The organism is Pseudomonas gingeri, assembly GCF_013385635.1.
GTDB classification, from domain to species: Bacteria; Pseudomonadota; Gammaproteobacteria; order Pseudomonadales; family Pseudomonadaceae; genus Aquipseudomonas; species Aquipseudomonas gingeri_A.
This window is the reverse complement of record NZ_JACAPR010000033.1, coordinates 1-43,549: the sequence shown is the minus strand read 5'-3', so window position 1 is coordinate 43,549 and position 43,549 is coordinate 1. Positions and strand designations below refer to the sequence as shown.

Here is a 43,549-nt window from a genome sequence, read left to right as displayed (position 1 = left end):
AGCAGTTGGGGTTTTGTTTTTGCGCGAAGAAAACACCCGTCGATGATCGTTCCCACGCTCCGCGTGGGCAATGCAGCCCGTGACGCTCCGCGTCACAGAAGCGGACGCAGAGCGTCCAGAGAGGCATTCCCACGCGGAGCGTGGGAACGATCATACGCGGAGCGTGGGAACGATCGTGCGCAGAGTGTGGGAGCGATCGGCTCGGCCGGCTCCCGCGGTATGCAAGGCTTCGGCTCATGGCTATCATGCGTGCCTCATTGTGAGGCGAGACCTGCATGCTGACGTTGTTAAAACTCCTGAAAGATGGTCGATTTCACTCCGGGGAGGCGCTTGGGGCCGCATTGGGCGTCAGTCGCAGCGCTGTCTGGAAGCAACTGCAGCAGTTGGAGGCGGAGCTGGGTCTGTCGATCCACAAGGTTCGTGGTCGTGGTTATCAGCTGGCTTCTCCCCTGGTGCTGCTTGATCAGCAAGCGATAGTCGCGGCCAAGCCCTCGCCGACCTGGCCGGTGCATGTCTATGAGTCGATCGACTCGACCAATGCTGAAGCGCTGCGTCTGGTCGAGCGTGCTGCGCGCGTGCCCTTTGTTGTCGTGGCCGAGCGGCAGACGGCGGGCCGTGGTCGCCGCGGACGCCAGTGGGTCAGTCCATTCGCCGAGAATATCTATTACAGCCTGCTACTCAGGGTTGATGGCGGAATGCGCCAGCTCGAGGGCTTGAGCCTGGTGGTCGGCCTTGCGGTATTGCATGCCTTGCGTGAGCTGGGTATCCCGGGAGCGGGCCTGAAGTGGCCGAACGATGTACTGGTGGGCAACAAGAAGATCGCCGGCATTCTGCTGGAGCTTGTCGGGGATCCGGCCGATGTCTGTCATGTGGTCCTTGGCATCGGTATCAACGTCAATATGCAGGTCGCCGATCAGGTCGATCAGCAGTGGACATCCGCCCGGCTCGAGACGGGGCGTCCGGTGGATCGCAACCAGTTGATCGCGTCCCTGAGCGAAAAGCTCCAGGACTATCTGCAGCGGCACCAGGCAGCGGGCTTTGCCGCGATACAAGCGGAGTGGGAGCAGAATCATCTCTGGCAGGGGCGTGAAGTCTCGCTGGTGGCCGGTACGAATATCATCGATGGCACCGTGCTCGGTATCGATCTGCAAGGTGCGTTGCGTCTGAGGGTCGAGGGTGTCGAGAAAGCCTTCAGTGGTGGTGAGCTCAGCCTGAGGTTGCGCAATGATCCTTGAGCTCGACTGCGGTAACAGCTTTATCAAGTGGCGGGTCATTCTGGCTGATGGCGGGGAGGTGGTCACCGGTGGTGTTGTTGATTCCGATCAGGCGTTGTTGCAGCGGTTGCGCGAACAGTCCGGGCTGAAGTTGGCACGGTGCCGGCTGGTCAGTGTGCGTACCGAAGAGGAAACGGAGCGTCTGGTCGTCGCCATTGTCGATGCCTTCGGCGTCGAGGTGCTCTGTGCGCAGCCCACGAAAGAAATGGCCGGTGTGTGCAATGGCTACAAGGATCATGAGCGATTGGGGCTTGATCGCTGGCTGGCCTTGCTCGGTGGCTTTCAGATGGCTGGCGGCCCGTGCCTGGTGCTGGATTTCGGCACCGCAGTGACCGCCGATTTCGTTGCCGAGGACGGCTTGCACCTGGGGGGCTTCATTTGTCCTGGAATGCAGTTGATGCGTAATCAGTTGCGTACCCATACTCGGCGGATCCGCTATGACGATGTTGCCGCCGAGCGCGCGCTGTCCAGTCTGGCGCCCGGGCGGGAAACTGTCGAGGCGGTGGAGCGGGGTTGCCTGTTGATGCTTCGGGGATTTGTCCTCACCCAGTTGGAGCAGGCCCACGAGTACTGGGGGGATGACTTCAGGGTATTCCTCACGGGAGGTGATGCCGCATTGGTCAGCGAGGTAGTTCCCGGAGCCAGTTGGGTGCCTGATCTGGTATTTGTCGGTCTGTCGATTGCCTGCCCGTTGAGCTGAGGTTTCTATGCGTTGGTTGTTTCTGTTGTTGTTGGTACTCAATGGTGTCTATTACGTCTGGCATCAGCAGGAGGCTCCATTGCGGGCGAAGGAGGTCGCTCCTTTGTCGCTTTATCGCAGTGCGCACCAGGATATCCAGTTGTTGAGCGAGTCGGATAATGCCGGGGCGCGCAAGACGGCCGCCAGGGACCAGGAAGAAGAGTCCGAGTGTCTTTATGTCGGTGGTGTGGCGCGTCAGGACGTCGCGCAGTCGATTCAGCAGCGGTTGCAGGGAATGGATATCAAGGCACGGATACAGCGGGTGACCATTCCTGATTCCGCGGGCTATTGGCTGCGTATCGCACCCGAAAGCCGGCATTTGCTGGATGACACCGCTCTGCAGAATCTTGCTAAAGAATTCAATGAGTTAAAACACAAAATAATGTTGTGCGAAGGCATTGCAACTGCCGAATAGTTTGCATAGAATGGCGCCCGCTTCGCAGTGAACGCCTCTTGGGGAACTGGCTGGGAAGCGAGGTCAACGCAGCTAACCTCATATTTTTAAATGAGAAATTGCTTGACAGGGGTTCAGCATGATGTAGAATGCGCCTCGATTGGAGGGGTTCCCGAGCGGCCAAAGGGATCAGACTGTAAATCTGACGTCTCAGACTTCGAAGGTTCGAATCCTTCTCCCTCCACCATAATTTCAGCGGAAGCAGCAAGCTCCGCGGGTATAGTTTAGTGGTAGAACCTCAGCCTTCCAAGCTGATGATGCGGGTTCGATTCCCGCTACCCGCTCCAAGTTTGCTGTTTGTGCAAAGTGTTTCGCTCTTGTAGCTCAGTTGGTAGAGCACACCCTTGGTAAGGGTGAGGTCAGCGGTTCAAATCCGCTCAAGAGCTCCATATAACAAGGCAGATATGCAAATATCTGCCTTTGTTTTAATGGTCGATGTAGCTTGCTCAATTCTTCTCCTAAGGGTGATTTCGATGGCTAAGGAAAAGTTCGAACGTAATAAGCCGCACGTCAACGTTGGCACCATTGGTCACGTCGACCATGGTAAGACCACCCTGACTGCTGCGCTGACCCGCGTCTGCTCCGAGGTTTTCGGTTCGGCCAAGGTTGAGTTCGACAAAATCGACAGCGCCCCGGAAGAGAAAGCTCGCGGCATTACCATTAATACCGCTCACGTTGAATACGACTCGGCTCTGCGTCACTACGCTCACGTTGACTGCCCGGGTCACGCTGACTACGTGAAGAACATGATCACTGGTGCTGCCCAGATGGATGGTGCGATCCTGGTTTGCTCGGCCGCTGATGGCCCGATGCCGCAAACCCGTGAGCACATCCTGCTGTCCCGCCAGGTAGGCGTTCCGTACATCGTGGTCTTCCTGAACAAGGCTGACCTGGTAGATGATGCTGAGCTGCTGGAATTGGTCGAGATGGAAGTTCGCGACCTGCTGAGCACCTACGACTTCCCGGGTGATGACACTCCAATCATCATCGGTTCGGCTCGTATGGCGCTGGAAGGCAAAGACGACAACGAGATGGGCACCACTGCCGTCAAGAAGTTGGTGGAAACTCTGGATAGCTACATTCCAGAGCCTGAGCGCGCTATCGACAAGCCGTTCCTGATGCCAATCGAAGACGTGTTCTCGATCTCCGGTCGTGGCACCGTGGTAACTGGTCGTATCGAGCGTGGTATCGTTCGTGTCCAGGATCCACTGGAAATCGTTGGTCTGCGTGACACCACCACCACCACCTGCACCGGTGTTGAAATGTTCCGCAAACTGCTCGACGAAGGTCGTGCTGGCGAGAACTGCGGCGTCCTGCTGCGTGGTACCAAGCGTGACGATGTCGAGCGTGGCCAGGTTCTGGTCAAGCCGGGTTCGGTCAAGCCGCACACCAAGTTCACTGCAGAAGTGTATGTGTTGAGCAAGGAAGAAGGCGGTCGCCACACTCCGTTCTTCAAAGGCTATCGTCCACAGTTCTACTTCCGGACCACTGACGTGACCGGTAACTGCGAGCTGCCGGAAGGCGTTGAAATGGTGATGCCGGGTGACAACATTCAGATGACTGTTACCCTGATCAAGACCATTGCAATGGAAGATGGTCTGCGTTTCGCTATCCGTGAAGGCGGTCGTACCGTCGGCGCTGGTGTCGTAGCAAAAGTAATCGAATAAGTAGTTGAAATACCTCTCTCAGGCCGACATAATGGTCGGCCTGATTCAAGTTTTAGGTCAGTAGCTCAATTGGCAGAGCGACGGTCTCCAAAACCGTAGGTTGGGGGTTCGATTCCCTCCTGACCTGCCAGATTCACTCGGTGTGTCTGGCTTTCTTTTCACAGGATCCTCTTAGATGACCTCCAACACTGAAGCCCAAGGCTCTCGCTTCGATCTTCTCAAGTGGCTCGTAGTAGTCGCTCTGGTGGTGATTGGTGTTGTTGGCAACCAGTATTACGCTGGTTCGCCGATCCTGTACCGTGTACTTGCGCTGCTTGTCATTGCTGCTGTAGCTGCCTTTGTAGGCCTGCAGACCGCCAAAGGCAAGTCGTTCTTTGTACTGGCCAAGGAAGCTCGCACCGAAATCCGTAAAGTCGTATGGCCGACTCGCCAAGAAACCACGCAGACCACATTGATTGTCGTGGCTGTGGTGCTGGTTATGGCGTTGCTGTTGTGGGGGCTTGATTCCCTGCTCGGCTGGCTTGTTTCCTTGATTGTTGGCTAAGGGTGTCCCGTGGCTAAGCGTTGGTACGTTGTGCATGCTTACTCGGGTTACGAGAAGCATGTCATGCGCTCGTTGATCGAGCGAGTAAAGCTGGCAGGCATGGAAGATGGCTTCGGCGAAATTCTGGTCCCTACTGAAGAAGTAGTGGAAATGCGTAATGGCCAGAAACGCAAAAGCGAACGCAAGTTCTTCCCTGGTTACGTGCTGGTACAGATGGATATGAACGAGGGTACTTGGCACTTGGTCAAGGATACTCCTCGGGTGATGGGCTTTATTGGCGGTACCGCCGACAAGCCTGCGCCAATCACCGACAAAGAGGCCGAGGCCATTCTGCGTCGCGTCGCTGATGGTAGCGACAAGCCGAAACCGAAGACGTTGTTCGAGCCGGGTGAAGTGGTACGTGTTACCGACGGTCCGTTCGCGGATTTCAACGGCACGGTCGAAGAAGTTAACTACGAGAAGAGCCGGATCCAGGTCGCGGTGCTCATTTTCGGTCGCTCTACTCCGGTAGAGTTGGAGTTCAGTCAGGTCGAGAAGGTCTAGCTGAGCAAGCATCCCAACCCCACAGCCCTAGGCTGTGGGGTTTTGTCGTCACTGGGATAAACGCGCAAGTAACCGGGGAGCCTTTCGAGGCGTTCGAACCCGTAATTGGAGTGCCTCATGGCCAAGAAGATTACCGCTTACATCAAGCTGCAAGTGAAGGCCGCCCAGGCCAACCCTAGCCCACCCGTCGGTCCAGCTCTGGGTCAGCACGGCGTGAACATCATGGAATTCTGCAAGGCCTTCAACGCCCGTACCCAGGGTCTTGAGCCAGGTCTGCCGACTCCAGTGATCATCACTGTCTACAGCGACCGTAGCTTCACCTTCGAAACCAAGTCGACCCCGGCTTCGGTTTTGTTGAAGAAAGCTGCTGGCCTGACCAGTGGTTCTGCTCGTCCTAACACCGTTAAGGTTGGCACCGTGACCCGTGCTCAGCTGGAAGAAATCGCGAAAACCAAAAACGCGGATCTGACTGCAGCTGATATGGATGCAGCCGTGCGTACCATCGCCGGTTCTGCTCGTAGCATGGGCCTTAACGTGGAGGGTGTGTAATGGCTAAGCTGACCAAGCGCCAAAAGGCTATCGCCGGCAAAATCGAAGCAGGCAAGGCCTACAACTTTGTAGACGCCGCCGCTCTGCTGACCGAGCTGTCGACTGTCAAGTTCAGCGAGTCCGTTGACGTTGCTGTAAACCTGGGCGTTGACCCACGTAAATCCGACCAGGTCGTACGTAGCGCTACCGTGCTGCCACACGGCACTGGCAAGACCGTTCGTGTTGCCGTGTTCACCCAGGGTCCAGCTGCTGAAGCTGCTCTGGCTGCCGGCGCCGATCGCGTTGGCATGGACGACCTGGCTGCCGAAATGAAAGGCGGCGACCTGAACTATGACGTGGTCATTGCTTCCCCGGACGCAATGCGTGTCGTAGGTCAACTGGGTCAGATCCTCGGTCCACGTGGCCTGATGCCTAACCCTAAAGTCGGCACCGTGACCCCAGACGTAGCTACCGCGGTCAAGAACGCCAAGGCTGGTCAGGTTCGTTATCGCACCGACAAAAACGGCATTATCCACACTTCCGTTGGCAAGGTCGGTTTCGACGCCGTCAAGCTGAAGGAAAACGTTGAAGCCCTGATCGCCGACCTGAAGCGTATCAAGCCAGCTTCTTCGAAAGGTATCTACGTCAAGCGCGTTACCCTGAGCACCACCATGGGCCCAGGTCTGGTCATCGACCAGAGCTCGCTGGACGCGTAAGACAAAGGTGGGTGCAAGCGATTGCATCCATTGAAAAATTGGGGTCCCTGCCTGGCGGGGGCTATCCAAGACCGTAGGCGACGCAAGTCTTAAACCACAAGCCTACGCAGATGGTGCTCCCGGTTCCTTACCGAATCAGACACCAAAACGACATCCGGCTTCGGCCAGATGAAACGGTAACAAGCAGGAGTTGAACCCGTGGCAATTAATCTCGAAGACAAGAAGGCCATCGTCGCTGAAGTCAACGAGGCTGCCAAAGTCGCTCTGTCCGCTGTCGTGGCTGATGCCCGTGGCGTAACAGTAGGCGCAATGACCGGACTCCGTAAAGAGGCTCGTGAAGCTGGCGTATACGTGCGTGTCGTACGTAACACCCTGCTCAAGCGCGCTGTTGCTGACACTGAATACAGTGTTCTCAACGACGTGTTCACCGGCCCTACCCTGATTGCGTTCTCCAAGGAACATCCGGGCGCTGCTGCCCGTATTTTCAAAGAGTTCGCCAAGGGTCAGAACAAGTTCGAGATCAAGGCAGCTGCGTTCGAGGGCAAGTTCCTCGCAGCGAACCAGATCGACGTGCTGGCAAGCCTGCCAACCCGTGACGAAGCCATTTCCCAGCTGATGAGCGTGATTCAAGGCGCTACCAGCAAACTGGCTCGTACTCTGGCGGCAATCCGCGACCAGAAAGAAGCTGCCGCAGCCTGAGGCTGAGCGTTTCCTTTCTCGCGTATTTTTGTTTATTTCGATGGCCGTACAGGCTATCCCCCAATTCAGGAATTGAGTCATGTCTCTGACTAACGAACAAATCATCGAAGCAATCGGCCAGAAAACCGTTCTGGAAGTTGTTGAGCTGATCAAAGCAATGGAAGAAACCTTCGGTGTGACCGCTGCCGCCGCTTCGGCTGGCCCAGCTGCTGCTGCCGCTGTTGTTGAAGAGCAAACCGAGTTCAACGTTATCCTGAAGGCCGCTGGCGAGAAGAAAGTCAACGTCATCAAGGCTGTACGTGAACTGACCGGCCTGGGCCTGAAAGAAGCCAAGGAGAAGGTTGACACCGCTCCTCAGGTTATCCTGGAAGCCGTTGCCAAAGACGCCGCTGACAAAGCTGCTGCTACGTTGAAAGAAGCAGGCGCTGAAGTCGAAGTTAAGTAACTTTCGACTGTGCGTCTCCAGCCCGAGCGTTAAGCGACAGGCTGATGGCTGGTGGCTCTTGCCACCGGCCTTTTTCCGTTATTGGCGGTCGACTCGGTCGGCGCCTCTAACGTGCTTCAACCACCCGATGCGGTGGCGCAGACCAAGGGGTTTGCACGATTTTCTGGCTGCTCCCGTCGGGAGAGGCCAAACAAGCAGGTGACCAAGCTGGGGAACGCTGATGGCTTACTCATATACTGAGAAAAAACGTATCCGCAAGGACTTTAGCAAGTTGCCGGACGTCATGGACGTACCGTACCTCTTGGCTATCCAGCTGGATTCGTATCGCGAATTCTTGCAGGCGGGCGCGACCAAGGACCAGTTCCGTGACGTCGGTCTGCATGCGGCCTTCAAATCCGTTTTCCCGATCATCAGCTACTCCGGCAACGCTGCTCTGGAGTACGTTGGCTATCGTCTGGGCGAACCGGCCTTTGATGTCAAGGAATGCGTATTGCGCGGCGTGACCTATGCGGTTCCGCTGCGGGTGAAAGTGCGCCTGATCATTTTCGACAAAGAATCGTCGAACAAAGCGATCAAGGACATCAAAGAGCAAGAAGTCTACATGGGTGAAATTCCCCTGATGACTGAAAACGGTACCTTCGTTATCAACGGTACCGAGCGCGTAATCGTTTCCCAACTGCACCGTTCCCCGGGCGTGTTCTTCGACCACGACCGCGGCAAGACGCACAGCTCCGGCAAACTGCTGTACTCCGCGCGGATCATTCCATACCGCGGTTCGTGGCTGGACTTCGAGTTCGACCCGAAAGACTGCGTCTTCGTGCGTATCGACCGTCGTCGCAAGCTGCCGGCTTCCGTGCTGCTGCGCGCTCTGGGCTACGGCACTGAAGAAGTCCTCGACGCGTTCTACACCACCAACGTATTCCACGTTAAGGGCGAAACCCTGAGCCTGGAGCTGGTACCTCAGCGCCTGCGCGGTGAGATCGCAGTCCTCGATATCCTGGATGACAAGGGCAAGGTTATTGTCGAGCAGGGTCGTCGTATTACTGCTCGCCACATCAACCAGCTGGAAAAAGCCGGGATCAAAGAGCTGGAAGTGCCGCTGGACTACGTCCTGGGTCGCACTACCGCCAAGGTCATCGTGCATCCGGCTACCGGCGAAATCCTGGCAGAGTGCAACACCGAGCTGAACACCGAGATCCTGGCGAAAATCGCCAAGGCCCAGGTTGTTCGCATCGAGACGCTGTACACCAACGACATCGACTGCGGCCCGTTCATCTCCGACACGCTGAAGATCGACTCCACCAGCAACCAACTGGAAGCGCTGGTCGAGATCTATCGCATGATGCGTCCTGGTGAGCCGCCGACCAAGGATGCCGCCGAGACCCTGTTCAACAACCTGTTCTTCAGCCCTGAGCGTTATGACCTGTCTGCGGTCGGCCGGATGAAGTTCAACCGTCGTATCGGTCGTACCGAGATCGAAGGTTCGGGCGTGTTGTGCAAGGAAGACATCGTTGCGGTGCTGAAGACCCTGGTCGACATCCGTAACGGCAAAGGCATCGTCGATGACATCGACCACCTGGGTAACCGTCGTGTTCGCTGCGTGGGCGAAATGGCCGAAAACCAGTTCCGTGTTGGCCTGGTGCGTGTTGAGCGCGCGGTCAAGGAACGTCTGTCGATGGCTGAAAGCGAAGGCCTGATGCCGCAGGACCTGATCAACGCCAAGCCAGTGGCTGCCGCGGTGAAGGAGTTCTTCGGTTCCAGCCAGCTGTCGCAGTTCATGGACCAGAACAACCCGCTGTCCGAGATCACTCACAAGCGTCGTGTCTCCGCACTCGGCCCTGGTGGTCTGACCCGTGAGCGCGCAGGCTTCGAAGTTCGTGACGTACACCCGACGCACTACGGTCGTGTTTGCCCGATCGAAACGCCGGAAGGTCCGAACATCGGTCTGATCAACTCCCTGGCCGCCTATGCGCGCACCAACCAGTATGGCTTCCTCGAGAGCCCGTACCGCGTGGTGAAAGACGCTCTGGTCACCGACGAGATCGTGTTCCTGTCCGCCATCGAAGAGGCCGATCACGTGATCGCCCAGGCTTCGGCCACGATGAACGACAAGAAAGTGCTGATCGACGAGCTGGTAGCTGTTCGTCACCTGAACGAATTCACCGTCAAGGCGCCGGAAGACGTCACCCTGATGGACGTTTCGCCGAAGCAGGTAGTTTCGGTTGCCGCGTCGCTGATTCCGTTCCTCGAGCACGACGACGCCAACCGTGCGTTGATGGGTTCGAACATGCAGCGTCAGGCTGTACCGACCCTGCGTGCCGACAAGCCGCTGGTAGGTACCGGCATGGAGCGCAACGTTGCCCGTGACTCCGGCGTCTGCGTCGTGGCTCGTCGTGGTGGCGTGATCGACTCCGTCGATGCCAGCCGTATCGTGGTTCGTGTTGCCGATGACGAAGTTGAGCCGGGCGAAGCCGGTGTCGACATCTACAACCTGACCAAATACACCCGCTCGAACCAGAACACCTGCATCAACCAGCGTCCGCTGGTAAGCAAGGGTGATCGCGTTCAGCGCAGCGACATCATGGCCGACGGCCCGTCCACCGACATGGGTGAACTGGCGCTGGGTCAGAACATGCGCATCGCCTTCATGGCATGGAACGGCTTCAACTTCGAAGACTCCATCTGCCTGTCGGAACGCGTTGTTCAGGAAGATCGCTTCACCACGATCCACATCCAGGAACTGACCTGTGTGGCCCGTGACACCAAGCTTGGCCCAGAGGAAATCACTGCGGACATCCCGAACGTGGGTGAGGCTGCACTGAACAAGCTGGACGAAGCCGGTATCGTCTACGTCGGCGCCGAAGTCGGCCCTGGCGACATCCTGGTCGGCAAAGTCACTCCGAAAGGCGAGACCCAGCTGACTCCGGAAGAAAAACTGTTGCGTGCGATCTTCGGTGAGAAGGCCAGCGACGTCAAAGACACCTCCCTGCGCGTGCCGACCGGCACCAAGGGTACCGTCATCGACGTACAGGTCTTCACCCGTGATGGTGTTGAGCGCGACAGCCGTGCCCTGTCCATCGAGAAGAGCCAGCTCGACGAGATCCGCAAGGACCTCAACGAGGAGTTCCGTATCGTTGAAGGCGCGACTTTCGAGCGTCTGCGTTCCGCCCTGGTCGGTCACACCGCCGAAGGCGGCGCCGGCCTGAAGAAAGGCCAGGAGATCACCAACGAGATCCTCGACGGTCTTGAGCACGGCCAGTGGTTCAAACTGCGCATGGCTGAAGATGCTTTGAACGAGCAACTCGAGAAGGCCCAGGCCTACATCGTCGATCGCCGCCGTCTGCTGGACGACAAGTTCGAAGACAAGAAGCGCAAGCTGCAGCAAGGTGATGACCTGGCTCCGGGCGTACTGAAGATCGTCAAGGTCTACCTGGCAATCCGTCGTCGCATCCAGCCGGGTGACAAGATGGCCGGTCGTCACGGTAACAAGGGTGTGGTCTCCGTGATCATGCCGGTTGAAGACATGCCGCACGATGCCAATGGCACCCCGGTCGATGTCGTCCTCAACCCGCTGGGCGTACCATCGCGTATGAACGTCGGCCAGATCCTCGAAACCCACCTGGGCCTCGCGGCCAAAGGTCTGGGCGAGAAGATCAACCGCATGATCGAGGAGCAGCGCAAGGTTGCTGACCTGCGCAAGTTCCTGCACGAGATCTACAACGAGATCGGCGGCCGCAACGAAGAGCTGGATACCTTCTCCGACCAGGAAATCCTGGATCTGGCGAAGAACCTGCGAGCTGGTGTGCCAATGGCCACTCCGGTATTCGACGGTGCCAAGGAAGTTGAAATCAAGGCCATGCTGAAACTGGCAGACCTGCCGGAAAGCGGCCAGATGCAACTGTTCGACGGCCGTACCGGCAACAAGTTCGAGCGTCCGGTTACCGTTGGCTACATGTACATGCTGAAGCTGAACCACTTGGTAGACGACAAGATGCACGCCCGTTCTACCGGTTCGTACAGCCTGGTTACCCAGCAGCCGCTGGGTGGTAAGGCGCAGTTCGGTGGTCAGCGTTTCGGGGAGATGGAGGTCTGGGCACTGGAAGCATACGGTGCTGCATACACTCTGCAAGAAATGCTCACAGTGAAGTCGGACGATGTGAACGGTCGGACCAAGATGTACAAGAACATCGTGGACGGCGATCACCGTATGGAGCCGGGCATGCCCGAGTCCTTCAACGTGTTGATCAAGGAAATTCGTTCCCTCGGCATCGATATCGATCTGGAAACCGAATAACACGTGACGCGAATCGAGAGCGGGGCAGGACTGCCCGCTCTCTGCTCCGCCAGGAGGAAAGGCCTTGAAAGACCTACTGAATTTGCTGAAAAACCAGGGTCAAGTCGAAGAGTTCGACGCCATCCGTATCGGATTGGCATCGCCTGAGATGATCCGTTCGTGGTCGTTCGGTGAAGTTAAAAAGCCGGAAACCATCAACTACCGTACGTTCAAACCAGAGCGTGACGGCCTGTTCTGCGCCAAGATCTTTGGCCCGGTAAAGGATTACGAGTGCCTGTGCGGTAAGTACAAGCGCTTGAAGCACCGTGGTGTGATCTGCGAGAAGTGCGGCGTTGAAGTCGCGCTGGCCAAGGTTCGTCGTGAGCGCATGGCGCACATCGAACTGGCTTCGCCGGTTGCCCACATCTGGTTCCTGAAGTCCCTGCCAAGCCGTATCGGCCTGCTGATGGACATGACCCTGCGTGATATCGAACGCGTTCTCTACTTCGAGAGCTATGTCGTTATCGATCCGGGCATGACCACCCTTGAAAAAGGCCAGCTGCTGAACGACGAGCAGTACTTCGAAGCCCTCGAAGAGTTCGGTGACGATTTCGACGCCCGCATGGGTGCCGAGGCTGTCCGTGAGCTGCTGCACGCGATCGACCTGGAGCACGAGATTGGCCGTCTGCGCGAAGAAATTCCGCAAACCAACTCGGAAACCAAGATCAAGAAGCTGTCCAAGCGCCTGAAGTTGATGGAAGCCTTCCAGGGTTCCGGCAACCTGCCTGAGTGGATGGTGTTGACCGTTCTGCCGGTTCTGCCGCCAGACCTGCGTCCACTGGTTCCGCTGGACGGCGGCCGCTTCGCGACTTCCGACCTCAACGATCTGTATCGTCGGGTGATCAACCGTAACAACCGTTTGAAGCGCCTGCTGGACCTGTCCGCTCCCGATATCATCGTGCGCAACGAAAAGCGCATGCTGCAGGAAGCCGTGGACGCCCTGCTGGACAACGGTCGTCGCGGTCGCGCCATCACCGGTTCGAACAAGCGTCCTCTGAAATCCCTGGCTGACATGATCAAGGGTAAGCAGGGTCGTTTCCGTCAGAACTTGCTCGGTAAGCGTGTTGACTACTCGGGTCGTTCGGTAATTACCGTAGGTCCGACCCTGCGTCTGCACCAGTGCGGTCTGCCGAAGAAGATGGCCCTCGAACTGTTCAAGCCGTTCATTTTCGGCAAGCTGGAAATGCGTGGTCTCGCGACCACCATCAAGGCTGCCAAGAAGATGGTCGAGCGCGAGCTGCCAGAGGTATGGGACGTTCTCGCCGAAGTGATTCGCGAGCACCCCGTGCTGCTCAACCGTGCACCGACCCTTCACCGTCTGGGTATCCAGGCGTTTGAACCGGTACTGATCGAAGGCAAGGCTATCCAGCTGCACCCTCTGGTCTGTGCTGCGTACAACGCCGACTTCGACGGCGACCAAATGGCCGTGCACGTACCGCTGACACTGGAAGCCCAGTTGGAAGCGCGTGCGTTGATGATGTCGACCAACAACATCCTGTCGCCAGCCAACGGTGAGCCGATCATCGTTCCGTCGCAGGACGTTGTATTGGGTCTGTACTACATGACCCGTGAGGCGATCAACGCCAAGGGCGAAGGTCGTATCTTCGCGGACCTGCAGGAAGTCGACCGCGTATTCCGCGCCGGCGAAGCCGCCCTGCACGCCAAGATCAAGGTTCGTATCACCGAAACCGTGAACGACCGTGATGGCGGCAGCGTCAAGAACACTCGCATCGTCGACACCACTGTCGGTCGCGCGCTGCTGTTCCAGGTGGTTCCGGCCGGCCTGTCGTACGATGTCGTCAACCTGCCGATGAAGAAGAAGGCGATCTCCAAGCTGATCAACCAGTGCTACCGCGTGGTTGGTCTGAAAGAGACCGTGATCTTCGCTGACCAGTTGATGTACACCGGTTTTGCCTATTCGACCATTTCCGGCGTTTCCATCGGTGTTAACGACTTCGTTATCCCGGATGAAAAGGCCCGCATCATCGGTGCTGCCACCGACGAAGTGAAAGAGATCGAAAGTCAGTACGCCTCCGGCCTGGTAACCCAGGGCGAGAAGTACAACAAAGTGATCGACTTGTGGTCCAAGGCGAACGACGAAGTTTCCAAGGCGATGATGGCCAACCTCTCGAAAGAGAAAGTCATCGACCGTCATGGTGTCGAAGTCGACCAGGAGTCCTTCAACTCGATGTACATGATGGCCGACTCGGGCGCACGGGGTTCTGCCGCGCAGATCCGTCAGCTCGCCGGTATGCGTGGCCTGATGGCCAAGCCGGACGGTTCCATCATCGAAACGCCGATTACCGCGAACTTCCGTGAAGGTCTGAGCGTACTCCAGTACTTCATCTCGACTCACGGTGCTCGTAAGGGTCTGGCGGATACCGCGTTGAAAACCGCGAACTCCGGTTACCTGACTCGTCGTCTGGTAGACGTCGCACAAGACCTGGTCGTGACCGAGATCGACTGCGGTACCGAGCACGGCTTGCTGATGACGCCGCACATCGAAGGCGGCGACGTCGTAGAGCCACTGGGTGAGCGCGTTCTGGGTCGAGTCATTGCTCGTGACGTATTCAAGCCAGGTACCGAGGACGTCATCGTTCCTGCTGGCACCCTGGTTGACGAGAAGTGGGTTGAATTCATCGAGCTGAACAGCATCGACGAAGTCATCGTGCGCTCGCCAATCAGCTGCGAAACCCGTTATGGCATCTGTGCCAAGTGCTACGGCCGTGACTTGGCTCGTGGTCACCAGGTGAACATCGGTGAAGCGGTCGGCGTTATCGCTGCCCAGTCCATCGGTGAGCCGGGTACCCAACTGACCATGCGTACGTTCCACATCGGTGGTGCGGCAAGCCGGACCTCGGCAGCCGACAGCGTTCAGGTGAAAAATGGCGGTACTGTCCGCCTGCATAACCTGAAGCACGTTGAGCGTGTTGACGGTCACCTGGTTGCGGTATCCCGTTCCGGTGAGCTGGCGATCGCTGACGACTACGGTCGTGAGCGTGAGCGTTACAAGCTGCCGTACGGTGCGGTGATTTCGGTCAAGGAAGGCGACAAGGTCGACGCTGGCGCAATCGTGGCCAAGTGGGATCCGCACACTCACCCGATCGTTACCGAAATGAAAGGTACCGTGACCTACGTGGGCATGGAAGAAGGCATCACGATCAAGCGTCAGACAGACGAATTGACCGGTATGACCAACATTGAAGTGCTCGACGCCAAAGACCGTCCTGCGGCCGGCAAGGATATTCGTCCTGCGGTGAAGATGGTTGATGACAACGGCAAGGATCTGTTGCTGCCAGGCACTGACGTAATCGCTCAGTACTTCCTGCCAGCCAACGCCCTGGTCGGTGTGGCGGATGGTGCGAAAATCGCGATCGGTGATGTTATCGCGCGTATTCCGCAAGAGACTTCGAAGACCCGTGACATCACCGGTGGTCTGCCGCGTGTTGCCGACTTGTTCGAAGCCCGTCGTCCGAAAGAGGCCTCGATTCTGGCTGAAGTCAGCGGCACCATCGCGTTCGGTAAGGAGACCAAGGGCAAGCGCCGTCTGGTCATTACCCCGAACGACGGTAGCGATCCGTACGAGGAGCTGATTCCGAAGTGGCGTCACCTGAACGTCTTCGAAGGCGAACAAGTGAACCGCGGCGAAGTCATCTCCGACGGTCCGAGCGATCCACACGACATCCTGCGTCTGCTGGGTGTGAGTGCGCTGGCCAAGTACATCGTCAACGAGATCCAGGACGTTTACCGTCTGCAAGGCGTGAAGATCAACGACAAGCACATCGAGACCATCCTGCGCCAGATGCTGCGTAAAGTTGAGATCGCTGAATCCGGCGATTCCACCTTCATCAAGGGCGACCAGATGGAGCTGACTCACGTGCTGGTGGAAAACGAGCGTCTGGCGACCGAAGACAAGTTCGTGTCCAAGTTCACTCGCGTGTTGCTGGGTATCACCAAGGCGTCGTTGTCGACCGAATCGTTCATCTCGGCGGCCTCTTTCCAAGAGACCACCCGTGTACTGACCGAGGCGGCCGTTACCGGCAAGCGCGACTACCTGCGCGGCCTGAAAGAAAACGTGGTCGTGGGTCGTCTGATCCCGGCTGGTACCGGTCTGGCCTACCACAGCGAGCGCAAGCGCCGCCGTGAACTGGACAAACCGTTGCGCGTAAGCGCCAGTGAAGTGGAAGCTGCACTGACCGAAGCGCTGAACTCGAGCGGTAACTGAGTTCTGTCGCAGTGAAAGCGGGGCCCTGGCAGCTTTTTCCCGACTATCGCGACATTTTTTGTTGCGATGGACGGGGAGGGGAGGCCGGGGCCTTGTCTTGACTGGGGACAAGATCCTCTTTAGACTCTTGTACCCCTAAATTTGGCGGGGATTCGTTCCCGCCATTTTGCTTTTCTTGCAAGACAATAGCGTCGCAAGACAACAGTGGAGCTAGTAGATGGCAACTATCAACCAGCTGGTACGTCAGCCGCGTAAGCGTATCGTCGAGAAATCCGACGTACCTGCGCTGCAGAACTGCCCGCAACGTCGTGGCGTGTGCACCCGTGTGTACACCACTACGCCGAAAAAACCTAACTCGGCACTGCGTAAAGTATGCCGTGTGCGCCTGACCAACGGTTTCGAGGTTTCCTCGTACATCGGTGGTGAAGGTCACAACCTGCAAGAGCACAGCGTGGTACTGATCCGCGGCGGTCGTGTAAAAGACTTGCCAGGTGTTCGTTACCACACCGTTCGCGGCTCTCTGGATACTTCGGGCGTTAAAGGCCGGAACCAGGGTCGTTCGAAGTACGGTACCAAGAAGCCTAAGTAGTAGTGGCTTTTGGTAGCAAAAAACTGATTTCTATTTTTCTGAGTCGATAAGAGTAAGGTCGGGCGTACATCCTCAGGGTGTAGTGGTCCCGAGCTAACCTGAAGACCGTTTGAGGGCTTATCCATGCCAAGAAGACGCGTAGCAGCCAAGCGCGAAGTGCTTGACGATCCAAAATACGGAAGCCAAATCCTGGCCAAGTTCATGAACCACGTGATGGAAAGCGGCAAGAAAGCCGTTGCCGAGCGTATCGTTTATGGCGCGCTGGAAAAGGTTAAAGAGCGTAAAGCCGGTACTGATCCCCTGGAACTCTTCGAGAAAGCACTCGACGCCATCGCTCCGCTGGTCGAAGTGAAGTCGCGCCGTGTAGGCGGTGCTACTTACCAGGTTCCGGTTGAAGTTCGTCCGTCCCGTCGTAATGCTCTGGCAATGCGCTGGTTGGTAGACTTCGCCCGCAAGCGCGGCGAGAAGTCTATGGCTCTGCGTTTGGCTGGCGAACTGTTGGACGCCGCCGAAGGTAAAGGTGCTGCAGTTAAGAAGCGTGAAGACGTGCACCGTATGGCTGAAGCCAACAAGGCTTTCTCGCACTACCGCTTCTAATTTTAGCGTCACTCATTTTGCGAGGGCTTTATGGCTCGTACAACCGATATTAAACGCTACCGTAACATTGGTATCGTTGCTCACGTGGACGCGGGTAAGACCACGACTACTGAGCGCGTCCTGTTTTACACGGGCGTAAACCACAAGATGGGCGAGGTGCATGACGGCGCCGCGACCATGGACTGGATGGTGCAGGAGCAGGAGCGGGGTATTACCATTACCTCCGCTGCGACTACCGCATTCTGGGAAGGCTCGAACAAGCAGTTCCCCAAGCACCGCTTCAACATCATCGATACCCCGGGTCACGTTGACTTCACCATCGAAGTAGAGCGCTCCCTGCGCGTACTCGACGGCGCTGTCGTTGTGTTCTGCGGTACTTCGGGTGTTGAGCCGCAGTCGGAAACCGTATGGCGTCAAGCCAACAAATACGGCGTTCCGCGTCTTGTTTACGTCAACAAGATGGACCGTGCCGGCGCAAACTTCCTGCGCGTGATCGGTCAGATCAAGCAGCGTCTGGGTCACACTCCGGTGCCTATCCAGCTGGCTATCGGTTCCGAAGACAACTTCGAAGGTCAGATCGATCTGATCAACATGGAAGCTGTCCGTTGGAGCGATAGTGACAAGGGTACAGCGGCCATCCGCGGTCCTATTCCTGCTGAACTGCAGGAACTGGCTGAAGAGTGGCGCAGCAACATGGTCGAGGCTGCGGCCGAAGCCAACGAAGAGCTGATGAACAAGTACCTCGAGGGCGAAGAGCTCACCATCGAGGAAATCAAGGGCGCTCTGCGTCAGCGTACTATCGCTGGTGAAATCGTTCTGGCTGTTTGCGGTTCTTCCTTCAAGAACAAGGGTGTCCCCCTGGTTCTCGACGCCGTTATCGAATACCTGCCTGCGCCGGTGGACATTCCTGCCATCAAGGGTTCCGACCCGGATGACGAGACTGTTGCCATGGAGCGTCATGCAGACGACAGCGAGCCGTTCTCGGCCCTGGCGTTCAAGATCGCGACTGACCCATTCGTGGGTACTCTGACCTTTGCTCGTGTTTACTCGGGCGTGTTGAGCTCCGGCGACGGCGTGATCAACTCGGTCAAGGGCAAGAAAGAGCGCGTGGGCCGTATGGTGCAGATGCATGCCAACACCCGCGAAGAGATCAAGGAAGTACGCGCTGGCGACATCGCGGCCCTGATCGGCATGAAGGACGTCACCACCGGTGACACCCTGTGCTCCGCTGACAAGCCAATCATCCTGGTTCGCATGGACTTCCCGGAGCCGGTTATTTCGGTTGCCGTTGAGCCAAAAACCAAGGATGACCAGGAAAAAATGGGTATCGCTCTCGGCAAGCTCGCTCAGGAAGACCCGTCTTTCCGCGTCAAGACTGATGAAGAGACTGGTCAAACGATCATCTCCGGCATGGGCGAGTTGCACCTGGACATCCTGGTTGACCGGATGCGCCGTGAGTTCAACGTCGAAGCCAACATCGGTAAACCACAGGTTTCCTATCGTGAGAAGATCACGAAGGCCTGTGAGATCGAAGGCAAGTTCGTTCGCCAGTCCGGCGGTCGTGGCCAGTTCGGCCATTGCTGGATCCGTTTTGCTCCTGCTGACGAAGGTCAAGAAGGTCTGCAATTCGTGAACGAAGTCGTAGGTGGTGTGGTTCCTAAGGAATACATCCCGGCGATCCAGAAGGGTATCGAAGAGCAGATGAAGAACGGCGTTGTTGCCGGCTATCCGCTGATCGGCCTGAAGGCTACCGTGTTCGATGGTTCTTACCACGACGTCGACTCCAACGAGATGGCGTTCAAGGTGGCTGCTTCCATGGCGACCAAGCAACTCGCGTCCAAGGGCGGCGGTGTTGTACTTGAGCCGATCATGAAGGTAGAAGTTGTAACACCTGAGGACTACATGGGTGACGTGATGGGTGACCTGAACCGTCGTCGTGGTCTGATCCAGGGTATGGAAGACACGGTCTCCGGCAAGGTTATCCGCGCCGAAGTTCCGCTGGGCGAGATGTTCGGTTATGCGACCGACGTTCGTTCCATGTCCCAGGGTCGCGCGAGCTACTCCATGGAATTCTCCAAATACTCCGAAGCTCCGTCGAACGTCGTCGAAGCTATCGTTAAAAAACAAGGCTGATTCAGCCCTTTAGGCAAGGAGTTAATTGTCGTGGCTAAAGAAAAATTTGATCGTTCCCTACCGCACGTCAACGTTGGCACCATCGGTCACGTTGACCATGGTAAAACCACTCTGACTGCAGCTCTGACTCGTGTTTGCTCCGAGGTTTTCGGTTCGGCTATCGTTGACTTCGACAAGATCGACAGCGCGCCAGAAGAAAAAGCTCGTGGTATCACCATCAACACCGCGCACGTCGAGTACAACTCGAAGATCCGTCACTACGCTCACGTTGACTGCCCAGGTCACGCTGACTACGTGAAGAACATGATCACCGGTGCTGCCCAGATGGACGGCGCGATCCTGGTTTGCTCGGCTGCTGATGGTCCGATGCCACAAACCCGTGAGCACATCCTGCTGTCCCGTCAGGTAGGCGTTCCGTACATCGTGGTCTTCCTGAACAAGGCTGACCTGGTAGACGACGCTGAGCTGCTGGAACTGGTCGAGATGGAAGTTCGCGACCTGCTGAGCACCTACGACTTCCCAGGTGATGACACTCCAATCATCATCGGTTCGGCTCGTATGGCGCTGGAAGGCAAAGACGACAACGAAATGGGCACCACTGCCGTTCGTAAACTGGTTGAAACCCTGGACAGCTACATCCCGGAACCAGAGCGCGCTATCGACAAGCCATTCCTGATGCCAATCGAAGACGTGTTCTCGATCTCCGGTCGTGGCACCGTGGTAACTGGCCGTATCGAGCGTGGTATCGTTCGCGTCCAGGATCCACTGGAAATCGTTGGTCTGCGTGACACCACCACCACCACCTGCACCGGTGTTGAAATGTTCCGCAAACTGCTCGACGAAGGTCGTGCTGGCGAGAACTGTGGCGTTCTGCTGCGTGGTACCAAGCGTGACGACGTTGAGCGTGGCCAGGTTCTGGTCAAGCCAGGTTCGGTCAAGCCGCACACCACCTTCACTGCTGAAGTGTATGTGTTGAGCAAAGAAGAAGGCGGTCGCCACACTCCGTTCTTCAAAGGCTACCGTCCACAGTTCTACTTCCGGACCACTGACGTGACCGGTAACTGCGAACTGCCGGAAGGCGTTGAAATGGTAATGCCAGGTGACAACATTCAGATGACTGTTACCCTGATCAAAACCATCGCAATGGAAGATGGTCTGCGTTTCGCTATCCGTGAAGGCGGTCGTACCGTCGGCGCTGGCGTCGTAGCCAAAATCATCGCTTAATAAGCGCTGACTTGAAAAAGCCCCCGCCTAGCGGGGGCTTTTTTATTGGGTTGACACTCAGTTGGCCCGTCTATAGAATTGCGCCTCCTTTTAACGGGCGTATTGCGCTCGGTGGGAATAGCAGCCGGAGTCTGAAATCCAATGCAAAATCAGCAAATCCGTATCAGGTTGAAGGCTTTTGACCATCGCCTGATCGACCAATCCACCCAGGAAATCGTGGAAACCGCGAAACGTACTGGTGCTCAAGTGCGTGGTCCAATTCCACTGCCTACCCGTAAAGAGCGGTTCACCGTTCTGGTCTCCCCGCACGTCAACAAAGACGCGCGTGACCAGTACGAGATCCGTACTCATAAGCGTGTACTGGACATCGTCCAGCCAACGGATAAAACCGTTGATGCGCTGATGAAGCTTGATCTTGCGGCAGGTGTGGAAGTGCAGATCAGCCTCGGCTAAGACTCGGTCTTAGTCGTGTAACGCTCTGAAATGGGCGGCCATAGCGGGTGAAAGCCCCGTACACTCATGAGGTTTACAACATGACTATTGGTGTAGTCGGTCGTAAATGCGGTATGACCCGTATTTTCACCGAAGAAGGTGTCTCCATTCCGGTTACGGTCATTGAGATCGAACCGAATCGCGTCACCCAGTTCAAGACTGAAGAAACTGATGGCTACCGTGCAGTGCAAGTTACTGTCGGCGAGCGTCGTGCTTCGCGTGTTACAGCCGCTCAGGCCGGTCACTTCGCTAAAGCGAACGTTGCCGCTGGTCGTACCGTAATGGAATTCCGCCTTGAAGAAGGCGAGTACCAGGCCGGCGATCTGATCAACACTGAAATCTTCGCCGCTGGTCAACTGGTTGATGTAACCGGTCAGTCCAAGGGTAAAGGCTTCCAGGGTACGATCAAGCGTTGGAATTTCCGCGGGCAAGATAACACCCACGGTAACTCCGTATCCCACCGCGTTCCGGGCTCTATCGGCCAGTGCCAGACTCCTGGTCGTGTATTCAAGGGCAAAAAAATGTCCGGTCATATGGGCGCTGAGCGCGTGACCGTGCAGTCCCTGGAAGTAGTGCGCGTGGACGCTGAACGCAATCTGTTGTTGGTCAAGGGCGCTGTTCCTGGCGCTACTGGCGGCAACCTGGTTGTACGTCCAGCAGCCAAGGCTCGCGGTTAAGGGGAAGCTGACATGCAATTAAATGTAAATGACGCTCAAGCGATCGAAGTTTCCGAACTGACATTTGGCGGCGAGTTCAACGAGACGCTGGTTCACCAAGCAGTCGTGGCCTACATGGCCGGCGGCCGTCAAGGTAGCAAGCAGCAAAAGACCCGTTCCGACGTTTCCGGTGGCGGCAAGCGCCCATGGCGTCAGAAAGGTACTGGCCGTGCTCGTGCCGGTACTATCCGTAGCCCAATCTGGCGCGGCGGCGGTACCACTTTCGCAGCTCGTCCTCAGGATCACTCCCAGAAGCTGAACAAGAAGATGTATCGCGCAGCAATGCGTTCCATCCTTGCTGAGCTGGTGCGTACTGATCGTCTGGTTGTTGTTCAGGATTTCGCTGTTGAAACCCCGAAGACCAAAGACCTGCTGAACAAACTGACTGGCATGAGTCTGACCGACGTTCTGATCGTGTCTGACGCTGTTGATCAGAACCTGTACCTGGCTGCTCGCAACCTGCCACACGTTGATGTCCGTGACGTGCAAGGTTCCGATCCAGTTAGTCTGATCGCATACGACAAGGTGTTGATCACCGTGTCGGCCGTGAAGAAATTCGAGGAGCTGCTGGGATGAACCAGGAACGCGTATTTAAAGTTCTGCTTGGCCCGCACGTTTCCGAGAAGGCTACGGTTCTGGCAGACAAAAAAGGTCAGTTCGTTTTCAAGGTTGCTACTGACGCAACCAAGCTGGAAATCAAGAAGGCCGTCGAAAGCCTGTTCAGCGTGAAAGTAGAGCGTGTGACTACCCTGAACGTTCTGGGTAAAAGCAAGCGCACTGCTCGCGGTCTGGGCAAGCGTAATGACTGGAAGAAGGCAGTTATCTCCCTTCAGCCAGGCCAAGATCTCGATTTCAGCAGCAGTGCTGAGTAAGGAAGGGGTGCATCATGGCAATCGTTAAATGCAAACCGACTTCCCCTGGCCGCCGTTTTGTGGTCAAGGTGGTCAACCAGGAGCTGCATAAAGGCGCTCCTCACGCACCGCTGCTCGAGAAAAAATCGAAGTCTGGTGGTCGTAACAACAATGGCCGTATTACCACTCGTCACATTGGTGGTGGTCATAAGCAGCATTATCGTCTGGTCGATTTCCGTCGCAACGACAAAGATGGCATCGCTGCCACTGTCGAGCGTATCGAATACGATCCAAACCGTACTGCTCACATCGCACTGCTGCTGTACGCAGACGGCGAGCGTCGCTACATCATCGCCCCTAAAGGCGTGAGTGCTGGCGACCAGCTGATCGCAGGCGCTCTGGCTCCAATCAAGCCAGGCAACGCTCTGCAACTGCGCAACATCCCAGTGGGTTCTACCGTACACGGCATCGAACTGAAGCCAGGTAAAGGTGCACAGATCGCTCGTTCCGCTGGTGCTTCGGCTCAGCTGATCGCTCGTGAAGGTGTCTACGTGACCCTGCGTCTGCGTTCCGGTGAAATGCGTAAAGTGCTGGCTGAATGCCGTGCAACGCTGGGCGAAGTCTCGAACTCCGAGCACAGCCTGCGTTCCCTGGGTAAAGCTGGTGCCAAACGCTGGCGTGGCGTTCGCCCAACCGTTCGTGGTGTTGCCATGAACCCGGTTGACCACCCACATGGTGGTGGTGAAGGTCGTACCTCTGGTGGTCGTCATCCGGTATCGCCGTGGGGCTTCCCGACTAAGGGCGCGAAGACTCGTGGTAATAAGCGTACCGACAAAATGATCGTCCGTCGTCGCAAGTAAATAGAGGGATACGACAGTGCCACGTTCTCTGAAAAAAGGTCCTTTTATCGATCTTCACCTACTGAAGAAGATCGAAGTGGCGGCGGAAAAGAATGATCGCAAACCGGTGAAAACCTGGTCGCGTCGTTCGATGATCCTGCCACAAATGGTCGGTCTGACCATCGCAGTACACAACGGTCGTCAGCACGTCCCCGTTCTCGTGAACGAAGACATGGTCGGCCACAAACTGGGCGAGTTTGCCGGTACCCGCACTTATCGTGGGCACGTGGCTGACAAGAAAGCCAAGCGTTAAGGGGTTAGGAAATGGAAGTAGCCGCTAAGTTGTCGGGCGCTCGAATCTCCGCCCAGAAAGCCCGCTTGGTCGCCGACCAGATCCGCGGGAAGAAGGTGGGCGAAGCGCTCAACCTGTTGGCTTTCAGCAGTAAGAAAGCCGCCGAGATCATGAAAAAAGTGCTGGAGTCGGCCGTAGCCAACGCCGAGCATAACGAAGGCGCAGACGTTGATGACCTGAAGGTCAGCACCGTTTTCGTCAACGAAGGGCGTTCGCTGAAGCGCATCATGCCGCGTGCCAAAGGCCGTGCTGATCGCATCGTCAAGCGGTCTTGCCATATCACTGTCAAGGTTGCTGACAAGTAACGGAGTCGAAGAGATGGGTCAGAAAGTACATCCCATTGGCATTCGCCTGGGAATCGTCAAGGAGCACACCTCCGTCTGGTACGCAGACGGTCGGACTTATGCGGACTACTTGTTCGCTGATCTGAAGGTGCGTGAGTATCTCCAAGACAAACTAAAAAGCGCGTCCGTAAGCCGTATCGATATCCATCGTCCGGCCCAAACTGCACGTATCACCATCCACACCGCTCGTCCAGGTATCGTTATCGGGAAGAAAGGTGAAGATGTTGAGAAACTGCGTCAGGACCTGACCAAGCAAATGGGTGTGCCTGTGCACATCAATATCGAAGAGATCCGTAAGCCGGAGCTCGACGGTATGCTGGTTGCGCAGAGCGTAGCTCAGCAGCTGGAGCGTCGCGTAATGTTCCGTCGCGCTATGAAGCGCGCTGTACAGAACGCCATGCGCATTGGTGCCAAAGGCATCAAAATCCAAGTGAGCGGTCGTCTCGGCGGTGCTGAAATCGCACGTACTGAATGGTATCGCGAAGGTCGTGTGCCACTGCACACCCTGCGTGCCGACATCGACTATGCCAACTACGAAGCTCACACCACCTACGGTGTGATCGGTGTAAAGGTTTGGATCTTCAAGGGCGAAGTAATTGGTGGTCGCCAAGAAGAACTGAAACCACAAGCACCAGCGCCTCGTAAAAAAGCTGCTAAGTAAGGGGTACGCCAAATGTTGCAACCAAAGCGTACGAAGTTCCGCAAGCAGATGACTGGCCACAACCGTGGTCTGGCATTGCGCGGTAGCAAAGTCAGCTTCGGCGAGTTCGCGCTGAAGTCTGTTGCTCGTGGTCGTCTCACCGCTCGTCAGATCGAGTCAGCACGTCGTGCTCTGACCCGTCACGTAAAACGTGGCGGCAAGATCTGGATCCGTGTATTCCCGGACAAGCCGATCTCCAAAAAGCCCCTCGAAGTTCGGATGGGTAAAGGTAAGGGTAACGTGGAATACTGGGTAGCCCAGATTCAGCCAGGCAAAGTCCTGTATGAAATCGAGGGTGTAACTGAAGAGCTGGCGCGTGAGGCTTTTGCCCTGGCTGCTGCAAAGCTGCCGCTCGCCACCGCCTTTGTTAAACGGACGGTGATGTGATGAAAGCGAATGAACTTCGTGAAAAATCCGCACAGCAGCTGAACGAGCAACTGCTCGGCCTGCTGCGCGACCAGTTCAATCTGCGTATGCAGAAAGCAACTGGCCAGTTGGGGCAGTCTCATCTGCTCTCGCAAGTTAAGCGTGACATTGCTCGCGTGAAGACTGTGCTCAACCAGCAGGCAGGTAAGTGATCATGGCTGAAGCCGAAAAGACTGTCCGTACGCTGACTGGCCGTGTTGTCAGCGACAAGATGGACAAAACCATCACCGTTCTGATCGAGCGTCGCGTAAAGCACCCGATCTACGGTAAATACGTTAAGCGTTCGACTAAGCTGCACGCGCACGACGAAACCAATCAGTGCCACATCGGCGACAAAGTCACTATTCGTGAAACTCGTCCGCTGGCCAAGACCAAGTCTTGGGCACTGGTTGATGTTCTCGAACGCGCTGTGGAAGTCTAAGGACTAGGGGTCGGAGAAATTATATGATTCAGACTCAATCCATGCTCGATGTGGCCGATAACAGCGGCGCTCGCCGCGTTATGTGCATCAAGGTGCTGGGTGGCTCCCATCGTCGTTACGCTGGTATCGGTGACATCATCAAAGTTACCGTCAAGGAAGCAATTCCTCGCGGTAAGGTGAAAAAAGGCCAGGTGATGACTGCTGTTGTAGTCCGCACCCGTCACGGCGTACGTCGTGCTGATGGCTCCATTATCCGCTTTGATGGCAACGCTGCTGTTCTGTTGAACAACAAGCAAGAGCCGATCGGCACCCGTATCTTTGGGCCAGTGACCCGTGAACTTCGTACCGAGAAGTTCATGAAGATCGTCTCGCTCGCCCCAGAAGTGCTGTAAGGAGATCCGACATGCAAAAGATTCGTCGTGACGACGAGATCATCGTGATCGCCGGCAAAGACAAAGGTAAGCGCGGTAAGGTGCTTAAGGTTCTCGCTGATGACCGTCTGGTCATCGGTGGCTTGAACCTGGTCAAGCGTCATACCAAGCCTAACCCGATGTCGGGCGTACAGGGCGGTATCGTCGAGAAAGAAGCGCCACTGCACGCTTCCAACGTCGCCATTTTCAACGGCGAAACCAACAAGGCTGACCGCGTTGGTTTCAAAGTAGAAGACGGCAAAAAAATTCGTGTCTTCAAGTCGACCCAAAAAGCGGTTGATGCTTGAACACTGCTAGGTAGAAGACCATGGCACGACTGAAAGAGATTTACCGGAAGGAAATCGCTCCGAAGCTTAAGGAAGAACTTAAGCTGGCGAACGTGATGGAAGTTCCGCGCATTACCAAGATCACCCTGAACATGGGTCTGGGCGAAGCGATCGGCGACAAAAAAGTCATCGAGCACGCTGTTGCCGACCTGGAAAAGATCACCGGCCAGAAAGTCGTTGTGACTCACGCTCGCAAATCCATCGCAGGCTTCAAAGTCCGCGAAGGTTGGCCGATCGGTGTCAAAGTGACCCTGCGTCGCGATCGTATGTATGAGTTCCTGGATCGTCTGCTGTCGATCTCCCTGCCTCGGGTTCGCGACTTCCGCGGCCTGAATGCCAAGTCCTTCGATGGTCGTGGCAACTACAGCATGGGCGTGAAAGAGCAGATCATTTTCCCGGAAATCGATTACGACAAGATCGATGCTCTGCGCGGTCTGGACATTACCCTGACCACCACTGCCAAATCGGATGAAGAAGGTCGCGCATTGCTGCGTGCTTTCAAATTCCCGTTCCGCAACTGATTGGAGTAGGAAAATGGCCAAGAAGAGCATGAAAAACCGTGAGCTGAAGCGTCAGCTCACCGTTGCCAAGTACGCCGTCAAGCGTGCAGCGCTCAAAGCAATCATCGTCGATCTGAACGCAAGTCCAGAAGCGCGTTGGGAAGCTTCCGTAGCCCTGCAGAAGCAGCCACGTGACGCAAGCGCTGCGCGCATGCGTAACCGCTGCCGCATCACCGGTCGTCCGCACGGCGTTTACCGCAAGTTCGGCCTCGGCCGTAACAAGCTGCGTGAAGCTGCAATGCGTGGTGACGTACCAGGTCTGGTCAAAGCCAGCTGGTAAGCCATACCGCCCAAGTCATCGCGGTCGGGGTCGCAAGAACCTGACCGTCGGTGGCCTTGAGTATGAATCAAGCCCCTTTTGGGGCTTGATTCATTTGTGGGGTGTGTCTAGAATGACCGGCTCGCCTGAGCCCGCACTTTTTACGTGTGGAGTCACTCGGCGACAGTTGTAGCCGCAAGGCTCATTTTTTTTGTATCAGGAGCGTCTAGCCCATGAGTATGCAGGACCCGTTAGCGGACATGCTAACTCGAATCCGTAATGCCCAGATGGCTGAAAAGTCCGTCGTAAGCATGCCGTCTTCCACGTTGAAGGTGGCTGTAGCAAAAGTCCTGAAGGACGAAGGTTACATCGCGGGTTTTCAGATCACCACCGACGCCAAGCCGTCGCTGTCCATCGAGCTGAAGTACTTCGAAGGCCGTCCGGTCATCGAGGAAGTGAAGCGCGTTAGCCGTCCAGGCCTGCGTCAGTACAAGTCCGTCGAAGACCTGCCGAAAGTTCGTGGCGGTCTGGGCGTGTCTATCGTCTCCACCAACAAGGGTGTGATGACTGATCGTGCTGCGCGCGCTGCCGGTGTCGGCGGCGAAGTTCTTTGCACTGTGTTCTAAGGGGGGATAAGCATGTCTCGCGTCGCTAAGAACCCCGTTAAGCTGCCAGCTGGTGTCGAAGTAAAATTCGCCGGCCAACAGCTTTCGGTGAAGGGTGCCAAGGGCACTCTTGAACTGAACATCCATTCGTCCGTTGAGATTGTTGAAGAAGCTGGTGAGCTGCGTTTCGCTGCTCGCAATGGCGATCAACAGACTCGCGCAATGGCTGGTACCACTCGTGCGTTGGTAAACAACATGGTCCAAGGCGTAAGCCAAGGCTTCGAGCGCAAGCTCCAGCTGGTCGGTGTTGGTTACAAAGCGCAAGCAAAAGGCACAGTGCTGAACCTGGCTCTTGGCTTCTCGCATCCAGTGGATTACGAACTGCCGGAAGGCATCACCGCTGAGACTCCTAGCCAGACCGATATCCTGATCAAGGGCATCGACAAGCAGCTGGTAGGTCAAGTGGCCGCCGAGATCCGCGACTTCCGTCCACCAGAGCCGTACAAAGGCAAAGGTGTGCGCTACGCGGACGAAGTCGTCCGTCGTAAAGAAGCCAAGAAGAAGTAGGGCATAGCAAATGACCGACAAAAAAGTTACTCGACTGCGTCGCGCTCGCAAAGCACGCCTGAAAATGCACGAACTCGAAGTCGTGCGTCTCTGCGTGTTCCGCTCTTCGCAGCACATCTACGCCCAGGTCATTTCGGCCGACGGCAACAAAGTCCTGGCAAGTGCCTCGACTTTGGATAAAGAACTGCGTGATGGTGCCACTGGCAACATCGACGCGGCCACTAAGGTTGGCCAGCTGGTCGCTTCGCGTGCTAAAGCCGCAGGCGTCTCGCAGGTGGCTTTCGACCGCTCTGGCTTCAAGTACCACGGTCGCGTCAAGGCGCTGGCTGATGCTGCTCGTGAAGCTGGGCTGGAGTTCTAAGTTATGTCAAATAACGACCAAAAGCGCGACGAAGGCTACATCGAGAAGCTGGTTCAAGTTAACCGCGTAGCCAAAACCGTTAAAGGCGGCCGTATCTTCACTTTCACCGCGTTGACCGTGGTGGGTGATGGTAAGGGCCGTGTAGGCTTCGGCCGTGGCAAGTCGCGTGAAGTGCCTGCTGCGATCCAGAAGGCTATGGAAGCTGCTCGCCGCAACATGATCCAGGTGGACCTGAACGGCACCACTCTGCAGTACGCCATGAAGTCCGCTCACGGCGCTTCCAAGGTTTACATGCAGCCTGCTTCTGAAGGTACCGGTATCATCGCTGGCGGCGCTATGCGTGCTGTCCTCGAAGTTGCTGGCGTTCAGAACGTTCTGGCCAAGTGCTACGGCTCGACCAACCCGGTAAACGTGGTTCACGCCACTTTCAAGGGTTTGAAAGCCATGCAGTCCCCTGAGTCCATTGCTGCCAAGCGCGGCAAAACTGCAGCGGAGATCCTGTGATCATGGCAACCGTAAAAGTAACGCTGATCAAAAGCATGACCGGCCGCATCCCTAACCACAAACTGTGTGTTAAGGGTCTGGGCCTGCGTCGCATCGGTCACACTGTAGAAGTCCAGGATACTCCCGAGAATCGCGGGATGATCAACAAGGCTTACTACATGCTGCGTGTCGAGGGTTAATCGATGAAACTCAATGATCTGAGTCCAGCGCCGGGTTCCCGTCGCGAAAAGCATCGTCCGGGCCGTGGTATCGGTAGTGGTTTGGGTAAGACTGGTGGCCGTGGTCACAAAGGTCAGACTTCCCGCTCCGGTGGCACCATCGCTCCAGGCTTTGAAGGCGGTCAACAGCCGCTGCATCGTCGCCTGCCGAAGTTCGGTTTCGTTTCCCTGAAAGCCATGGATCGCGCAGAAGTGCGTCTGTCCGAGCTGGCCAAAGTGGAAGGCGACGTCGTTACCGTGCAGTCCCTGAAAGATGCCAACGTGATCAACCAGAACGTACAGCGTGTGAAAATCATGCTGTCGGGCGAAGTGACTCGCGCTGTAACTATCAAGGGCATCGCCGCCACCAAAGGTGCGCGTGCGGCTATCGAAGCAGCTGGCGGCAAGTTCGAGGAATAAATGGCTAAGCAAGGTGCTCTCTCAGCGCTCAGCAAAGGCGGGTTATCCGAGCTCTGGGCTCGACTGCGTTTTCTATTCCTGGCGATTATCGTCTACCGGATAGGCGCACACATCCCAGTTCCAGGTATCAACCCGGACCGGCTGGCGGACCTGTTTCGACAGAATGAGGGGACCATTCTTAGCTTGTTCAACATGTTTTCCGGCGGCGCGCTGGAGCGGATGAGCATCTTTGCACTGGGGATCATGCCGTACATTTCGGCATCGATCATCATGCAACTGATGACCGCCGTCAGCCCGCAGCTGGAGCAGTTGAAGAAGGAAGGTGAGGCTGGTCGTCGCAAGATCAGCCAATACACCCGCTATGGCACCGTCGTCCTGGCCCTTGTTCAAGCCATTGGCATGTCCATTGGTCTGGCTGGTCAGGGCGTCGCTTTTACTGGTGACTTCGGCTTCCATTTCGTTGCAGTGTCCACGTTCGTGGCCGGTGCGATGTTCATGATGTGGCTGGGTGAGCAGATTACAGAGCGCGGTGTGGGTAACGGTATCTCGATGTTGATTTTTTCGGGTATCGTCGCCGGTCTTCCGAGAGCGATCGGGCAGTCTTTCGAGTCTGCACGTCAGGGTGATATCAATATTTTTGCCCTGGTTGCCATCGGTTTGCTGGCAGTAGCGATCATCGGTTTCGTGGTGTTCATTGAGCGTGGCCAGCGTCGTATTGCTGTTCACTACGCCAAGCGTCAGCAGGGCCGCAAGGTCTTCGCCGCGCAGACCAGCCACTTGCCGCTGAAAGTGAATATGGCCGGTGTAATTCCTGCTATCTTCGCGAGCAGCATTTTGCTGTTCCCGGCTTCGTTGGGTGCCTGGTTCGGTCAGTCTGAAGGTATGGGCTGGTTGCAGGACATCTCGCAGTCGATCGCTCCTGGTCAGCCGTTGAATATTCTGCTGTTTAGTGCAGGGATTATTTTCTTCTGCTTCTTCTATACGGCGTTGATGTTCAATCCGAAAGACGTAGCGGAAAACCTGAAGAAGTCCGGTGCCTTTATTCCGGGCATCCGTCCAGGCGAGCAGTCGGCGCGCTACATTGATGGCGTTCTGACTCGTTTGACCATGTTCGGTGCTCTTTATATGACGGCCGTGTGCCTGCTGCCCCAGTTCCTGGTGGTTGCGGCAAACGTTCCGTTCTACCTTGGCGGGACCTCGTTGCTGATCGTGGTCGTGGTTGTGATGGACTTTATGTCCCAAGTGCAATCGCACCTCGTTTCGCACCAGTACGAATCCCTGATGAAGAAAGCCAACCTGAAGGGCTACGGCAGCGGCATGCTGCGCTGAAGCACCCATAAGGTTCGAGGAGTTGGTGATGAAAGTTCGTGCATCGGTGAAAAAGCTGTGCCGTAACTGCAAGATTATTCGCCGCGAAGGTGTGGTTCGAGTAATTTGCAGCGCGGAACCGCGTCACAAACAGCGCCAAGGCTGAGTGTGATCTGCTTGAAGCCCAGCAGCTAGTGCGCTGCTGGGTTGATTATTTGTTATTACAGCGATATTATCTCGCGCCCTATTTCTTGGCTTCCGGGGCGTAGGTAGCTGTCAATTGGAGTCCCACTGAATGGCCCGTATTGCAGGCGTTAACATTCCAGATAACAAGCACACTGTTATCTCGCTGACCTACATCTATGGTGTTGGTCGCACTACTGCACAGAAAATTTGTGCAGTGACTGGGGTCAACCCAGCCGCAAAGATCAAGGATCTGAGCGACGAGCAGATTGAACAGCTGCGTGGCGAAGTGGCGAAGTTCACCACTGAAGGTGACCTGCGTCGCGAAATCAACATGAAAATCAAACGCTTGATGGACCTGGGCTGCTACCGCGGTCTGCGCCATCGTCGTGGTCTGCCAGTACGCGGTCAGCGTACCAAGACCAACGCGCGTACTCGCAAAGGTCCGCGTAAGCCGATCCGCAAGTAATCGCACCAGCGAATCGACAGGAATCTAGTCATGGCAAAACCTGCTGCTCGTCCTCGTAAGAAAATCAAAAAGACAGTGGTTGATGGCATCGCCCACATCCACGCGTCTTTCAACAACACCATCGTGACCATTACCGACCGTCAAGGTAACGCTCTTTCCTGGGCTACCTCCGGTGGTTCGGGTTTCCGCGGTTCCCGCAAGTCCACCCCGTTCGCTGCTCAAGTAGCTGCTGAACGTGCTGGTCAAGCTGCGCTGGAATACGGCCTGAAAAACCTCGACGTCAATGTCAAAGGTCCAGGTCCAGGTCGTGAGTCCGCTGTCCGTGCATTGAACGGCTGTGGCTATAAGATCGCCAGCATCACCGACGTGACGCCAATCCCGCACAACGGGTGCCGTCCGCCGAAGAAGCGCCGCGTGTAATCCAGGAGATTGTAAAGAATGGCTCGTTACATTGGTCCAAAATGCAAACTGGCTCGTCGCGAAGGCACCGATCTCTTCCTGAAGAGCGGCGTGCGCGCTATCGAATCCAAGTGCAACATCGAAGCAGCACCTGGTATCCACGGCCAACGCCGCGGTCGCCAGTCCGACTACGGCACCCAACTGCGTGAAAAGCAGAAGGTCCGTCGTATTTATGGCGTTCTTGAGCGTCAGTTCAGCGGCTACTACAAAGAAGCTGCCGGCCGTAAAGGCGCAACTGGTGAAAACCTGCTGCAACTGCTCGAATGCCGTCTGGACAACGTTGTATACCGTATGGGTTTTGGCTCGACTCGTGCCGAATCCCGTCAACTGGTATCGCACAAGTCGATCAGCGTTAACGGCAAAACCGTCAACGTCCCGTCCTACCAGGTTCGTGCTGGTGACGTGGTAGCTATTCGTGAGAAAGCTAAGAATCAACTGCGCATTGTCCAGGCTCTCGATCTGTGTGCCCAGCGTGGCCGCGTAGAATGGGTAGAAGTGGACACTGAGAAGAAGTCGGGCGTTTTCAAGAACGTTCCTGCTCGCAGTGACCTCTCCGCCGACATCAACGAAAGCCTGATTGTCGAGCTCTACTCCAAGTAAGGGCTAGAAAATAGGTGCATCCATGCAGATTTCGGTAAATGAGTTCCTGACACCCCGTCACATTGACGTGCAGGTTGTCAGTCCAACCCGCGCTAAAATCACTCTCGAGCCTCTCGAGCGTGGTTTTGGCCACACCCTGGGCAACGCGCTGCGCCGCATCCTGTTGTCCTCAATGCCAGGCTGTGCAGTAGTCGAGGCCGAGATTGACGGTGTGCTCCACGAGTACAGCGCCATCGAAGGTGTACAGGAAGACGTCATTGAAATCCTGTTGAACCTTAAAGGTCTGGCTATCAAGCTGCACGGCCGTGACGAAGTTACGCTGACCTTGTCGAAGAAGGGTTCGGGGGTGGTTACCGCTGCCGATATTCAGCTGGATCATGATGTCGAGATCGTTAACCCCGATCACGTAATCGCCAACCTGGCGTCTAACGGCGCCTTGAACATGAAGCTCACCGTAGCTCGTGGTCGTGGTTATGAACCAGCAGACTCGCGTCAGAGCGATGAAGACGAAAGCCGCAGCATCGGTCGCTTGCAGCTCGACTCTTCGTTCAGCCCGGTTCGCCGTATCGCATACGTGGTGGAAAACGCCCGTGTCGAGCAGCGTACCAACCTGGACAAACTGGTTATTGATCTGGAAACCAACGGTACTCTGGATCCTGAAGAGGCTATCCGCCGCGCTGCAACCATCCTGCAACAGCAGTTGGCTGCGTTCGTCGACCTCAAGGGTGACAGTGAGCCAGTGGTTATCGAGCAGGAAGACGAGATCGATCCGATCCTGCTTCGCCCGGTTGACGATCTGGAACTGACTGTACGTTCGGCTAACTGCCTTAAGGCGGAAAACATCTACTACATCGGCGACCTGATTCAGCGTACCGAAGTAGAGCTGTTGAAGACTCCGAACCTGGGCAAGAAATCCTTGACTGAAATCAAGGACGTTCTGGCCTCCCGCGGTCTGTCCCTCGGCATGCGCCTCGACAACTGGCCGCCTGCAAGTCTTAAGAAGGACGACAAGGCGACTGCCTGATCGTCGTAATCACCGAACGTAGTGTTTGGTAAGGAATGAACCATGCGTCATCGTAAAAGTGGTCGTCACCTGAGCCGCACCAGCTCGCACCGCAAGGCCATGTTTCAAAACATGGCGGTGTCGCTGTTCGAGCACGAGCTGATCAAAACGACTCTGCCAAAAGCCAAAGAACTGCGCCGCGTTGCCGAGCCGCTGATCACTCTGGCCAAAGTAGACAGCCTGGCTAACCGCCGTCTGGCTTTCGACCGTACTCGTTCGAAAGCTATCGTTGGTAAGCTCTTCAACGACCTGGGCAAGCGTTACGCTACCCGTGAGGGTGGCTACCTGCGCATCCTCAAGTGCGGTTTCCGCGCTGGCGACAACGCGCCTATGGCGTACGTCGAGTTGGTTGATCGTGCTACTGCCGGCGAAGCTGTATCCGCCGAGTAAGACGTCAGTCTGAAACGAAGAACCGGGCCTGGCGCCCGGTTTTTTGTGCCTGTTAATAAGTGGTCACGGTTCGATAGTTCCTTGCTATCGTCTGGCATCATTTAATGAATTTGTACCTGTCATCTTCATGGTCAATACTCCTTCTCAGCCGATTAGCCGGCAGCACCAAGACCGAGAGAGGAAGGATGAGCATGAGCCAGAACAAAACGCTTACTACCGCCAGCGGCGCGCCCGTTGCCGATAACCAGAATTCCCGTTCCGCCGGCCCTCGTGGCCCGTTGCTGCTCGACGACTTTCACCTGATCGAGAAGCTTGCCCACTTCAACCGCGAAAACATCCCTGAGCGCCGCGTACACGCCAAGGGCTCGGGCGCCTACGGGACTTTCACTGTCTCCAGGGACATCACCCAATACACCAGCGCCAAACTGTTCGAGTCCGTGGGTAAACAAACCCCGACCTTCCTGCGCTTCTCCACCGTGGGTGGCGAGCGCGGTTCGGCCGATACCGAGCGTGATCCACGTGGTTTCGCCCTTAAGTTCTACACCGAGGAAGGCAACTGGGACATCGTGGGTAACAACACTCCTGTGTTCTTCATTCGCGACCCGTTGAAGTTTCCGGACTTTATCCACACCCAGAAGCGCCTGCCGCAAAGCAACCTGAAGAGCGCGCAGATGATGTGGGACTTCTGGTCGCACTCGCCCGAGGCGCTGCACCAGGTCACCATCCTGTTCTCGGATCGCGGGATTCCGGACGGCTACCGCCATATGCACGGTTTCGGCAGTCACACCTACAGCCTGATCAACGCCAAGGGCGAGCGTCACTGGGTGAAATGGCACTACAAGACCAAGCAAGGCATCAAGAACCTGGCCCCGGCCGATGCGGCGCGCCTGGCGGGTACCGATCCGGACTACGCCCAGCGTGACTTGTTCAATGCCATCGAGCGCGGTGACTTCCCGAAATGGAGTGTCTGCATCCAGATCATGACCGAGGCCCAGGCCGCGGCGCATTACGAGAACCCGTTCGACGTGACCAAGACCTGGTCGCAGAAAGAGTTCCCGCTGATCGAGGTCGGTGAACTGGAACTGAACCGCAACCCACTGAACTACTTCGCTGAAGTCGAGCAGGCGGCATTCGGCCCGAGCAATATGGTTCCAGGTGTCGGTCTGTCGCCGGACCGCATGCTGCAAGGTCGTGTCTTCGCCTACGCTGATGCCCATCGCTACCGTGTCGGTACCAATCACCAGCAACTGCCGGTGAACGCGCCACGCAGCCCGGTTAACAGCTACCAGCGCGACGGCTCCATGGCCTTTGGCAGCAACGGTGGCGCTGCGCCGAACTACGAGCCCAACAGCTACGCCGATGCGCCGAAACAGGCTCCTCGCTACGCTGAGCCGGCCCTGGCCCTGAGCGGTGCAGCGGATCGTTACGATCATCGCGAAGATAGCGACTACTTCAGTCACGCCGGTGCACTGTTCCGCTTGATGAACGATGAGCAGAAAACCCTGCTGATCAACAACATTGCCGGTGCAATGGCGGGCGTTACCGCCGATGTGGTGCAGCGTCAGCTGCAGTACTTCTTCCAGGCCGACCCGGCTTACGGAGAAGGCATCGCGAAGGCGCTGGGCGTAGCACTTAAGTAAGTCGCACTTAAGTTAAGTCGCACTTAAGTAAGTAGTGCTCAAGTAAGTCTAAACGATAAGCAGAACCGCCCTCATTTGGGCGGTTTTTCGCTTCTGTTCGACGATTTTTCTCTGCTATTTCTTACTTTTCTGCTGTTTTTACAGTGACCTTCCGGCCAGCTTGGTTCAAACTACAGACTTTCAAGCAGGGAGATGTAGGGCGATGCAAGGTCACCCGGACGTAATCGATTACCTCAACACGTTGCTGACCGGTGAACTGGCAGCCCGTGATCAATATTTCATCCATTCGCGGATGTATGAGGACTGGGGCTTCAGCAAGCTCTACGAGCGCATCAATCACGAAATGGAAGAGGAGGCGCAACACGCCGATGCCTTGATCCGTCGGATCCTGATGCTCGAAGGCACGCCACGCATGCGCCCCGACGACCTCGACACCGGCACCACCGTGCCCGAGATGCTCGCCAGCGACCTGCGCCTGGAATACAAGGTGCGTGCCGCCCTGTGCAAAGGCATCAAGCTTTGCGAGCAGCACAAGGACTATGTGACTCGCGAGATCCTGCGCGTGCAGTTGGCCGATACCGAAGAGGATCACACCTACTGGTTGGAGAAACAGTTGGGTCTGATCCAGTCCATCGGGTTGGAGAATTACCTGCAATCGCAGTTCTGAGAATGGCCGCTGCTGCGCAGCGGATCGCCGGCAAGCCGGCTCCTACAGTTTGGCGTTCACCGCAGAGGTGTCGCCATACCTGACCCTTGTAGGAACCGGCTTGCTGGTGATAGCCATTTCAGCCTCAATGAAAAAGCCCCTGTCACCACTTGATGACAGGGGCTTTTTCATTTCACCGCTTTACGCCCGGTCGCGCAGCAACAGCGGCTTCAGATAATGCCCGGTATGGGATTGTGGCATCTCCGCGACCTGCTCCGGTGTCCCCACGGCAATGATCTGCCCGCCCTTCGAACCACCTTCAGGCCCAAGGTCCACCAGCCAGTCGGCGGTCTTGATCACATCCAGGTTGTGCTCGATCACCACCACGGTATTGCCGTGGTCGCGCAGGCGGTGCAGCACGTCGAGCAACTGCTGGATATCCGCGAAGTGCAGGCCGGTAGTCGGCTCGTCGAGGATATACAGGGTCTTGCCGGTATCGCGCTTGGACAGCTCGCGGGACAGCTTGACCCGCTGCGCCTCGCCACCGGACAGGGTGGTCGCCGATTGCCCCAGCTTGATATACGACAGGCCGACGTCCATCAGCGTCTGCAGCTTGCGCGCCAGGGCCGGTACTGCATCGAAGAACTCCCGCGCCTCCTCGATGGTCATCTCCAGCACCTCGTGGATGCTCTTGCCCTTGTACTTGATCTCCAGAGTCTCGCGGTTGTAGCGCTTGCTCTTGCAGACGTCGCACGGGACATAGATGTCCGGCAGGAAGTGCATCTCGACCTTGATCAGGCCGTCGCCCTGGCAGGCCTCGCAGCGCCCGCCCTTGACGTTGAACGAGAAGCGCCCCGGCCCGTAGCCCCGGGAGCGGGATTCCGGCACGCCGGAGAACAGCTCGCGGATCGGCGTGAACAGACCGGTGTAGGTCGCCGGGTTCGAGCGCGGGGTACGGCCGATCGGGCTCTGGTCGATATCCACCACCTTGTCCAGGTGCTGCAGGCCGTTGATGCTGTCGTGGGCCGCGGCTTCCAGCGTCGTCGCGCCATTGAGGGCGGTGGCACTGAGGGGGAACAGGGTGTTGTTGATCAGTGTCGACTTGCCCGAGCCGGACACGCCGGTCACGCAGGTCAGCAGGCCGATCGGAATCTCCAGGTCGACATTGCGCAGGTTGTTGCCGCGGGCGCCCTTGAGGGTCAGCGACAGCTTCTTGTTGCGCGGCGTGCGTTTGGCCGGCACGGCGATCTTCACCCGACCCGACAGGTACTTGCCGGTCAGGGAATCCGGATGCGCCATGACTTCGGCCGCGGTGCCCTGGGCGACGATATGCCCGCCATGCACACCGGCACCCGGGCCGATGTCCACCACGTAGTCCGCCAGGCGAATGGCGTCCTCGTCGTGTTCGACGACGATCACCGTGTTGCCGATGTCGCGCAGGTGCTTCAGGGTGCCCAGCAGGCGGTCGTTGTCGCGCTGGTGTAGGCCGATGGACGGTTCGTCGAGGATGTACATCACCCCGACCAGGCCGGCGCCGATCTGGCTGGCCAGGCGGATACGCTGGGCTTCACCGCCGGACAGCGTGTCGGCACTGCGATCGAGGGTCAGGTAGTCCAGGCCGACGTTGACGAGGAACTGCAAGCGCTCGCGGATTTCCTTGAGAATCTTGTCGGCGATTTCACCGCGTCGCCCGGTCAGTTTCAGCGTACCGAAGTAATCGGTGGCATCACCGATCGGCAGGTTGGTCACGGCGGGCAGGGTCTTCTCGCCGACCCATACATGCCGCGCCTCGCGACGCAGGCGGGTGCCGCGACAATCCGGGCACGGCTGGGTGCTGAGGAACTTGGCCAGTTCCTCGCGCACGGTGGCTGATTCGGTTTCGCGATAGCGACGCTCCAGGTTTGGCACGATGCCTTCGAACGGGTGCGAGCGCTTGACGATATCGCCCCGGTCGTTGAGGTACTTGAAGTCGACGTTCTGGCTGCCGCTGCCTTGCAGGAGCAGCTTCTGCTGGTCGGCCGGCAACGTGTTGAACGGCACTTCCAGGCTGAAGCCGTAGTGCGATGCCAGCGACCCGAGCATCTGGAAGTAATAGACGTTGCGTCGGTCCCAGCCGCGTATCGCCCCTTCGGCCAGGGTCAGCTCGCCATTGACCAGGCGCTTGATGTCGAAGAACTGCTTCACCCCCAGGCCGTCACAGGTCGGGCAGGCGCCGGCCGGGTTGTTGAAGGAGAACAGCTTGGGTTCCAGCTCGCTGATGGCATGGCCGCAGATCGGGCAGGCGAAGCGCGCGGAGAAGATCATCTCCTCGCCCGGCTCGTCGTCCATCGGAGCCACCAGGGCGATGCCGTCCGCCAGCTTCAGCGCGGTCTCGAATGACTCGGCCAGGCGTTGTTGCAGGTCGCTGCGGACCTTGAAGCGGTCGACCACCACATCGATGGAGTGCTTCTTCTGTTTGTCGAGCTTGGGCACTTCGTCCAGTTCGCAGAGCCGGCCGTTGACCCGTGCCCGGACGAAGCCCTGGGCCCGCAGTTCTTCGAACACCGACAGGTGCTCGCCCTTGCGTTCGCGGATCACCGGCGCCAGCAGCATCAGCTTGGCGCCCTCGGGTTGGGCGAGGACCAGGTCGACCATCTGGCTGACGGTCTGCGCTTCCAGCGGGATATCGTGGTCCGGGCAGCGCGGCGTACCCACGCGGGCGTACAGCAGGCGCAGGTAGTCGTAGATCTCGGTGATGGTACCAACCGTCGAACGTGGGTTGTGCGAGGTCGATTTCTGCTCGATGGAGATTGCCGGCGACAGGCCTTCGATGGTGTCGACGTCGGGCTTTTCCATCATCGACAGGAATTGCCGGGCGTAGGCCGACAGCGACTCGACATAGCGGCGCTGGCCTTCGGCGTACAGGGTATCGAACGCCAGGGAAGACTTGCCGGACCCGGACAGGCCGGTGATCACGATCAGCTTGTCCCGGGGCAGGGTCAGGTCGATATTCTTCAGGTTGTGGGTTCGAGCCCCACGAATCAGGATCTTGTCCAAAGTGGCCTCGCACGGCGGGCGGTAAACGCAGGAGTATAAGGCTAAATACTGGATGGATGCACACTATTGCGACACAGCATCGCAGGCTTGCATGACAGGATGCTGAACGAGTTCGCGACAAAGCGTCGCCCTATACCCCCTCAAACGATGGGACTGATAGAATCGCCGCCGGTTCACACGAGGTTTTTCCATGCACGATCCCCACAGCGAACGCATGAGTGGCGGCGAGACCCGCGCGGCAGGTGGTCTGGCCCTGGTGTTCGCATTCCGCATGCTCGGCATGTTCATGGTCTTGCCGGTCCTGGCGACCTATGGGATGGATCTCGCCGGCGCGACCCCCGCACTGATCGGCCTGGCCATCGGCGCCTATGGCCTGACCCAGGCACTGTTCCAGATCCCGTTCGGGATCATTTCCGACCGTATCGGCCGACGCCCGGTGATCTACCTGGGGCTGATCGTGTTTGCCCTCGGCAGCGTGCTGGCGGCCAATGCCGACTCGATCTGGGGCGTGATCGCCGGCCGGGTCCTGCAAGGTGCCGGGGCGATTTCCGCGGCGGTCATGGCCTTGCTCTCCGACCTTACCCGCGAACAGCACCGGACCAAGGCCATGGCCATGATCGGCATGACCATCGGCCTGTCGTTTGCCGTGGCGATGGTCGTCGGCCCCTTGCTGACCCGCGCCTTCGGCTTGTCGGGGCTGTTCCTGGCGACCGGCGGCATGGCGCTGGTGGGCATCCTGATCGTTGCCTTCATGGTGCCCAAGGCCACCGGGCCGTTGCAGCATCGTGAATCCGGTGTGGCGCGCCAGGCGCTGATCCCGACGCTCAAGCACCCGGACCTGCTGCGTCTGGACCTGGGTATCTTCGTGCTGCACGCGATGCTGATGTCCAGCTTCGTCGCCTTGCCCCTGGCGCTGGTGGAAAAGGCCGGCCTGCCCAAGGAGCAACACTGGTGGGTGTACCTGACCGCCTTGCTGATTTCTTTCTTCGCGATGATTCCGTTCATCATCTACGGCGAGAAGAAACGCAAAATGAAACGAGTTTTACTCGGCGCGGTGACGACGCTGATGCTCACTGAGCTATTCTTCTGGGAGTTCGGCAACAGTCTGCGGGCCCTGGTGATCGGTACGGTGGTGTTCTTCATCGCCTTCAACCTGCTGGAAGCTTCGCTGCCGTCGCTGATCAGCAAGGTTTCACCGGCCGGTGGCAAGGGCACGGCGATGGGGGTGTACTCCACCAGCCAGTTCCTTGGCTCGGCACTCGGCGGTATTCTGGGCGGCTGGATGTTCCAGCATGGCGGTTTGTCGGCGGTATTCCTTGGATGCGCCGGTCTGGCTGCCCTCTGGCTGGCCTTTGCTGTTACCATGCGCGAACCTCCCTACGTGACCAGCCTGCGCGTGCCGTTATCGCCCGAAGCGATCCGCGAAGCCGGTCTGGTCGAGCGCCTGTTGGCCGTCGTAGGGGTAACAGATGCAGTGGTGGTGGCCGAAGAAGCTGCCATTTACATCAAATTGGACACCGAATTGTTGGATCGCACGACCCTTGAGCGCCTGGTCAATGAACCGGCGTCGCAAGCGTGCGAAGCCTAGGAGAACGTTATGGCCCGTGGGGTTAACAAAGTCATATTGGTCGGTACTTGCGGCCAGGATCCTGAAGTTCGCTACCTGCCTAACGGCAACGCCGTGACCAACCTGAGTCTGGCGACCAGCGAACAATGGACCGACAAGCAGACCGGTCAGAAAGTCGAAAAGACCGAATGGCACCGTGTCTCGATGTTCGGCAAGGTTGCCGAAATCGCCGGCGAGTACCTGCGCAAGGGTTCGCAGGTGTACATCGAAGGCAAGTTGCAGACCCGCGAGTGGGAAAAAGACGGTATCAAGCGCTACACCACCGAGATCATCGTCGACATGCAGGGCACCATGCAGCTGCTGGGCGGCCGTCCACAACAGGGCGACCAACAAGGTGGCGGCAACTACGATCAGTCCGCGCCACGCCAGCAGGCTCCACGCCCGCAGCAATCGCGCCCACAGCAGTCGGCCCCGCAGCAATCGCGTCCGGCGCCACAGCAGGCCGCACCGCAGCCGGCTCCGGATTTCGACAGCTTTGATGACGATATTCCGTTCTAAGCACGATTATTTCGTTGCCTGAAAGCAGACAAACCCGCAGATGACCTCTGCGGGTTTGTTGTTTCCGGGTGGGGTAATTTCTGCATGCCGCAGCGGGCCTCGTAGAAATCCCCGTGGCGTCTACTGCCCCTGAATCAACAACCCCAACGGCGCCAGCGGACCGACCTGGATAAATTCGAAGGTCATCAATCCGGCCACGGTGAGTGGCAGTGCATTGACCGCCGCCCTGGCTTGGTCGAGGGCCTCCACGTTCATCAGGAAAACCACGCCGGGCCGGTCTTCACGGAACCAGAATTGTTCGATCTGGCCGCCGAGGTAGAGCTTGAGCGTGGCCGGGACTTCGCTCGGCAGGTGTTGCTGCTTCTGCTCTTGGGTGAGTTCGTTGATTGAGCCGATCGCGAAAACTTTCATCAGTGACTTCCTCGTGGATAGTGATGTTTGGAGCGCTCAATCTAGGCTTGCGAAGCCGAAGCTGGTATCGTCGTAAATGACAACTTTGTAGTCATTCACGCCATGAAGATTTCCGTGCTCGCCCTCGAAGGCGTATTCGATACCGGGCTGACCGTCCTGCTGGATGCGTTCAGCCTGGCCAACAAGTTTTCCGCGGGGCAGGGCGCAGGGCCGATGTTCGACGTATCGCTCGTGGGCGTGCGCAGGAAGGTCCGCACCGGCCAGGGATTGCTTGTACCCGTCCAGGCCATCTCGGCGAACTCGACGCCGGACTGGGTGATCGTCCCGGCGCTGGGTACGGGAACCCCTGATGTCCTGGTGCCGGCCCTTGAGCGAGCGGATGTGAAGGCGGCCAAGGTGCAGTTGCTGAAATGGCATGCCGAGGGCGCGCTGTTGGCGGCGTCCTGTATCGGCACCTTTCTGCTCGCGGACATCGGCCTGCTCGATCATCGAGAAGCGACCACCACCTGGTGGCTTGCCCCTCTGTTCCGGCAGCGTTACCCGAAAGTCCTGCTCGACGAATCGCGCATGCTGGTGCCCACCGCGGTCGGTGTTACGGCGGGTGCCGCGATGGGGCATCTCGATCTCGGCCTGTGGTTGATACGCCGGGCCAGCCCGGAGCTGGCGGAAATGGTTTCCCGCTACCTGCTGGCTGATATCCGCACGTTGCAGGCGCCCTACATCATCCCCAATCACCTGGCCCAGGCGGACCCGCTGATCCTGCGCTTCGAACGCTGGGCGCGGGATCATCTCAAGGTCGGCTTCTCGCTCCAGGACGCCGCCAGCGCCCTGGCAACCAGCCCGCGCACCCTGCAACGGCGCTGCGAAGCGGTGCTCGGCAAGTCGCCCTTGTCCTATTTCCAGGACCTGCGCGTCGAGCGCGCGCAATCGCTGCTCCACGGCAGCGGCCTTGACCTCGAGGCGATTGCCGCCGAGGTCGGCTACGTGGATGGGGCGACACTGCGCACGTTATTGCGCCAGCGTCTTGGACGCGGAGTCCGGGATCTGCGCGCCAACCTGCGGTAGTTGCGGGTTGACGCTCGATTGACTCGTGTGGCGCTCCGACGAAGGGTTACGTGATCTCACGGGCCTCTTCGCT

51 protein-coding genes and 4 tRNA genes are annotated in these 43,549 nt (G+C 57.4%); 53 read left to right on the top strand and 2 right to left on the bottom strand.

The features are described 5' to 3' along the window. Window positions 1–275 precede the first annotated feature (275 nt). The 50 genes from birA to bfr all read left to right on the top strand — a co-directional run bounded on the left by birA (window position 276) and on the right by bfr (window position 36,860). Window positions 276–1,235, top strand: coding sequence for a bifunctional biotin--[acetyl-CoA-carboxylase] ligase/biotin operon repressor BirA (gene birA, locus HX851_RS31510; protein WP_177066139.1), 960 nt, complete (start codon window positions 276–278; stop codon window positions 1,233–1,235). Next, complete coding sequence (locus HX851_RS31505; protein ID WP_177058158.1) at window positions 1,225–1,974, top strand: pantothenate kinase; 750 nt, start codon at window positions 1,225–1,227, stop codon at window positions 1,972–1,974. The genes birA and HX851_RS31505 overlap by 11 nt, the downstream gene beginning before the upstream one ends. Window positions 1,975–1,981: 7 nt before the next feature. Further along, window positions 1,982–2,428, top strand: a complete 447-nt coding sequence (locus HX851_RS31500) for a hypothetical protein (protein WP_177066138.1) — start codon at window positions 1,982–1,984, stop codon at window positions 2,426–2,428. 141 nt (window positions 2,429–2,569) lie between these two features. Continuing rightward, window positions 2,570–2,654, top strand: a tRNA-Tyr gene (locus tag HX851_RS31495). A 26-nt stretch (window positions 2,655–2,680) separates the two neighbouring features. Next, a tRNA-Gly gene (locus tag HX851_RS31490) sits at window positions 2,681–2,754 on the top strand. Window positions 2,755–2,780: 26 nt separating this feature from the next. Next, a tRNA-Thr gene (locus HX851_RS31485) sits at window positions 2,781–2,856 on the top strand. A gap of 84 nt (window positions 2,857–2,940) precedes the next feature. After that, complete coding sequence (gene tuf, locus HX851_RS31480; protein WP_177058160.1) at window positions 2,941–4,134, top strand: elongation factor Tu; 1,194 nt, start codon at window positions 2,941–2,943, stop codon at window positions 4,132–4,134. Between the two features lie 54 nt (window positions 4,135–4,188). Continuing rightward, a tRNA-Trp gene (locus HX851_RS31475) sits at window positions 4,189–4,264 on the top strand. Between the two features lie 45 nt (window positions 4,265–4,309). Beyond that, a complete protein-coding gene (gene secE / locus HX851_RS31470) occupies window positions 4,310–4,678 on the top strand; it encodes a preprotein translocase subunit SecE (protein WP_017123213.1) in 369 nt (122 codons plus the stop codon). 9 nt (window positions 4,679–4,687) lie between these two features. Next, entirely contained in the window at window positions 4,688–5,221 is a 534-nt protein-coding gene (gene nusG / locus HX851_RS31465; protein ID WP_010443972.1) for a transcription termination/antitermination protein NusG, read from the top strand. Between the two features lie 117 nt (window positions 5,222–5,338). Continuing rightward, complete coding sequence (gene rplK, locus HX851_RS31460) at window positions 5,339–5,770, top strand: 50S ribosomal protein L11 (RefSeq protein WP_003176435.1); 432 nt, start codon at window positions 5,339–5,341, stop codon at window positions 5,768–5,770. Beyond that, window positions 5,770–6,465 (top strand): 50S ribosomal protein L1, encoded by a 696-nt coding sequence (gene rplA, locus HX851_RS31455; RefSeq protein WP_177058161.1) that lies wholly within the window; start codon window positions 5,770–5,772, stop codon window positions 6,463–6,465. Before rplK ends, rplA begins: the two co-directional genes overlap by 1 nt. A gap of 198 nt (window positions 6,466–6,663) precedes the next feature. After that, window positions 6,664–7,164, top strand: coding sequence for a 50S ribosomal protein L10 (gene rplJ / locus HX851_RS31450; RefSeq protein WP_177058162.1), 501 nt, complete (start codon window positions 6,664–6,666; stop codon window positions 7,162–7,164). Between the two features lie 79 nt (window positions 7,165–7,243). Then, window positions 7,244–7,609 carry a 50S ribosomal protein L7/L12 gene (rplL, locus tag HX851_RS31445; RefSeq protein ID WP_177058163.1) on the top strand — a complete coding sequence of 122 codons (366 nt, stop codon included), beginning with the start codon at window positions 7,244–7,246 and terminating at the stop codon, window positions 7,607–7,609. A 220-nt stretch (window positions 7,610–7,829) separates the two neighbouring features. Next, the gene (gene rpoB, locus HX851_RS31440; protein WP_177058164.1) at window positions 7,830–11,903 is read left to right on the top strand and encodes a DNA-directed RNA polymerase subunit beta; all 4,074 of its coding nucleotides are present in this window, start codon (window positions 7,830–7,832) and stop codon (window positions 11,901–11,903) included. A gap of 64 nt (window positions 11,904–11,967) precedes the next feature. Beyond that, window positions 11,968–16,167 carry a DNA-directed RNA polymerase subunit beta' gene (rpoC, locus tag HX851_RS31435; RefSeq protein ID WP_177058165.1) on the top strand — a complete coding sequence of 1,400 codons (4,200 nt, stop codon included), beginning with the start codon at window positions 11,968–11,970 and terminating at the stop codon, window positions 16,165–16,167. Window positions 16,168–16,384: 217 nt separating this feature from the next. After that, window positions 16,385–16,756, top strand: a complete 372-nt coding sequence (rpsL, locus tag HX851_RS31430; protein ID WP_002555494.1) for a 30S ribosomal protein S12 — start codon at window positions 16,385–16,387, stop codon at window positions 16,754–16,756. A gap of 123 nt (window positions 16,757–16,879) precedes the next feature. Continuing rightward, window positions 16,880–17,353 (top strand): 30S ribosomal protein S7, encoded by a 474-nt coding sequence (gene rpsG, locus HX851_RS31425; RefSeq protein ID WP_017123206.1) that lies wholly within the window; start codon window positions 16,880–16,882, stop codon window positions 17,351–17,353. Between the two features lie 30 nt (window positions 17,354–17,383). Beyond that, window positions 17,384–19,486 carry an elongation factor G gene (fusA, locus tag HX851_RS31420; protein ID WP_177058166.1) on the top strand — a complete coding sequence of 701 codons (2,103 nt, stop codon included), beginning with the start codon at window positions 17,384–17,386 and terminating at the stop codon, window positions 19,484–19,486. Window positions 19,487–19,516: 30 nt separating this feature from the next. Continuing rightward, window positions 19,517–20,710 carry an elongation factor Tu gene (gene tuf / locus HX851_RS31415; RefSeq protein WP_177058167.1) on the top strand — a complete coding sequence of 398 codons (1,194 nt, stop codon included), beginning with the start codon at window positions 19,517–19,519 and terminating at the stop codon, window positions 20,708–20,710. Window positions 20,711–20,851: 141 nt separating this feature from the next. Further along, on the top strand, window positions 20,852–21,163 hold the full coding sequence (gene rpsJ / locus HX851_RS31410; protein WP_003186070.1) for a 30S ribosomal protein S10: 312 nt from the start codon (window positions 20,852–20,854) through the stop codon (window positions 21,161–21,163). 80 nt (window positions 21,164–21,243) lie between these two features. Continuing rightward, complete coding sequence (gene rplC / locus HX851_RS31405; protein WP_017123246.1) at window positions 21,244–21,879, top strand: 50S ribosomal protein L3; 636 nt, start codon at window positions 21,244–21,246, stop codon at window positions 21,877–21,879. Window positions 21,880–21,891: 12 nt separating this feature from the next. Further along, window positions 21,892–22,494, top strand: a complete 603-nt coding sequence (gene rplD, locus HX851_RS31400; protein ID WP_121135086.1) for a 50S ribosomal protein L4 — start codon at window positions 21,892–21,894, stop codon at window positions 22,492–22,494. Continuing rightward, complete coding sequence (gene rplW, locus HX851_RS31395; protein WP_002555488.1) at window positions 22,491–22,790, top strand: 50S ribosomal protein L23; 300 nt, start codon at window positions 22,491–22,493, stop codon at window positions 22,788–22,790. Before rplD ends, rplW begins: the two co-directional genes overlap by 4 nt. A gap of 14 nt (window positions 22,791–22,804) precedes the next feature. Beyond that, complete coding sequence (gene rplB, locus HX851_RS31390) at window positions 22,805–23,629, top strand: 50S ribosomal protein L2 (protein ID WP_003186055.1); 825 nt, start codon at window positions 22,805–22,807, stop codon at window positions 23,627–23,629. Window positions 23,630–23,645: 16 nt separating this feature from the next. Then, complete coding sequence (rpsS, locus tag HX851_RS31385; RefSeq protein WP_002555486.1) at window positions 23,646–23,921, top strand: 30S ribosomal protein S19; 276 nt, start codon at window positions 23,646–23,648, stop codon at window positions 23,919–23,921. A gap of 11 nt (window positions 23,922–23,932) precedes the next feature. Next, the gene (gene rplV / locus HX851_RS31380; RefSeq protein WP_003103908.1) at window positions 23,933–24,265 is read left to right on the top strand and encodes a 50S ribosomal protein L22; all 333 of its coding nucleotides are present in this window, start codon (window positions 23,933–23,935) and stop codon (window positions 24,263–24,265) included. A 13-nt stretch (window positions 24,266–24,278) separates the two neighbouring features. Further along, on the top strand, window positions 24,279–24,965 hold the full coding sequence (rpsC, locus tag HX851_RS31375) for a 30S ribosomal protein S3 (RefSeq protein WP_003176422.1): 687 nt from the start codon (window positions 24,279–24,281) through the stop codon (window positions 24,963–24,965). Between the two features lie 12 nt (window positions 24,966–24,977). After that, window positions 24,978–25,391, top strand: a complete 414-nt coding sequence (gene rplP, locus HX851_RS31370) for a 50S ribosomal protein L16 (protein WP_025215754.1) — start codon at window positions 24,978–24,980, stop codon at window positions 25,389–25,391. Next, window positions 25,391–25,582, top strand: a complete 192-nt coding sequence (gene rpmC / locus HX851_RS31365) for a 50S ribosomal protein L29 (RefSeq protein ID WP_002555481.1) — start codon at window positions 25,391–25,393, stop codon at window positions 25,580–25,582. Before rplP ends, rpmC begins: the two co-directional genes overlap by 1 nt. 2 nt (window positions 25,583–25,584) lie before the next feature. Continuing rightward, window positions 25,585–25,851 carry a 30S ribosomal protein S17 gene (gene rpsQ, locus HX851_RS31360; RefSeq protein ID WP_003176419.1) on the top strand — a complete coding sequence of 89 codons (267 nt, stop codon included), beginning with the start codon at window positions 25,585–25,587 and terminating at the stop codon, window positions 25,849–25,851. Between the two features lie 23 nt (window positions 25,852–25,874). After that, entirely contained in the window at window positions 25,875–26,243 is a 369-nt protein-coding gene (gene rplN, locus HX851_RS31355) for a 50S ribosomal protein L14 (protein WP_002555479.1), read from the top strand. 11 nt (window positions 26,244–26,254) lie between these two features. Beyond that, on the top strand, window positions 26,255–26,569 hold the full coding sequence (rplX, locus tag HX851_RS31350) for a 50S ribosomal protein L24 (RefSeq protein WP_071553151.1): 315 nt from the start codon (window positions 26,255–26,257) through the stop codon (window positions 26,567–26,569). A 20-nt stretch (window positions 26,570–26,589) separates the two neighbouring features. After that, the gene (gene rplE / locus HX851_RS31345; protein ID WP_017123249.1) at window positions 26,590–27,129 is read left to right on the top strand and encodes a 50S ribosomal protein L5; all 540 of its coding nucleotides are present in this window, start codon (window positions 26,590–26,592) and stop codon (window positions 27,127–27,129) included. Window positions 27,130–27,142: 13 nt separating this feature from the next. Next, window positions 27,143–27,448, top strand: a complete 306-nt coding sequence (gene rpsN / locus HX851_RS31340; RefSeq protein WP_177058168.1) for a 30S ribosomal protein S14 — start codon at window positions 27,143–27,145, stop codon at window positions 27,446–27,448. A 212-nt stretch (window positions 27,449–27,660) separates the two neighbouring features. Then, entirely contained in the window at window positions 27,661–28,053 is a 393-nt protein-coding gene (gene rpsH / locus HX851_RS31335; protein ID WP_007955638.1) for a 30S ribosomal protein S8, read from the top strand. A gap of 12 nt (window positions 28,054–28,065) precedes the next feature. Then, on the top strand, window positions 28,066–28,599 hold the full coding sequence (gene rplF, locus HX851_RS31330) for a 50S ribosomal protein L6 (protein WP_003176412.1): 534 nt from the start codon (window positions 28,066–28,068) through the stop codon (window positions 28,597–28,599). A gap of 10 nt (window positions 28,600–28,609) precedes the next feature. Next, window positions 28,610–28,960, top strand: a complete 351-nt coding sequence (gene rplR, locus HX851_RS31325; RefSeq protein WP_010443919.1) for a 50S ribosomal protein L18 — start codon at window positions 28,610–28,612, stop codon at window positions 28,958–28,960. Window positions 28,961–28,963: 3 nt separating this feature from the next. Continuing rightward, a complete protein-coding gene (gene rpsE, locus HX851_RS31320; RefSeq protein WP_010443918.1) occupies window positions 28,964–29,464 on the top strand; it encodes a 30S ribosomal protein S5 in 501 nt (166 codons plus the stop codon). Between the two features lie 2 nt (window positions 29,465–29,466). Beyond that, window positions 29,467–29,643 (top strand): 50S ribosomal protein L30, encoded by a 177-nt coding sequence (rpmD, locus tag HX851_RS31315; RefSeq protein ID WP_003176408.1) that lies wholly within the window; start codon window positions 29,467–29,469, stop codon window positions 29,641–29,643. A 3-nt stretch (window positions 29,644–29,646) separates the two neighbouring features. Beyond that, a complete protein-coding gene (rplO, locus tag HX851_RS31310; protein WP_010220318.1) occupies window positions 29,647–30,081 on the top strand; it encodes a 50S ribosomal protein L15 in 435 nt (144 codons plus the stop codon). Next, a complete protein-coding gene (secY, locus tag HX851_RS31305) occupies window positions 30,082–31,410 on the top strand; it encodes a preprotein translocase subunit SecY (protein WP_017123252.1) in 1,329 nt (442 codons plus the stop codon). A gap of 28 nt (window positions 31,411–31,438) precedes the next feature. Continuing rightward, window positions 31,439–31,555 (top strand): 50S ribosomal protein L36, encoded by a 117-nt coding sequence (gene rpmJ / locus HX851_RS31300; protein ID WP_002555468.1) that lies wholly within the window; start codon window positions 31,439–31,441, stop codon window positions 31,553–31,555. A 129-nt stretch (window positions 31,556–31,684) separates the two neighbouring features. Next, window positions 31,685–32,041: a 30S ribosomal protein S13 gene (gene rpsM, locus HX851_RS31295; RefSeq protein ID WP_003186020.1), complete on the top strand. Its 357-nt coding sequence runs from the start codon at window positions 31,685–31,687 to the stop codon at window positions 32,039–32,041. 30 nt (window positions 32,042–32,071) lie between these two features. Beyond that, the gene (gene rpsK, locus HX851_RS31290; protein ID WP_007924177.1) at window positions 32,072–32,461 is read left to right on the top strand and encodes a 30S ribosomal protein S11; all 390 of its coding nucleotides are present in this window, start codon (window positions 32,072–32,074) and stop codon (window positions 32,459–32,461) included. An 18-nt stretch (window positions 32,462–32,479) separates the two neighbouring features. Further along, complete coding sequence (rpsD, locus tag HX851_RS31285; RefSeq protein ID WP_017123253.1) at window positions 32,480–33,100, top strand: 30S ribosomal protein S4; 621 nt, start codon at window positions 32,480–32,482, stop codon at window positions 33,098–33,100. Window positions 33,101–33,122: 22 nt separating this feature from the next. Next, the gene (locus tag HX851_RS31280; protein ID WP_003176403.1) at window positions 33,123–34,124 is read left to right on the top strand and encodes a DNA-directed RNA polymerase subunit alpha; all 1,002 of its coding nucleotides are present in this window, start codon (window positions 33,123–33,125) and stop codon (window positions 34,122–34,124) included. A gap of 42 nt (window positions 34,125–34,166) precedes the next feature. Then, window positions 34,167–34,553 carry a 50S ribosomal protein L17 gene (gene rplQ / locus HX851_RS31275; protein ID WP_017123254.1) on the top strand — a complete coding sequence of 129 codons (387 nt, stop codon included), beginning with the start codon at window positions 34,167–34,169 and terminating at the stop codon, window positions 34,551–34,553. 191 nt (window positions 34,554–34,744) lie between these two features. After that, on the top strand, window positions 34,745–36,193 hold the full coding sequence (locus HX851_RS31270) for a catalase (RefSeq protein ID WP_177058170.1): 1,449 nt from the start codon (window positions 34,745–34,747) through the stop codon (window positions 36,191–36,193). Window positions 36,194–36,395: 202 nt separating this feature from the next. Beyond that, window positions 36,396–36,860: a bacterioferritin gene (bfr, locus tag HX851_RS31265; protein ID WP_017123256.1), complete on the top strand. Its 465-nt coding sequence runs from the start codon at window positions 36,396–36,398 to the stop codon at window positions 36,858–36,860. 180 nt (window positions 36,861–37,040) lie between these two features. On the opposite strand, the gene uvrA is transcribed toward bfr, so the two are convergent. Next, entirely contained in the window at window positions 37,041–39,875 is a 2,835-nt protein-coding gene (uvrA, locus tag HX851_RS31260; RefSeq protein WP_177058171.1) for an excinuclease ABC subunit UvrA, read from the bottom strand. Between the two features lie 190 nt (window positions 39,876–40,065). On the opposite strand from uvrA, the gene HX851_RS31255 reads away from it, so the two are divergent. Beyond that, window positions 40,066–41,463 (top strand): MFS transporter, encoded by a 1,398-nt coding sequence (locus HX851_RS31255; RefSeq protein WP_177058172.1) that lies wholly within the window; start codon window positions 40,066–40,068, stop codon window positions 41,461–41,463. 9 nt (window positions 41,464–41,472) lie between these two features. Next, on the top strand, window positions 41,473–42,000 hold the full coding sequence (locus HX851_RS31250; protein ID WP_177058173.1) for a single-stranded DNA-binding protein: 528 nt from the start codon (window positions 41,473–41,475) through the stop codon (window positions 41,998–42,000). 120 nt (window positions 42,001–42,120) lie between these two features. Here the strand turns inward: HX851_RS31250 and HX851_RS31245 are convergent, their stop codons facing one another. After that, window positions 42,121–42,411: a hypothetical protein gene (locus HX851_RS31245; protein ID WP_017123260.1), complete on the bottom strand. Its 291-nt coding sequence runs from the start codon at window positions 42,409–42,411 to the stop codon at window positions 42,121–42,123. Window positions 42,412–42,513: 102 nt separating this feature from the next. Between HX851_RS31245 and HX851_RS31240 the strand changes: the two genes are divergently transcribed. Beyond that, entirely contained in the window at window positions 42,514–43,476 is a 963-nt protein-coding gene (locus HX851_RS31240; protein WP_177066137.1) for a GlxA family transcriptional regulator, read from the top strand. The last annotated feature ends 73 nt before the right edge of the window (window positions 43,477–43,549 follow it).

Coding starts and splice junctions, on each gene's coding strand:
- birA (WP_177066139.1), top strand. CDS start 276: ATGCTGACGTTGTTAAAACTCCTGAAAGATGGTCGATTTCACTCCGGG.
- HX851_RS31505 (WP_177058158.1), top strand. CDS start 1,225: ATGATCCTTGAGCTCGACTGCGGTAACAGCTTTATCAAGTGGCGGGTC.
- HX851_RS31500 (WP_177066138.1), top strand. CDS start 1,982: ATGCGTTGGTTGTTTCTGTTGTTGTTGGTACTCAATGGTGTCTATTAC.
- tuf (WP_177058160.1), top strand. CDS start 2,941: ATGGCTAAGGAAAAGTTCGAACGTAATAAGCCGCACGTCAACGTTGGC.
- secE (WP_017123213.1), top strand. CDS start 4,310: ATGACCTCCAACACTGAAGCCCAAGGCTCTCGCTTCGATCTTCTCAAG.
- rplK (WP_003176435.1), top strand. CDS start 5,339: ATGGCCAAGAAGATTACCGCTTACATCAAGCTGCAAGTGAAGGCCGCC.
- rplA (WP_177058161.1), top strand. CDS start 5,770: ATGGCTAAGCTGACCAAGCGCCAAAAGGCTATCGCCGGCAAAATCGAA.
- rplL (WP_177058163.1), top strand. CDS start 7,244: ATGTCTCTGACTAACGAACAAATCATCGAAGCAATCGGCCAGAAAACC.
- rpoB (WP_177058164.1), top strand. CDS start 7,830: ATGGCTTACTCATATACTGAGAAAAAACGTATCCGCAAGGACTTTAGC.
- rpsL (WP_002555494.1), top strand. CDS start 16,385: ATGGCAACTATCAACCAGCTGGTACGTCAGCCGCGTAAGCGTATCGTC.
- rpsG (WP_017123206.1), top strand. CDS start 16,880: ATGCCAAGAAGACGCGTAGCAGCCAAGCGCGAAGTGCTTGACGATCCA.
- fusA (WP_177058166.1), top strand. CDS start 17,384: ATGGCTCGTACAACCGATATTAAACGCTACCGTAACATTGGTATCGTT.
- rpsJ (WP_003186070.1), top strand. CDS start 20,852: ATGCAAAATCAGCAAATCCGTATCAGGTTGAAGGCTTTTGACCATCGC.
- rplC (WP_017123246.1), top strand. CDS start 21,244: ATGACTATTGGTGTAGTCGGTCGTAAATGCGGTATGACCCGTATTTTC.
- rplD (WP_121135086.1), top strand. CDS start 21,892: ATGCAATTAAATGTAAATGACGCTCAAGCGATCGAAGTTTCCGAACTG.
- rplW (WP_002555488.1), top strand. CDS start 22,491: ATGAACCAGGAACGCGTATTTAAAGTTCTGCTTGGCCCGCACGTTTCC.
- rplB (WP_003186055.1), top strand. CDS start 22,805: ATGGCAATCGTTAAATGCAAACCGACTTCCCCTGGCCGCCGTTTTGTG.
- rplV (WP_003103908.1), top strand. CDS start 23,933: ATGGAAGTAGCCGCTAAGTTGTCGGGCGCTCGAATCTCCGCCCAGAAA.
- rpsC (WP_003176422.1), top strand. CDS start 24,279: ATGGGTCAGAAAGTACATCCCATTGGCATTCGCCTGGGAATCGTCAAG.
- rplP (WP_025215754.1), top strand. CDS start 24,978: ATGTTGCAACCAAAGCGTACGAAGTTCCGCAAGCAGATGACTGGCCAC.
- rpmC (WP_002555481.1), top strand. CDS start 25,391: ATGAAAGCGAATGAACTTCGTGAAAAATCCGCACAGCAGCTGAACGAG.
- rpsQ (WP_003176419.1), top strand. CDS start 25,585: ATGGCTGAAGCCGAAAAGACTGTCCGTACGCTGACTGGCCGTGTTGTC.
- rplN (WP_002555479.1), top strand. CDS start 25,875: ATGATTCAGACTCAATCCATGCTCGATGTGGCCGATAACAGCGGCGCT.
- rplX (WP_071553151.1), top strand. CDS start 26,255: ATGCAAAAGATTCGTCGTGACGACGAGATCATCGTGATCGCCGGCAAA.
- rplE (WP_017123249.1), top strand. CDS start 26,590: ATGGCACGACTGAAAGAGATTTACCGGAAGGAAATCGCTCCGAAGCTT.
- rpsN (WP_177058168.1), top strand. CDS start 27,143: ATGGCCAAGAAGAGCATGAAAAACCGTGAGCTGAAGCGTCAGCTCACC.
- rpsH (WP_007955638.1), top strand. CDS start 27,661: ATGAGTATGCAGGACCCGTTAGCGGACATGCTAACTCGAATCCGTAAT.
- rplF (WP_003176412.1), top strand. CDS start 28,066: ATGTCTCGCGTCGCTAAGAACCCCGTTAAGCTGCCAGCTGGTGTCGAA.
- rplR (WP_010443919.1), top strand. CDS start 28,610: ATGACCGACAAAAAAGTTACTCGACTGCGTCGCGCTCGCAAAGCACGC.
- rpsE (WP_010443918.1), top strand. CDS start 28,964: ATGTCAAATAACGACCAAAAGCGCGACGAAGGCTACATCGAGAAGCTG.
- rpmD (WP_003176408.1), top strand. CDS start 29,467: ATGGCAACCGTAAAAGTAACGCTGATCAAAAGCATGACCGGCCGCATC.
- rplO (WP_010220318.1), top strand. CDS start 29,647: ATGAAACTCAATGATCTGAGTCCAGCGCCGGGTTCCCGTCGCGAAAAG.
- secY (WP_017123252.1), top strand. CDS start 30,082: ATGGCTAAGCAAGGTGCTCTCTCAGCGCTCAGCAAAGGCGGGTTATCC.
- rpmJ (WP_002555468.1), top strand. CDS start 31,439: ATGAAAGTTCGTGCATCGGTGAAAAAGCTGTGCCGTAACTGCAAGATT.
- rpsM (WP_003186020.1), top strand. CDS start 31,685: ATGGCCCGTATTGCAGGCGTTAACATTCCAGATAACAAGCACACTGTT.
- rpsK (WP_007924177.1), top strand. CDS start 32,072: ATGGCAAAACCTGCTGCTCGTCCTCGTAAGAAAATCAAAAAGACAGTG.
- rpsD (WP_017123253.1), top strand. CDS start 32,480: ATGGCTCGTTACATTGGTCCAAAATGCAAACTGGCTCGTCGCGAAGGC.
- HX851_RS31280 (WP_003176403.1), top strand. CDS start 33,123: ATGCAGATTTCGGTAAATGAGTTCCTGACACCCCGTCACATTGACGTG.
- rplQ (WP_017123254.1), top strand. CDS start 34,167: ATGCGTCATCGTAAAAGTGGTCGTCACCTGAGCCGCACCAGCTCGCAC.
- HX851_RS31270 (WP_177058170.1), top strand. CDS start 34,745: ATGAGCCAGAACAAAACGCTTACTACCGCCAGCGGCGCGCCCGTTGCC.
- bfr (WP_017123256.1), top strand. CDS start 36,396: ATGCAAGGTCACCCGGACGTAATCGATTACCTCAACACGTTGCTGACC.
- HX851_RS31255 (WP_177058172.1), top strand. CDS start 40,066: ATGCACGATCCCCACAGCGAACGCATGAGTGGCGGCGAGACCCGCGCG.
- HX851_RS31250 (WP_177058173.1), top strand. CDS start 41,473: ATGGCCCGTGGGGTTAACAAAGTCATATTGGTCGGTACTTGCGGCCAG.
- HX851_RS31245 (WP_017123260.1), bottom strand. CDS start 42,411: ATGAAAGTTTTCGCGATCGGCTCAATCAACGAACTCACCCAAGAGCAG.
- HX851_RS31240 (WP_177066137.1), top strand. CDS start 42,514: ATGAAGATTTCCGTGCTCGCCCTCGAAGGCGTATTCGATACCGGGCTG.